This window comes from Arthrobacter sp. P1_B4, from assembly GCF_056406555.1.
Genome location: NZ_JBFTZW010000018.1, coordinates 1 through 57,671, shown reverse-complemented (window position 1 = coordinate 57,671; position 57,671 = coordinate 1). Strand labels below are relative to the sequence as shown.

The window sequence follows — 57,671 nt, the reverse complement described above, 5'->3', positions numbered from 1 at the left end:
CCGCGTCGGCGGCCGACCCGATCGCCGACGCCCACGCCAAGGCCCACGCCTGCGATCCCGTGTCCGCGTTCGGCGGCGTCATCGCCGCGAACCGCACGGTCACCGCCGGGATGGCCCGGACCGTCGCCGGCATCTTCACGGAGGTCGTCATCGCGCCGGGCTTCGACGACGAGGCAGTGGAGATCCTGTCCAAGAAGAAGAACATCCGCCTCCTGACCCTCCCGGACGGATACGGCCGCTACCCGACCGAGTTCCGCCAGGTCTCCGGCGGCATGCTGGTGCAGGCCACGGACAAGGTCGACGCCGACGGCGACACCCCCGCGAACTGGACCCTGGCCGCGGGCGACGCCGCCGACGCCGCCACCCTGGCCGACCTCGCGTTCGCCTGGACCGCGTGCCGCGCGGCGAAGTCCAACGCCATCCTGCTCGCGGACAACGGTGCCGCCGTCGGCATCGGCATGGGCCAGGTCAACCGGCTCGATTCCTGCAAGCTCGCGGTCGAGCGCGCCAACACCCTCGGCGTCACGGTTGAGTCCGACGTCGAGGGTGCTGGCGGGGCGGCTGCCGTTCAGGCAGAACCAGGCGCCGCCGCTTCGCCGGAGCGGGCCCGGGGCGCCGTGGCGGCCTCGGACGCGTTCTTCCCGTTCGCCGACGGACTGCAGATCCTGGTCGACGCCGGCGTGCGCGCCGTCGTCCAACCCGGCGGCTCTGTCCGGGACGAGGAAGTCATCGCCGCAGCCAACGCCGCCGGCATCACCATGTACTTCACCGGAGCCCGCCACTTCTTCCACTAGGGCCCTTCCTCTCGGGCTGCGGTTCGCGCACAAGGGACCAGCGCAAGAGACCCCCTAGAGACCCCCGCACAAAAAATGGACACGCCCTCCCTATCCGGGGGACATGTCCATTTTTTGTGCCACCGAGTGGGCTGGTGGCCAGTGCCGGGGACATGCTCATTCTTTCCGCGGGACTTGCTCATTTTTCGCGGCAAGGAGTGGGCATATGGCCGGTCCGGGCGACATGCTCATTCTTTCCGCGGGACATGCTCATTTTTCGCGGCTAAGAATGGGCATATGGGGGATATGTCCAGGCTTCGGCGTGTGGGGAGGGCATGTCCCGTGCGACCTGGGGCTGCCTGGGCCAACCGCGGGACATGCTCAGTCTTTCGGTGCGTACCGGGCCAGCCCAAAAGGACATGCTCACGGCTTCAGGAGCTCGAGACCGGCCCGGGCGGACACGCCTATTCTTTCCGGGACATGCCTCCCTTTCCGCGGGACATGTCCATTTTTTGTGCCACTGGGTGGGCTGGCGGCCAGTCCGGGGGACATGTCCATTCTTTCCGCGGGGCATGCTCATTTTTCGTGGCAAGGAGTGGGCATATGAGGGATATGTCCAGGCTTCGGCGTGTGGGGAGGGCATGTCCCGTGCGACCCGGGGCTGCCTGGGCCAGCCGCGGGACATGCCCGTTCTTTCTGGAGCGCAGCGGGCCAGCCGGGGGACATGCTCATTCGTTCCCAAGCGCCGAGAAGCCACCCGGGAGGACATGTCCACTCCTCATGGCTAGGCCCGGACATATGGGGTATATGTCCGGGCCTTCGTGTTAGCGGAGGGCATGTCCAGCGGGCGGGGGGCGATCCGCCGTCGCAGATAAAGCCAGCGCGGGGCCACTGCGTCCTCCCCACTGCTGAAGATGGGACGCAATGACCCCGCGCTGGGGTAAACAGGGTAGACAGGGGAAACAAGCCCGACTGCGCGGCCCCCGCGAACGGAACCCAGGCCGCGCTGCCCGCGCGGGCCCCCGCGAACGGAGCCCGGCCCCGCGAACGGGCCCCGCGAACGGAGCACGGGCCCCGCGCGAACGGTGCCCGTGCCCTCAGGTCAGGAAGCGGCCGCCGTGGTGTAGGCCTGCTGGATCACGCTGCCCCAGTACGGGCCGTACATCGTGGTGGACTTGCTGCCGTAGCCGTAGCTGTTGATGGAGTTCTGGTAGCCGGCGGCGCTGGTGCCGATGAACCACGGACCGCCTGAGGAACCGCCGGTCATGTTGCAGGGGATCCCCTGGGTGTTGAACTGTGGGTTGTAGGGATCGTTCGTGGCGGTGCCGGAGCAGCTCTTGAGGGATTCACCGTTGAAGGGCGCTGCGGCGGGGTAGCCGAATGACTTGTAGCTCAGGCCGCGGGCGGCGTTGAACTGCAGCCCCGAGCCGCCGACGACGTCGCTCAGGTACTGGCCGTTGAGCGTGGACATGACGGCGAAGCCAGTGTCGTAGGTCATGTCACCCGAGGAGCTCCACTGGGTGGGGGCGTAGAGGGCCTTGGCCGTCCACTTGCCGTAGGGGGCCGCGCCGTTCAGGTACGCCGGGACGAACGTGAACTTGGTGGCGAAGGCGCCCGGGCCCTCATTCACGCAGTGTCCGGCCGTGGAGACCGTGCTCTTGTTGCCGGAGGAGACCGAGTTGCCGGAGCAGACGTAGTTCGTCCCGCCGAGGGTGAAGAAGACCTTGCCGATGTGCGGGACGGGGGTTTCGCTCGCATTGGTCTTGGTCTGGAGCGTCTGGGATTGCAGCTTGGGAGCCGCGGCCTCGACCTTGCTCGGCGCGCCCGTTTCCGCCGGGCCCCTGGCCGCAGTGGCCTTGCCGTTGCGCTTCATGGCCCTGTCGGCCAGGACGTCGCCGGGGACGGCGCTGCGCATGCGTTCCGCGGTCCAGTACTCGGCCGCGCCCGTCTCGGTGACGGTGTGGCTGGCGACATCGGAGGTGGAAACCGGTGCCTTGGCCGGTGCGGGGGAGGCCGTGGCCGCCCCCGCGGCACTCAGGGCCAGCAGCGCGGCGGCCGAAAGAGTCAGCAGGCTGGTGGCCAGAGTCTTGGGTGTTCTCATGGGTGTCCTAACCGGTGGAAAGCGGGGCGGCCGCTGTTGGCGGCCGCTGGATGGACTGAAACTACGGCAATTTGACTAATCTGTAAAGTAGCTTGTCAATTTTTGTTATGCCGTGTCGGGACGTCACTCATCCGTCCGTGCACGACGCCGGTAGGCGCCAACGGGGGCACCTCGGGTAAGTTAGGGGTGTTGAGATAACACAAGATTCCGGAAATACCCAGACCTTCAGGGAGACGCCCGCGCAATGGCAAAGATTATCTATACCCACACCGACGAAGCGCCGATGCTGGCCACCTATTCGTTCTTGCCGATCATTGAGGCGTTCGCCTCGACGGCCGGTGTGGAAGTGGAGACCCGCGACATCTCGCTGGCCGGCCGCATCATCGCCGTGTTCGGCGACTACCTCACCGAAGAGCAGCGCGTCAGCGACGCCCTGGCCGAGCTTGGTGCCCTCGCCAAGACGCCCGAAGCCAACATCATCAAGCTGCCCAACATCAGCGCCTCCGTGCCCCAGCTGAAGGCCGCCATCGCCGAACTCCAGGGCCACGGCTACGCGCTGCCGGACTACCCGGACAACCCCTCCTCGGACGAGGAAACGGATATCCGGTCCCGCTACGACAAGATCAAGGGCTCCGCTGTGAACCCGGTCCTGCGCGAAGGCAACTCGGACCGCCGCGCCCCGCTCTCGGTCAAGAACTACGCCCGCCAGAACCCGCACAGCATGGGCGCCTGGACGCCGGAGTCCAAGACCAACGTGGCCCACATGGACGCCGACGACTTCCGCTCGAACGAGCTGTCCGTGGTGATCGAGGCCGACACCAACATCAAGATCCAGCTCGTCAAGGAAGACGGCACCGTCAAGGTCCTCAAGCGTGCCTTCCCGGTCCTGGCCGGCGAGGTCATCGACGGCACCGTGATGCGTGCCGCGGCCCTGGATGAGTTCCTCGCAGCCCAGGTTGTCCGGGCCAAGAACGAGGGCGTGCTGTTCTCAGCCCACCTCAAGGCCACCATGATGAAGGTCTCGGACCCCATCATCTTCGGCCACGTCGTCAAGGCCTACTTCGCGGACCTCTTCGCCACCTACGGTGAGCAGATCGCCGCCGCCGGTCTGAGCCCCAACAACGGCCTCGCCTCCATCCTCAACGGCCTCGAGGACCTGCCGGAGGAGATCCGCGGCGAGGTCCAGGCAGCCATCGAAAAGGGCCTCAACGAGGGCCCCGAACTCGCGATGGTCGATTCCGACAAGGGCATCACCAACCTGCACGTGCCCTCCGACGTCATTGTCGACGCCTCAATGCCGGCCATGATCCGCAGCTCGGGCCACATGTGGGGCCGCGACGGCCAGGAAGCCGATACGCTCGCCGTCCTCCCGGACAGCAGCTACGCCGGCATCTACCAGGTCGTGGTTGATGACTGCCGCGCCCACGGGGCCTTTGATCCCACCACCATGGGCACGGTCCCGAACGTCGGCCTCATGGCCCAGGCCGCCGAGGAATACGGCAGCCACGACAAGACGTTCGAGATCCAGTCCGCCGGCACCGTCCAGATCGTCGACGACGCCGGCACCGTGCTGATCGAGCACAAGGTTGCCCCGGGCGACATCTGGCGCGCCTGCCAGACCAAGGACGTGCCGATCCGCGACTGGGTGAAGCTGGCCGTCACCCGCGCCCGCGCCTCCGCCACGCCCGCCGTCTTCTGGCTGGACAAGGGCCGCGCGCACGACGCCCGGATGATCGCCAAGGTCGAGGAATACCTCAAGGACCACGACACCGAGGGCCTGGAAATCGCCATCATGTCCCCGGATGAGGCCACGGCCTTCACGGTGGAACGCCTCCGCAAGGGCGAGGACACCATCTCGGTGACCGGCAACGTGCTCCGCGACTACCTCACCGACCTCTTCCCGATCCTGGAACTGGGCACCAGCGCCAAGATGCTTTCCGTGGTGCCGCTGATCAACGGTGGCGGCCTGTTCGAGACCGGCGCCGGCGGATCCGCCCCGAAGCACGTCCAGCAGTTGCTTAAGGAAAACCACCTGCGCTGGGACAGTCTGGGTGAATTCCTCGCGCTGGCCGTCAGCTTCGAGCACCTCGCCACCAGCACCGGCAACGCCCGCGCCCAGGTCCTGGCCGACACCCTGGACCGCGCCACCGGCACGTTCCTGCTGGAGGACAAGTCCCCGAAGCGCAAGGCCGGTGAGTTGGACAACCGCGGCAGCCACTTCTACCTGGCCAAGTTCTGGGCCCAGGAACTGGCCAGCCAGAACGACGACGCCGAGCTCGCCGCGGCCTTCGCCGCCGTTTCTGACGCGCTGAACTCCAATGAGGACACCATCACCGGCGAACTCCTGGCCGTCCAGGGTTCCCCGGTGGACCTTGGCGGGTACTACCGGCCGGATGCGGCCAAGGTCGCAGCGGTCATGCGCCCCTCGGCGAAGTTCAGTGAAGTGCTTGCGACGCTGACCAAGTAGTCCCAGCCTCAACGCTCCGGCAGCGCGGTAGGTCGCCACGCAGAACGCCCCGCCTCCCGAAAGGGAGGCGGGGCGTTCCGCTGTCAGTCCGGCGGAGTAATCAAACCAGCCAGATCAGTGCGAACGGCCGGTCAGCGCGGCTGGTCGTGGCCGAAAGGCGGCTCGGGGGCGAGGTCGGGATCGGCGTCCACGCGTTCGAAGGCAGGTTCCGCGCCATATCCCACTTCTTCTTGGAGCGGCACGGCGGTGGTGGCGCCCGGGGCGACTCCGTCCACGCGTCCGCGCCATCCGCCCGTCTCGGCCCCGCGTTCTTCGATGAACTGCTTGAATTTCTTCAGGTCGGCGGCAACCTGACGGGAATCAAGGCCGATGGCCGCGCCGATCTTTTCCGCCGCCGAGTCCGGCTCCCAGGTCAGCTCGACGTTCACCTTCGTTGCGGCCTCGCCGAGATCATCGAACCAGACGGTGCCGGCGTTCCGTGGTTCATCAAGGCTCTCCCACGACACGCGATGGTCCGGTTCCTGCGCGGTGATCCGCGCATCGTACTCACGCCGGACTCCACCGATGCTGGTCTTGAAATGCACAGTGGTGTCGTCCAGCTGATTAACCGATTCCACGCCGCTCATGAAGTGCGGAAATTCCTCGAATTGCGTCCACTGGTTGTAGGCCTGGCTTAGCGGAACATTGACTTCGATGGATTCCTGAACTGTTGCCATGCAGGCGTCACTCCTTCGATTGGCGGACCGCGGTCCGCGATTCTTGTCGTTGACCGGCATAAAGCCGTTCCTCCACGCTAGCGGGCTTCCGCTGAAATGGTAAGCAGGCTGACGATAGTGGCGGCGGAGGCGCCGCGTTCGGTCTGCGGCCAGGTCGATGCCGGTCGCGGCCTCAGGTGTCGTGGAAGCCCGTCCGGCAGCAGGGTAATCGGCGCGCCTTAGCCCTTACCCTTCCCTTTGTCCTTCGACTTCCCCTTTCCGGCCGGGGCCGGGGCCGGGGCGACGGCGGCCGGGGCCGTCCGCGCGGCAGCGACCTGGGCTGCTGCCTGGGCCGCGGCAGCCTGTTCAGCCGCTGCTTTGTTGGCTGCCGCCTTGTCAGCCGCTGCTTTTTCTGCAGCCTTCCGGGCCGCCTCGGCCGCCTGCTGCGCGGTAAGGTCCGCCCGGACGGCGTCAATCGATGACTTGATGCTCTGGTGGCGTCTGAAGGACACCTCGCCGCTCGCGGCGACGGCATCCAGCCGGGTCAGCAGCTCGTCAAGGTGCTTCAGGGAACCCTCCGGGTCGTTGGCGGCTGCAGCCTCGCTGACTGCCAAGACTTCGGATTGAAGTTGACGGGCCGCGGCGCTGCCCAGTTCGGGGGCGGGGGAGCCGCAGCCGGCCAAAGTCCCGGCGGCCAGCAGTCCGGCGAGGAGGCTTGCGGACACCCGATACCTCACCCCGCCGCGGTCTTGCCCGGCGGTTCGCGAATCGCTCATGGTTCCACGCCCTTCTGCAGTTCCTTCAGGTGATCGCCGAGCGGTCCGGTGACGGTGGGGTAGGGGACGACGTCGGGCGCCGCGGGGGCGGACAGGGCGACCGCGATCGTCGCCACGACGGCAAGGACTGCCAGCGCGGCGAGCAGCACGGCCACGCGGGTGCGGGGCCGGGCCCGGAGGAACCATGCGGCCCCGCGCGACAAGGAGCGGCGGCGGCGGGGCCGCAGCGGCAGGGCATCCGGGTCCAGCGAGTTCAGGGGGCGTGTTCTCGACGCCGCAGCCGGTGCGACTCCGGGCCTGGGTGGGCGGGGCCGCCTTGCCGGCGGGGCCGGGAGGACCCGGGTGGGTTCCGCTGTGACCGGTCCCGGCAGCGATCCGGGGGAAACGAGGGCCACACGGAAGGCTGCCTCGAGATCGGCGGCCGCGGGGCGGTCCAACGGGTCCAGGACGGTCATGGCCTGGATGAGCCGGGCCCACTCCTCGGGCACGGCGTCCGGAATGACGGGGGCGCGGTGCAGGCGGGCCACGGCGGATTCGACGGCGCTGCCCGGGTACTCCACCTCGCCCTTGAGGCATTCGAGCAGGACCAGGCCCAGCGAGTAGATATCGCTCGCGGGACCGAGGTCGGCACCGCGGGCCTGTTCGGGACTGAGGTAGGCGGCGGTTCCCACCATGGTTCCCGTGGCCGTCAGCCGGGTCCCGTCGATGATCCGGGCGATGCCGAAGTCTGTGAGCTTGGGCCGAAGCGGCTCTCCCGGCCGGACCGGCACCAGGAGGATGTTGGCGGGCTTGATGTCCCGGTGGACGATGCCGAGGCCGTGGACGTAGGCGAGGGCATCGGCGATCCCGGCGCCGACGACGGCCAACTCGGCCAGCGGCAGGGGACTGTGGCGGATCCGGGTCCGCAGATCCTGGCCGTCCACGAGCTCCATGGTCAGGAAGGGCCGCGGCTCCTCGGGAATCCGGGTGTCCGTCCCGGCGTCGAACAGCGTCACCAGGCTTGGATGATTCAGGGTGGCCAGCAACTCGATCTCCGCTTCCTGGCGGCGAAGCTCGTCGGGATCGGCCGATTGCGGTGCAAAGAGTTTCAGGGCAACGTCCCGGCCAAGGTTCAGGTCCTTGGCCGTGTAGACCGACGCCATGCCGCCCCGGCCAATCACCTCCCCCAGCTGGTAGCGGCCGCCCAAGGGCTCCGCCGTGATGCTGTTGGGCGAACTGTTCACAATGTCCCCGTATCTTCCGTGTGCGCACCGACGGCGCACCTAAAGAATGATAAGGGTAATTAGTATCCGCTTCTGTTCAGAGGGGACCTCCGGTCCCGGCGCCGAAGCGTATTCCCTCACCGGACGCCCCGCGGACGCCCCTCCGCCGGAGCATGCCGTTGGGTCCCCCAGCGGACCCAACGACCTCGCTCCGGCGGTACAGGACCGTGATGGGAGCGGTGGCATGCGCTAGGGCGGGCGGGGCTTGCAGCCGGGTCTCGGCTGCGGACCGGAGCGCTCCGGGCGGGCAGGCGCTGCGGGGGTCAGGCTGGCGGGAATTGGGGTGCCGGAAGCCCGGCGGTGGACGGTCGTGTCCATGGGGGATTCTCCTGGGTGACTGTTGGCGGGCGGCGAAGGCAGCCCGACGGGCCGTGCTCTGTGGAGGCAGAGACGGCCCGACTAGTCAGGGGAAGAACCGGGATCAGCGCTAACGGCTGCGTACTCGTGCTGGAGCGGTCCGCCGATGGCGTCGGCCCCGATGGTGGGCAGGTAGAAGACCAGGCTGGGCATCCACGCAGCCGTTCCGGCAGGCCCGCCGCCGGAGTGCCCGCTGCCGGACCCCGAGCCCGGAGCCGGTGGGAGTGCGTCAGGCGCAGGCAGTCCCGTTCCGCCATGCCATGGGCCCGGACCCGGGTTGCCGGAGGGAGCCGGCGGTTCACCGGTCCCGGCGGGGGCCTTGGCCGGCGGGGCAGCGCCGGACTGGACAGCTGCCGCGCCCCGGGGTTCAGGGATCAGCAAAGCGGGGTAGGCAACCGTGGCACCGGGGGAAGGAGATGCCGGGAAGGGACGGGCCGCCACGGTGCCGGTGGGAGCAGGCGCCTGCAGTTGAGCTGGTGCTGCGTTGGCGGCGGTTGCCTTTGCGGCGGCCGCCGGTGCCGATTCGCCATCGACGGCGGCCGGCGTCCCCGCCGGCGATCCCGCCGCGACGTCGCCGCCTGGAACGGTGCCGCCTGGAACGGTGCCGCCTGGAACGACGCCGTCTGGTGGCCCGGCCGCCGGGTCGCCGGGGAGCGGAGCTGCTGGCTCCGGAACCGGGGCCGCGGGGTCGCCGACCGGCGGATCGACGCCGGGAACCGGTACCGCAGGGTCCACCACCGGCGGAACAACACCGGGAACCGGAATCGCAGGGTCCAGCACGGGCCCGGTTGCCGGCGGGGTGACTGCCGGCGCAGGGAGCGAAGGGTCAGGGAGCGCCGGGGAGGGGAGTGCCGGGTCCGGTGCCGCCTGCCCAGGGGCGGCGGGCGGTGGCGCGTCGGGAACCGCCGGGTCAGGGGCGGTGTCCGTGGGCCCGTTCGGGTCGGCAGGAACGACGTCGGCGGAAGCTACAACCGGCCCCGGAACAGTGCCCGCCGCCCAGGTGCCCGCCGGGACCGCGGGGAGGTCCACGGAAACCACGCCGTCGAGGGAGGGAACAGGGAGGTCGTCGGCGTCCGTACACGAGGCGGCGGCCGCGCTCTCGCCGGCGCCGTCGGCTGTCCCGTAGAACGCGCAGGCGTCGTCCGCCTGCGCAGCCGTGCAGGTCAGTGTCAGCCACGCGGCGCCGGCGACGGCGGCCAAAAGCACGCGGCGCAAGKGGCGCAGGGGGCGCAGGGGGCGCAGGGGGCGCAGGGTGCGGCCCGCGCGGGAGGACGCTGCTGCAGGATCCATGCGCGCACCCCCGCTCCCGGAAGACTGGACAATTGCCTACAGGGTAAGTCGGCCTCAACAGGAGAGTCCAGAGCGGGGCCGAAACTGTAGGCATACCGAGACACTTGGAATGCGCCGGGTCCGTTGTCTGGGGCGAGGAAAGTGGRAGGCGGTTAGTGGGCGTCGTTGGGGTAGCTCACGCCGAGCTGCGCGCGTACGCCGTCGAAAAGCCGCATGGTGTTCAGGGAGTCCTCCAGCGGCATGACCGGGCTCTCGGTGAGGCCCTGCTGGATGCACCGCGTGACCTCCCGGAGCTCGTAAGTGTAGCCACGTCCCACCACCGTGAACTGCTCCGTCCGTGGCCCCTCGAAGCCGATCCGGACCAGCAGTTCCTTCGGGTTGTTGATGGAGCCCGGGCTCTGGAGGTAGCCCTTGGTGCCGGCGACGGTGGCCGTGCGGGGGCCGTAGGCCATCAATGACGAGGTCAGTTGGGCCTGGGCGCCGTGGTGGTAACCGAGCGTCAACGCATTCTGGGCGTCGACGCCGTCGTCGTTCAGCCAGCCCGTGGCGCTGACCGTTTGCGGGAACCCCAGGGTGCCGAGCGCCCAGAGCAGGGGATAGACCGTCATGTCCAGCAGGGCGCCGCCACCGTCCTTGGGTGCCCAAAGCCGGGAACCGGGCGAGTACGGCGCCGGAAAGCCGAGGTCGGCGCCGACCCATTTCACCTCGCCGATCTCGCCCGAGGCAGCGATCTCGAACGCCCGCTGCATGCTGGGCAGGAACCGGCTCCACACCGCCTCCATCAGGAAGACTCCGTTGGTCCGGGCCGCCGCGATCAACTCGGCTGCTTCCCGGGCATTGATCGTGAGGGCCTTCTCGCACAGCACGTGCTTGCCGGCGTTGAGGGCGGCGAGGGCTATCTTGTGATGGTGGGCGTGCGGGGTGGCGACGTAGACGACGTCGACGGCGTCATTGGCGAGCAGGCGGGCGTAGCCACTCGCGCCGTTCTGGTCACCGTAGGCGTGGACAAAGCCGTAGTCGGCCGCGAACGCGTCCGCGGCCGCCTGTGTGCGGGAGCTGACGGCGTACAGTTCCGCATCCGCCAGCAGCCCAAGGTCGCGTGTGACCGAAGCGGCGATCCCGCCGGTGGCGATGACGCCCCAGCGCAGCCTGGCGCCGGTGGCTGTGCGGGGATCCTGGTCCGGCTGGCTGAACAGCCACGGCTTTGCGATGAGGGCAGACATGGTGCCATCTTCTCACCCAGGGGCGGGCGGGCCGCAGTGTTGACGGCCCTGGCATGGCGGAGGTTCGACGCGGAGATCCAGTCTCACGAAGTTCAGCCCCGGCGGCTCGACGCCGGAGCCGCGGGCGGGCCCCCAAGGCCTGCCCGCAGCTCCGACGCCTAAGCCCCCGCAGCTCCGCCGCCGAAGCCCCCGCAGCCGGGCGGACCACAGGGGGTCGGCCGCGGCTGGAGTTCAGCAGCCGGTACTCAGCCGGCCGGTCCTCAGGGGGTCGGCCGCGGCTGGAGTTCAGCAGCCGGTCGGTCCTCAGCCGGTCAGGGCCGCCGCCGCACGGGTCCGGGCCGGTTCCTCCGTGAGCCGGCCCTGCTGGAGCCGGAAGCGCCGGTCCGTCTTGTTGGCCAGGGCACGGTCGTGGGTGACCACCAGGATGGTGGTGTTGTGGTCCCGGCTGAGCGTGCTGAGCAGTTCGATGATGTGCTCGCCGGTCTGTTCGTCCAGGTTGCCGGTGGGTTCATCGGCCAGGATCAGTTTGGGTTCGTTCGCCAGGGCCCGGGCGATCGCCACCCGCTGCTGCTCGCCGCCGGAGAGCCGGTTGATGCGCCGCCCGTGCTTGTCCGGATCGAGCTGGACCTGTTCGAGCAGCTGCCGGGCCCGCTCGGCGCGCGCCGCCTTGCGCACGCCGGCGAATTCCATCGGCAGCATCACGTTGTCCACGGCCGAGAGGTTCGGGATCAGGTTGAACTGCTGGAACACGAAGCCGATGTCCCGGCGCCTGTAGTTGGTCAGTTTCCCGTCGGGCATGCTGGCCAGGCTCACGCCGTTGACCACCACGTCGCCGCTGGTGGGCTTGTCCAGCGCACCGAGCAAGGAGAGCAGGGTGCTCTTGCCGCTGCCGCTCTTGCCCACGATCGAGGCCAGCGTGCCCTGCCCGAGCTCGAAGCTGACATCGTTGACCGGCTTGATGGTCCGGTCGCCGGACTTGAACGTGCGGACCAGGTTCTTGACTTCGATCATGGCTATTCTCCTCGGAGGACTTCGATGGGACGGATCCGGGCGGTGAGCAGGGCCGGGACGAGCGCGCCGATGATGGCGACGCCGAAAACTGCGGCGATGCCCGCGGCGATGACGCCGGGGGAGGCGCTCGCCGTCACGGAGGTCAGCAGCTGGCTGGCCCCGCCCAGCGGTCCGCCCGCCCCGCCCGGGAACCCGCCCCCGGGAAAGCCGCCAGCGCCGCCGCGCTGGCCGGTGGCCGCCGCGCTCGTGCTGCTGCTTGAACTGATGAGGGCGCTGGCGATGCCGCCGCTGGCAAGGGAGGCGACGGCGGCGCCCACCACGCTGCCCATGGCCACCAGCACGAGGGCCTCCAGCACAAACTGCAGGCCGATGGTGCGGTTCGGGGCGCCGATGGCCTTCAGGACACCGATCTCGCGGCGTCGTTCGCGGACCAGCATGACCATGATCAGGAGGATGATCAGGCCGGCGGTGCCAAGGGCCGCGACGAAGGCGATGAAGGAAATGTTCTTGACGCTGTCCAGCGAGCTGACGGCGGTCTCAAGGTTCCGCTGGCCCTGGGTGACGTCGGCCTTGTCGGAGCCCAGCGCCGTCTGCAGGGCGGTCTTGGCGGCGTCGACGTTTTCCATGCTATTGACCGTGACGATCATGGTGGAGAGTTCGTCCGGGAGCGCGGCGAGGGTCTGGGCGGTCGGCAGCGTCACGTAGAGCGCATTGTTGCCGAACGCGGTCCCGGCGTCGAACAGCCCCTGGACGGTGAAGGTTTTATCACCGATGGTGAACGTCGAGCCCACGCTGAGGCCGTTCTTGGTGGCCAGGGTGGTGCCCAGCAGGGCGCCGGTGGACGCGGCGGTGTAGTTGCCCAGGCCGGTGCCCTGCGTCAGCTGCAGGGCCTTGCCGGTGGAGTCCATCTCGGCGCCGATGCCCGTTGCCGTGATGGGCAGCGAGAACGCCGGCGCGGCCTGCGCGGTGCTGCCGGTAGTGCCCGAGGTGCTGCTTCCGGAGGCACCGGTACTGGCTTGGTTACGGTTGCCGAGGGTGCCGGCGTCGACGGCGGCCGTGAGGCTCGTGGTGACGGAGGTGGCCGACTGGCCGCCGGGGCCGCCTTGGCCTGTCCGTCCTGACGCGGCCTCGGCGGCCATGTCAGCGGCGTTGCGCAGGCGCAGCGCCTTGGTGCCGACCACGCTGCTGACGTTGGGGACGGCCGCCGCCGTGGCTGCCTGGGCGGACGTCAGCGGCTCGCCGCCGCCCTCGAACCCCTGGCCGCCGGCGGGGTTCACGGTCAGGACCGTGCCCACCGAGGCGTTCAGCTCGGCAACCTTGCCGGTGACGGCCTGGTTGGCCACGAGCATGGCCAGGGCAAGTCCAATGGCTACGGCCAGCACCGCCACCACAGCGGCGGTCCTGACCTTGTTTCGAAAGGCGTTGCCTACACTCCGGGCAAGAACGCTCACGGTGCTCCTAATTTTTCTTGGGTGTCTATGGGGGATCTCTTGCCGGACCCGATGCCCGGCGCTGGTCCCACAGTGGTACGGGCCGCTGTGCGAACCTCCCCGGGGAGCTATGGATCTGCTGTGAAGCCGATTGCCGCAGGCAAGGTCCCAGGCAATGTCACTGCCAAGGTCCCAGCCGGGACACCACGGCCGCGCACCACCGCCAACGCAAGAGCCCCGGCCCTCCCTTGCGGGAGAGCCGGGGCTCTGTACTCTGGTGCGGCCGGTGAAGCGGTCGCCCAGATAAGGAACTACTGCTTGGTGATCGGTCCGAGTACTGGATCGTTCTCGTAGGCCGTGTGGACGTTGTCCTTGGTTACGATGACCGGCTCCAGCAGGTACGCCGGAACAACCTTGACCGTGTTGTTGTAGGACTTGTCGTCGTTGATCTCCGGCGTCTTGCCTGCCTGGACGTCGTTGACCATGACGATCGAGTGCTCAACGAGCGCGCGGGTGTCCTTGTTGATGGTGGAGTACTGCTCGCCCGCCATGATGGACTTGACCGACTCAACCTCGGAGTCCTGGCCCGTGACAATCGGAAGCGGCTTGCCGGCGGCCTTGACGGAGGTCAGGATCGCGCGGGCAATGGTGTCGTTCGGGGACAGCACGCCATCGAGGGCTGCGGTGCCGTAGGTTCCGGCGAGGAGGGTGTCCATGCGCTTCTGGGCGTTTTCTGCCTTCCAGCCCTGGGTCACAGCCTGCTCGAAGCTCGTCTGGCCGGAGAGGACCTTGAGGGTGCCGTCGTCGATCTTCGGCTTCAGGACGCTCATGGCGCCGTCGAAGAAGACCTTCGCGTTGGCGTCATCAGGGGAACCAGCGAAGAGCTCGATGTTGTACGGGCCTTCCGGCTTCTTGCCCTTCATGCCGTCCAGCAGCGCCTTGCCCTGGAGTTCACCGACCTTGAAGTTGTCGTAGGCCACGTAGTAGTCCACGTTCGGGGTGTTCAGCAGCAGACGGTCGTACGCGATGATCGTTGCGCCGGCGTCCTTGGCCTGCTGGAGCTGGGTGCCCAGCTGTGCACCGTCGATGGCGCCGACGATGATGACCTTGTCGCCCTTGGTGATCATGGCGCTGATCTGGTTCTGCTGCTCCGAGACGCCGCCGTTGGCGAACTGCACGTCCGGCTTGTAGCCGGCCGCCGTCAGGCCGTCGTTGAACAGCTGCTCGGCCAGGACCCAGTTTTCGGAGGTCTTCTGGGGGAGTGCGACGCCGATCGCGGAGCCCTTCGGGAATGCTTCGCCTCCGGTGGAGGAACCGCTGGTGGTTCCGGTGTCGGAACGGCCGCAGGCTGTCAGCGCCAGTGCCGCAATAGCAGCGATTGCTGCTGCCTTTCCTGCTTTACCAATCATTCGCATTGCTTGGTTCACTTTCTTTCGGTGGTGTGCGGAGAATTGTGGGGTTGGGGAACTGGGGGGAGGGGATTAGATTCCCCTCGAGATGACCTCTTTGGTCTGCGTGGTCTCGTCGGCCTTGATCTCGCTGCTGCGGCCGAAGTTCTTCATCAGCATGCCGACGATCGATTTCTTGCCCTGGGTCTTGTTGTAGACGTCGAAGGCGACGGCGATCAGGAGCACGAGGCCCTTGATGATCTGGGTGAGGTCGGCGCCGACGCCGAGCAGCTGCAGGCCGTTGTTCAGTACGGCCATGACCAGGCCGCCGATGATCGAGCCGATCACGGTGCCCACGCCGCCGGTGACGGCGGCGCCGCCGATGAAGACGGCCGCGATGGCGTCCAGTTCCCAGCCGACGCCGTCGAACGGTCCCGAGGCGGTGGAGCGGCCAACGAAGATCATGCCCGCGAGGCCGGCCAGGAAGGACATGTTCATCATGACCAGGAAGTTGACCTTCTTGGACTGGACGCCGGAGAGCTCCGCAGCGTGCCGGTTGCCGCCGACCGCGTAGATATGGCGGCCGATGACGGTCTTGGAGGAGATGAAGCCGTAGACGATGATGAGGACCGCGAGGATCAGGCCCGGCACCGGGAAGGACGTGCCCGGACGGCCGGTGGCGAAGAGGTACGTCGCGTAGAGGATGGCACCGCAGACCAGCACCAGTTTGAGGACCATGACCCAGGCTTCGGGGACCTCGGCGCCGAGCTTCTTGGCGTTGCGGCGGGACCGGATCTCGCTGAAGATTACGAACGCGACGGCGAGCAGGCCGATCAGCATGGTGGGGTTGTTGTAGCCGGTCTTCGGGCCGAACTCGGCCAGGTAGCCGGAGCCGATGTACTGGAAATCCGCCGGGACCGGGATGGTGTTCGACTTGCCGACGAACTGGTTGGCGCCGCGGAAGATCAGCATGCCGGACAGCGTCACGATGAACGCGGGAATGCCGACGTAGGCCACCCAGAATCCCTGCCAGGCCCCGATCAGGACGCCGAGCCCGAGCCCCATCAGGACGCCGATGTACCAGGGCAGGCCCCAGTCGCGGATGAAGAGTGACACGCAGACACCCACGAAAGCCGCGACGGAACCGACCGAGAGGTCGATGTGCCCGGCGATGATGACCAGCACCATGCCGATGGCGAGGATCAGGATGTAGGAGTTGCCGTTGAAGAGGTTGATGACGTTGCCCGATGTGAGCGTGCGGCCCTCCGTGAAAATCTCGAAGAACACGATCAGCGCAACCAGGGCGAAGATCATGCCGAATTGGCGGGTGTTGCCGCCAAAGAGCTTCTTGAGCGCGTTCATTGTTTCAGTCCTTGTGTCCGGGGTGTTCGGATTGTTCTGGTTTGTCCCAAAGGGTCAAGCGGTTTTGCGGGCGGACGTCATGAGTTTCATGAGGCTTTCCTGGCTGGCTTCGTCCTTGTTCAGCACGCCGGTGATGGCGCCTTCGAAAATCGTGTAGATCCGGTCCGAGAGGCCCAGCAGCTCGGGCAGTTCCGAGGAAATGACGATCACGGCCTTGCCCTCGTTGGCCAGCTTCTGGATGATGCCGTAGATCTCGTACTTGGCCCCGACATCGATCCCGCGGGTGGGCTCGTCCAGGATCAGCACGTCCGGGTCGGTGAACATCCATTTCGCCAGCACGACCTTCTGCTGGTTGCCGCCCGAGAGCTTCGCGACGCCTTCCTCCACGGAGGGCGTCTTGGTCCGCAGCGACTTCCGGTATTCCTCCGCGACGGCGTATTCCTTGTTGGCGTCCACCACGAAGTTCTTGCTGATCTTGCGCAGGTTTGCCGAGACGGTGGTGGCCTTAATGTCGTCCAGCAGGTTCAGGCCCAGGGACTTGCGGTCCTCGGTGACGTAACCCAGCCCGGCGTCGATCGCCTGGCGGACGCTCCTGAGCTGCAGTTCCTTGCCGTCTTTATAGACATGGCCCGAGATGAAGCGGCCGTAGGAGCGGCCGAACACGGACCGGGCCAGTTCGGTGCGTCCGGCGCCCATCAGGCCCGCGAACCCGACGATCTCGCCCCGGCGGACAAAGAAGTTGGAGTTCTTGCAGACCAGGCGGTCCTGGATCTGCGGATGCCCGACGTTCCAGTTCTTCACCTCGAAGAGGACCTCGCCGATCTTCGGCTCGTGGTCCGGGAACCGTGATTCCAGGGTCCGGCCCACCATGCCCTTGATGATCCGGTCCTCGTCGACGCCGTCGGCCTTGACGTTCAGGGTCTCGATCGACTTGCCGTCGCGGATGATCGTGATCTCATCCGCGATCTGTTCGATCTCGTTGAGCTTGTGCGAAATGATGATCGAGGTGATTCCGCGGCCCTTGAGACCCAGCATGAGGTCCAGCAGGTGCTGGGAGTCGGACTCGTTCAGCGCCGCCGTGGGCTCGTCCAGGATTAGGAGCTTGACCGACTTGTTCAGCGCCTTGGCGATCTCGACCAGCTGCTGCTTGCCGACGCCGATCTCCTTGATAGGGGTGTCGGGGTCCTCGCGCAGCCCCACCCGGGCCAGCAGTTCGGTGGACCGGGTCCGGGCCTCGGCCCAGTTGATCACGCCGCGCTTGGTGGGCTCGTTGCCGAGGAAGATGTTCTCCATGATGGAGAGTTCGGGGATCAGCGCGAGTTCCTGGTGGATGATCACGATCCCGGCGTGCTCGCTGGCCCGGATGTCCTTGAATTCCTGGACCTCGTTCTGGTACACGATGTCGCCGGTGTAGGTGCCGTAGGGATATACACCCGAGAGCACCTTCATCAGGGTCGATTTCCCGGCGCCGTTCTCACCACAGATGGCGTGGATCTCGCCGGCCTTCACCCGCAGGCTCACATCGGCCAAAGCTTTAACGCCGGGGAATTCCTTGGTGATGGAACGCATCTCGAGGATTAGCGGATCACTGTGCGTGTTGAGGGACGTCATCTGCCCTTACGCCTCCAATGCATGACTTCGTTGTCCGCCCCTGCAAACCGCAGGGCCGTCTGATGGAAAAGTAAACTGGATCACAGCCCTTGTCGTCAAGTCTTTAACGCAACAGCCGCATAACGAAATGGTTAGTTTCGCCGGATTCCGGCGTGCTGGAAGACCAAAGCCGTGGCCCCGAGGGCCTCGGCCCGGTCGCCCAGGGATGACATCGTGAGGGTGGTTGTCTCGCCAATGACCGGCACCGCGTGGCGGATAAGGCCGCGCCGGATCGGGTCCAGCAGCAGCTGGCCAAGGCCCGCCAGGGGGCCGCCGACCACAATGACCTCGGGGTTGATCAGGTTCGCCACGTTGCCCAGCGCGCGCCCGACGGCGAGCCCGGCGTCGTCCACGACACGGAGCGTGGCGGAGTCCTTCTCCAGGGCCTTGCGAACGATGTCCCCGGGCGAGAGCGGCCGGTCCTCGCCGCGGCTCAGGAGCTCGATCATGGTGGTGGTGGAGGCGATGGTTTCCAGGCAGCCGCGGTTCCCGCAGCGGCAGATCAGTCCGTGCTCGTGGATGGTGGCATGGCCGATTTCGCCGGTGATGCCCACGTTGCCGTAGTACGGGACGCCGTTGAGGATCAGCCCCGCGCCGATGCCCGAGCCGATCTTGAGGAACATCAGGTTGCTGATGCCGCTGTGCGGCCCCCAGGTGACCTCGGAGAGGGCGCCCAGGTTGGCGTCGTTGTCCACGAAGACGGGGAGTTCCAGCGCTTCTTCGAGGCGTTTGAGGATGTTGATGCCCACCCATTCGGGCAGGATCGCGCCTTGCGCCACGGTGCCGGTGCGGCGGTCGATCGGGCCGGGAATTCCGACGCCGGCACCCACCAGGGCGCTACGTTCCACACCGCTGTCCGTGAGCAGCCGGTCCAGCACCCCGACGGCGGCCTGGATGCCTTCCTCGGCGTGGTGGCCCAGGGGCAGCAGGACGGACTCTTCGGCGATCACGTGGTAACTCAGCGAGGCCAGCACGACGCGCAGGTGGCGCCGGCCGAAGTCGATTCCGACGGCGACGGCCCCGTTGCTGTTGAGCCGGACGTTCAGGGCGCGCCGCCCGGAACTGGTGATCGGTTCAGTCGAGGCCAGCCCGGCGTCCTGCATGATTTTGACGATGTTCGAGACCGTGGCTGTCGAAAGCCCGGTCTGGCGGGCCAGTTCCGCCTGCGTGGATGGGCCCGCAAGGAGGCATTCAATGATCCGCTGCTGGTTCAAATGCCGGAGGGCGGACTGCGATCCGGGGTTCTTGGTTCGGCTCCTCGTTGAGCGCGTTGGTGAGGGCATGCTATGAAGCGTGACGCATTCACGCCTTGTAGTCAAGAAGTTAACGCAACGATAACGGCCGCGCTGCACGAATGCCGGGGAGAGGGCGGTCAGCACCCGCCGTCTCCGCGGCAAGGACGTTCTGCCCCGCTGGCACGCTGTCCGGGTGGAATTGCACCACACCCCGCGTTCCGGGCCGCGGCTACTCTGGTCGGGAGAGCCCGCCGCGCCCCGCGGAGGCGCCCGGAAACGTGAGGTGGTAATGGTGCTGCTGGCCCTGATGCAGGCGAACTCCGCCGTGCTGGACATCGAGGCGAACTGCGCCGCGGTGGAGGTCGCGGCGCGCAATGCGTCCGCCGCGGGCGCGCAGCTGCTGGTGACCCCGGAACTCTTCCCCGTGGGCTACGCGCCGCGGCGGCTGCGGGAGGCGTTCGATCCCGGCAGGTTGCCCGCGCTCCGGGAAGTCCTGGCCGGCATCGCGCGGCGCAACACCATCGCCCTGGTCTACAGCCTGCCCGCGGTGACGCCGGCCGGCGGGTGGCACATTTCCGCCACCCTGGTCGACGAGGCGGGCGAGGAGCTGCTCAGTTACGACAAGGTGCACCTGTTCGGCCCGGACGAGCGGGCCGCGTTTACGCCCGCCGCGGCTGCCCCCGGCGTCGTGGATTTCCACGGGCACAAAACGGCGCTGGTCATCTGCTACGACATCGAGTTTCCCGAGTCGGCGCGGGCGGCCGCCCTGCGCGGCGCGGACCTGCTGCTGGTGCCTACGGCACTCGCCGGCGGATTCGACGCCGTGCCGCAGGTGCTGATCCGGGCCCGCGCCCTGGAGAACCAGCTGACGGTCGCCTACGCCAATCACACCGGTTCGGAGGATGATTGCGACTTCCGCGGCGGCAGCATCGTCGCGGGCCCGGACGGCTCGGTCCTGGCCGCGGCCGGAGCGGGGCCGGAACTGTTGTTTGCCGAGCTGGGTGAGCCCGGCCGCGCCGCGGCAGACGGCATCGAGGACGCCGTGGACTACCTGCGCGACCGCCGCCCGGAGATCTACCGCTCCTGGGGAGTCTGACCGGCAGCGGACGCCTGACCTGCGCTGGCCGGTGCGCTGGACGCCTGACCTGCGGTGGCCGGGGTGGGCGGATCAGGCTCGGCCTGGTACTGCAGGGCGATCCAGAGTTCCGCGCGCGCCTGGGCCTGGTTGAGGTCAAGGCCCAGCAGCTCAGCGATGATGCCGATCTGCCGGCGGACGCTGTTTCGATGCAGTCCCGTGGCCTTTGCTGTGGCGTCCCAGCTTCCGTTTTCGCCCAGCCAGGCCCGCAGGATGCCGAGCAGGCTGGCGCGGCGCTCCGGCTCGAGGGCGAGCAGGGGTGCCAGCAGATGGCCCGCCAGCAGGGTGCCGGCAGCCGGTCCCAGCAGGCCGGCCACCGACCACGTCACGTCGTCCGCCCGGACGCTCCGGCGGCTCGTGAGAACGCGGTTGCGCAGTGAAGCGGCGTGCCGGTAAGCCTCCGGCAGGTTCGCGAAATCGGTGCCGCTGCCGATCACAAGGCGCCAGCCGAGCCGCTCCACTTCGGCGAGCAGGGCGTCGTCGACCTTTAGCCTGGTGATGGCGGCAAAGCCGTACTCGGTGAGCTCCACCAGCTTGGTGTCGAACAGCCGCCGCCACTCCAGCAGCGCCCGCACCGGAGCCTCGCCCGGTCCGCCCGGGGTCCGGGTGCTGTCCGGGGCGGCGTCAATCCGGACACCCTGCACGACCCGCAGCTGGCCGGACCGGGTGGAGGAGATGCTTTGGGCCAGCAGGTCCTTGAACCCGTTGACATGCCGTGCAGATCCTGAGGCCACGCTCTCCGGGTGCAGCAGCAGCGCCGTGGCCAGCTGGCTCGGGGCCAGGGAGCCGCTGATGCGCTGGCGGACCAGCAGTTCCAGCAGCCCGACCGCGGTGGAGACAACGCTGTTCTGGGCCGGGGTCAGCGGGGCGTCCGTGCCGAGGATGAGCGCACCGAGGTTGGCGTCCCGGGTGCTGCGCAGCGGATACCCGAAGACCAGGGACGAGCCCACGGCGTCGAACGAATCCATCTCCACCCGCGGACCGCTGCCGGCGAGCAGCCTGGCCAGCAGCGGCTGCAGGTCGGCGGAGTCAACTCCCGGCACGGTGCCGGCAGCGGCGCCGGCGCCCTGCGGGCCGGGGGAGGGGCCCGAACCGCGGGCGCGCACCCGCCCGTCGGCGCCGACCAGCACGGCCCAAACCGGGATGCGCTGGACCAGGGCCGCGAGGAGTTCGTGCTCGGGGCGCGCGGACAAGACCGCGCGCATGAGCTGTCGGCTGGTGTCGGCCAGCTGGCGGAAGGTCTTGGCGTTGTCCGACTCGAGGAGCCGGGAGAATTCCAGTCCCAGCGCGGCGAACGGGAGGCTCTCCGGGATGGCGACCAGGGTCAGGTTGTGCTGCCGGCAGGCCCGCACCACGGCATCGGGCACGGAGTCGAAATACGGCTCCAGGCCAAAGCCCAAGGCGCCCACGCGGGCCTGGACCAGGCGCCGCACGTAAGCGTCCACCGCCTCCTCGCTGCCGCCTCCGCCCACGAACGGCAGGCCGGCCGTGAGCAGGAACTCGCCGTCGAGCAGGTAGGGGGTGGGATCCTCCAGTTCGCTGGGCTCCACCCAGCGCAGGCGCTCCTGGCCGTTGCCGCCGTCGTGCACGACGGCCAGTGCAGGCAGCTGGCCCAGGAACTGCGCCAGCGTGACGAAGCCGAGCCGCTCCGGGTCCTCAGCAGCCACGGCCGCGGCCTCCGTGCCGGCCGCCCGGCCGGCGGAGCCCAAGTGCATTAAGTCTCATGAGTGAAGACTATAGGTCTTTTTGCACAACCTTGAGAGGTGGCTCACACGCCTAGGGTTGGTTCGGGAAACCGACCACTACTGAAGATAAGGACGTCAACGATGACTGTGCCAACTCTGATCGGCGAACGCCCGCCGGCGGAAGCCGCCCGTCCCGGGCTCACCGCCCAGCTCCTGCGCCGCAAGCCGATCGGACAGCTGGTCCGCGAGGCCGAGACCGGACACGGCGGCACGCGGCTGGTCCGCAGCTTCGGTGTCCTGCAGCTGACCATGATCAGCGTCGGCGCCACCCTGGGCACCGGCATCCTGGTCATCTTGGGCCAGTCGGTGCCGCTCGCCGGCCCGGCCATCTGGATCTCCTTCGCCATCGCCGGCTTCGCCGCCCTGCTCTCCGCCGTGTCCTACGCGGAAATGGCCGGCCTGGTCCCTGCCGCCGGTTCCAGCTACTCCTACACCTATGCCACCATGGGCGAGGGCATGGCCTGGATCTGCGGCTGGTGCCTGGTGCTCGAATACGCCGTCTCCGTGGCCGCCGTCGCGGTCGGTGCGGGCCAGTATGTCAACGAGGCCCTGGCGGTCTTCGGCCTGGAACTCCCGGACGCCATCTCGCAACCGCCGGGAGCCGGCGGCGTGCTGAACGTGCCCGCAATCGTGATTGTCGCCCTGGCCACCGTGCTGTTGGTCCGCGGCGCCAAGGAGAGCGCCTGGATCAACACGGCGATCGTCCTGGTCAAAGTCGGCATCCTACTGTTCTTCTGCGCCGTGGCCTTCACCGCTTTCAACGGCGGACACTTCGAACCCCTCATGCCGATGGGCGCCGCCGGCGTCTCGGCCGCAGCCTCCCGGGTCTTCTTCTCCTACATCGGCTTCGATGCAGCCTCCACGGCCGGCGAGGAGGCCCGGAATCCCAAGCGCGATCTCCCGCGGGCCATCCTGCTCTCCATGCTGATCGTCACCAGCATCTATGTGCTTGTGGCCGTCGCCGCCATCGGCGCGCGCCCCTGGGGCTGGTTCGACGGTACCGAGGCGGCCCTCGTGAAGATCCTTGAGGAAATCACCGGCCGGCCCTGGGTTGGCGTGGTGTTCGCCGTCGGCGCCGTGCTCGCCATCGCCAGCATCGTGCTGACCGTGCTGTACGGGCAGACCCGGATCCTGCTTTCGATGTCGCGCGACGGCCTGGTGCCCAAGGTCTTCGGCCGGATCTCGGCCCGGACCGGCACGCCGGCTGCCGGAACCCTGATCGTGGGCACCGCCGTCGCACTGACCGCCGGCCTGGTGCCGCTCGGTGCCCTCGCGGACGCGACCAGCATCGGTACCCTGTTCGCCTTCGCCTTGGTCAACGTGGCAGTCATTTACCTGCGGCGGACCCGGCCCGAACTCACGCGCAGCTTCCGCGTCCCGCTCTTTCCGCTGACACCGATTCTCGGCGCCCTCATGTGCGTTTACCTCATGGCCAACCTCGGCGCCGAGACCTGGGCGGTGTTCGGTGCCTGGATGCTTGTTGGCTGTGCCGCCTACTTCGGCTACGGCCGGAAGAACTCCAGGGTGGCTGCGCTGAGCCACGAGGACTACCTTGACCTATCAAGCCGCCACCCTGACAACACCACCACACACGAGGAACTGAAGGCAGAGATCTCATGACCATCGCCACCGAACTTCCGGCTCCCGAACCCGCTGCTGAAGCGGGCGCGGCGCCCGTCACCATGCTGAATCCGGACTTCCCGTTCAGCTACGACCACTACCTCGCCCACCCGGAGGGCCTGGGATCGGTGCCGCCCGAGCTTTACGGGACCGAAGTCGCCGTCGTCGGTGCCGGACTGTCCGGACTGGTGACCGCGTATGAGCTCATGAAGCTGGGCCTGCGGCCGGTGGTCTACGAGGCCGACAGGATCGGGGGCCGGCTGCGGACCGCCAGTTTCCCGTCCGCGCCGGGCATCGTGGCGGACCTCGGCGGAATGCGTTTCCCGGAATCCGGCAAGGCCTTCTACCACTATGTGGACCTGCTCGGGCTGCAGACCAGGGCCTTCCCCAATCCGCTGGCGCCGGCGACCTCCAGCACGGTGATCGAGCTCGCGGGCCAGAAATACTATGCCGAGACCGCGGCAGACCTGCCGCCGTTCTTCCGTGAGGTGGCGGACGCGTGGAAGGCCGCCGTGAACGACGGCGCCGGGTTCGCCGAGATGCAGGACGCCATCCGCGCCCGGGACACAGCCCGGATCAAGGACCTCTGGAACGCGCTGCTCCCCCAGCTGGACGAGCAGACGTTCTATGGCTTCATCGCCGGCAGCGACTCCTTCAAGGAAGCCGGATTCGCCCACCGCGAGGCCTTCGGGCAGGTGGGATTCGGCACCGGCGGCTGGGACACCGACTTCCCCAACTCGATCCTCGAAATCCTTCGGGTGGTCTACACCGACGCCGATGACCGGCACCGGCTCATCGACGGCGGCGCGCAGCGGCTCCCCGAGGCACTGTGGGAGCACGCGCCGTCGGGCATGGCCCACTGGCCGGACGGCACCTCGCTGGCCTCGCTGCACGCAGGCGCGCCGCGCGGCGCCGTGGACCGCATCGCCCGCGACGGCGGCGGCGACTTCCGGATCCGGGAACGCTGGGGACGCGAATCCGCCTACCCGGCGGTGGTGACAACCTGCCAGTCATGGCTGCTCTCGACCCGGATCCACACGGACGAGGCCCTGTTCCCTGCCGAACTGTGGACGGCGATCGAACGCTCCCACTACATGCAGTCCTCCAAGACCTTCGTCATGGTGGACCGGCCGTTCTGGAAGGACATCGACCCGGCCACGGGCCGCGAGGTCCTGTCCATGACGCTGACCGACCGGCTGAACCGTGCCACCTACCTGCTGGACAACGGTCCGGACCAGCCGGCCGTGATCCTGCTGTCCTACACCTGGAACGACGACGCGCTGAAGTGGCTCTCGCTCACCGCGGAGGAACGGGCGGAGCTCATGTTGCACTCGCTGGAGCAGATCTACCCCGGGGTGGACATCGCCAGCCACATCGTGGGCCAGCCGATCACCGTCTCGTGGGAGGCCGACCCCAACTTCATGGGCGCCTTCAAGGCCAACCTGCCGGGACACTACCGCTACCAGCAGCGGCTCTTCACGCACTTCAAGCAGGACGGGCTGCCGGCCGAACAGCGCGGGATCTTCCTCGCCGGCGACGACGTCTCCTTTACCGCCGGCTGGGCCGAGGGAGCCGTCACCACCGGGCTCAACGCAGTCTGGGGCGTGGTCAACCACCTCGGTGGCTCCACCCCCGCCGGGAATCCCGGACCGGGCGAGCTGCTCTCCGAGCTCGGGCCGATCGCCCTGGACTGAGCCGCGCCGGCCCCGGCGCTGTGCTCCTCAGGCGTTGTGAAGTTGGCGGTGCGCGCGTGCCAGTTCCTGGTAGTGGGCGGCGTTGTGCTGGACGCCGGCGAACTCCTCGTCGCTGAGCTCGCGCCGGACCTTGGCCGGAACGCCGGCCACCAGCGAGCGGGGCGGGATGACGGTGCCCTCCAGCACCACGGCGCCGGCGGCGATGAGGGACCCGGCGCCGATCACGGCCCCGTTGAGGATGGTGGCGCTCATGCCGATCAGGCAGTCGTCCTCAACGGTGCAGCCGTGGACCACGGCGCTGTGGCCGACGCTGACCCGCGCCCCGACGGTGCAGGGGAAGCCGGGGTCGGCGTGCAGCACCACGTTGTCCTGCAGGTTGCTGCCGGCGCCGACGGTGATGGCGGCGGTATCGGCGCGGACACTGACACCGTAGAAGGCGCTCGAGTTCTCGGCCAGGGTGGCGTTGCCGATCACGGACGCCGTGGGCGCGACGAAGGCGGAGTCATGGACGGCCGGAGTGGTACCGGCGAATGCGTAGAGGGGAGCCATGCCTCCAGCCTAGGACACACCGCCGCCCCCGTCAGGCGGGGGAGCGGAGTACTGTGAAGCCCTCGCCGCCCCAGCCCGAGGTGCGCGGGTCGCCGGCGCCGCGTGGGTCGGGTGCGGGGAGTATGACGGCGATCGGCGCGCCCGGTTCGGCCACCCGCCCGAGTTCGCGGACGACGTCGTCCCACTGTTCCGGGGGCAGGCCCGCAAGGGCATCCACCGCCCACACCGAGTCAAACGCGGCATCGGCGAACGGCAGGGAAACCGGTCCCGCCACGGAGGCTTCCAGCCCGTGGGATCGGGCGATGTGGATGTTCTCCTCGGACTGGTCAACACCGGTGAAATGGATGCCGGACTGCACAAAGTGCAGCCCGTCGGCGCCCGGGCCGCAATCCAGGCCCAGCACGCCGTGCCGGCCCTCGTTCTTCAACAGCGCCACAAACGATTCGAGCCGGTCCCTGCGGGAGGATTCCATAGCTCCAGTTAATGACCGCTTCTAGTTAAAGACAACCGTCCGGTTGCCGTCGAGCAGGACGCGGTGCTCGGCATGCCACTGCACGGCCTGGGCGAGGGTCCGGCCCTCCACGTCGCGGCCCATCTGGACGAACTGCTCCGCGGTGCGCCGGTGGTCCACCCGGATGACTTCCTGCTCGATGATGGGCCCCTCATCCAGGGCCGCCGTGACGTAGTGCGCCGTGGCGCCGATGAGCTTCACGCCGCGGGCATGCGCCTGGTGGTAGGGCTTGGCACCCTTGAAGGAGGGCAGGAACGAGTGGTGGATGTTGATGGCCTTGCCCGTCAGTTCGGTGCAGAGCTCGTCGGAGATGATCTGCATGTACCGGGCCAGGACTGTGAGCTCGATGTCGTGTTCCTTCATCAGGACCCGGAGGGCGTCCTCCGCCTGGATCTTGGTGTCCGGGGTGACCGGGATGTGGTGGAACGGGATGCCGTAGAACTCCGCCAAACTCTCGAGGTCGCGGTGGTTGGACACGATGGCCGGAATGTCGATCGGCAGGGTTCCGGAGCGCTGCAGGAACAGCAGGTCGTTCAGGCAGTGGGCGGACGTGCTGGCCATCAGCAGGGTGCGGACCTTCCGGCCGGCCGGGTTGAGGCTCCACTGCATCCCGAAGGCCTGCGCCACGGGTTCCAGCGCCGCCTGCAGCTCCGCCTGGGCCGCCGCCGTCGTCGCCTCCACCCGCATGAAGAAGGTGCCCGTTCCCTGGCTGCCGTACTGCTGGGAATCTGTAATATTGCAGCCCGCCACCAGGAGGGCCCCGGCGACGGCGTGCACGATGCCAGGCCGGTCAGGGCAGGAAAGAGTCAGGATGTAGGAGGCAGTCAGGTTCTCATCAGTCACGAGGAACAGCCTACCTGCGCTTCAAGGGCAGTTTTGAAAGGGTTTTGGTAGTGTTAACCCGTCGCAACTGGCGTTGGATGGCTAACCATCAGGGAGCGGCACTCACGAAGACCACGGATCGTACGCCTGGGCCGAGGGTCATGTCTTACCGGTCGGCAGCATCACCGCTGCCGCACCGTTGCTGGTGCCCGCACGGGGTGCCGGCCGCCGCTGTCGCGGCCCGCTGTTAAGGGGCCCGTAATCAAGGGGCGGCGCAACGGGCCAGCCGGTAGCCTGACCAATAGCCGTACCCGTTGCCAACCAGGAGTTCCTCGTGACTACTACCACCGCCACCTCAGCCGCCGTGAGCAACCAGCCGCTGGCCGAACTCGACCCTGAAATCGCCGCCGTCCTGGCCCAGGAACTTGGCCGCCAGCGCGGCACCCTGGAAATGATCGCTTCCGAGAACTTCGCCCCGCGCGCCGTGATGGAAGCCCAGGGCTCCGTCCTGACCAACAAGTACGCCGAGGGCTACCCGGGACGCCGCTACTACGGCGGGTGTGAATACGTCGACGTCGCCGAGCAGCTCGCGATCGACCGCGTCAAGGACCTGTTCGGCGCCGAATACGCCAACGTGCAGCCGCACTCCGGTGCGCAGGCCAACGCCGCCGCGCTCGCCGCCATGATCACCCCGGGCGATAAGATCCTGGGCCTGTCCCTGGCCCACGGCGGGCACCTCACCCACGGCATGAAGCTGAACTTCTCCGGGAAGCTCTACAACGTCGCCGCCTACCAGGTCGAGGAAGATGACTTCCGGATCGACATGGACAAGCTGCGCGAGCAGGCCATCGCCGAAAAGCCCCAGGTGATCATCGCCGGCTGGTCCGCCTACCCGCGGCACCTCGATTTCGCGGCCTTCCGTTCGATCGCCGACGAGGTCGGCGCCCTGCTCTGGACCGACATGGCGCACTTCGCCGGCCTCGTCGCCGCCGGACTGCACCCGAGCCCGGTCCCGTACTCCGACGTCGTGACCTCCACCGTGCACAAGACCCTGTCCGGTCCCCGCTCCGGCGTGATCCTGGCCAAGCAGGAGTGGGCCAAGAAGCTTAACTCCGCCGTGTTCCCCGGCCAGCAGGGCGGCCCGCTCATGCACGTAATCGCGGCGAAGGCCGTGGCCTTCAAGATCGCCGGCACGGAGGAATTCAAGGAGCGCCAGGAACGTGTGCTCGAAGGCGCCAAGATCATCGCCGAGCGCCTCGGCCAGGCCGACGTCGCCGGTGCGGGCGTCTCGGTCCTGACCGGCGGCACCGACGTGCACCTGGTCCTGGTGGACCTGCGCGACTCCCAGCTGGACGGCCAGCAGGCCGAGGACCTCCTGCACTCGATCGGCATCACCGTCAACCGCAACGCCGTGCCGTTCGACCCCCGCCCGCCGATGGTCACCTCCGGCCTGCGCATCGGCACACCGGCCCTGGCCACCCGCGGCTTCGGCGCCGAGGAATTCACCGAGGTGGCGGACATCATCGCCACGGCGCTGAAGTCCGGAGCTGCCACGGAGATCGAACCCCTGCAGGCCCGCGTGGACAAGCTCGCCGCCGATTTCCCGCTGTACCCGCAGCACGAGCAGTGGTAGGCCATGACTTCTTCGCACACCGCAGAAACGGCTGAAACTGCACGGATCCTTGACGGCAAGGCTACCGCCGCCGCTATCAAGGCCGAGCTGACCGAGCGCGTGGCCGTGCTCAAGGCCCAGGGCATCACGCCCGGGCTGGGCACCATCCTGGTGGGCTCCGATCCCGGCAGCACCTGGTACGTCGGCGGCAAACACAAGGACTGCGCCGAGGTGGGCATTACCTCCATCCGCCGCGACCTGCCGGAAGAGACCAGCCAGGACGAACTCCTGGCCGTGGTCCGCGAGCTCAACGAGAACCCGGAATGCACCGGGTACATCGTGCAGCTGCCCCTGCCCAAACACATCGACCAGGACGTCATCCTGGAGGCCATGGATCCCGAGAAGGACGCCGACGGCCTGCACCCGATGAACCTGGGCCGGCTCGTGGCCAACGTCAGCGGACCCATGAAATCCCCGCTGCCGTGCACGCCCAAGGGCTGCGTGGAGCTGCTGACCCGGCATGGGATCGACCTGAACGGCAAACGCGTCCTCGTGGTGGGCCGCGGCGTCACCATCGGCCGTCCCGTGGGTCTGCTGCTGACCCGCAAGGACGTCAATGCCACGGTCATCCTGGCGCACACCGGAACGGTGGACCTGCCGGCAGAACTGCGGCAGGCCGACGTCGTAATTGCCGCCGCCGGGCAGCCGCACATGATCAAGGCCGGGGACCTCAAGCCCGGGGCGATCGTGCTCGACGTCGGTGTCAGCCGGGTCGATGACGGCAGCGGCAAGGCAGTGGTCACCGGAGACGTGGACCCCGCTGCGGCCGACGTCGCCGCCTGGCTCTCGCCGAACCCCGGGGGAGTGGGGCCCATGACCCGCGCCATGCTGCTCGCCAACGTGGTGGAAACCGCGGAACGCCAATGGGCAGAGAAAAACCGCTGGGCAGAGGAACGCCGCCCGGGGCCCGCCTAAGGCTCCCGCGGTGGTTGGGCCGGCTTTCGGCGGGCCCAACCACCGCAGGATTCCGCACGTTCTACCGCCGGCCGGCATAACGGAACGGATACGTCAGGAGTTTTTACGAAAAGACTCTTTCATAGTTTGCGGGGATCCACTACCGTAGTGCGGGTGTCCGAACTTGCCTCTAAAGAATCACGCGCGAGCAGCCCCTCCGACGCCGCTCTCCCATACGTCATCACCGCCGAGAACCTGACCAAACGTTACGGCGACGTCACCGCCGTCGACGGCATCTCCTTCCGCGTTCCCGCAGGGGAAGCGTTCGGCCTGCTGGGCCCCAACGGCGCCGGCAAGTCCACCACGATGAAGATGATCGGCGGGGTCTCGCAGCGCACCTCCGGCAGCTTGAACATCATGGGCCTGGACCCCGAACAGCACGGGCCGGAGGTCCGCGCCCACCTCGGCGTCGTGCCGCAGCAGGACAACCTGGACGAGGAACTGAAAGTCCGGGACAACCTGCTGGTCTACGGCCGCTATTTCGGCCTGCCCATGAGCTACCTCAAGCCCAAGGCCGACGAGCTGCTGGAATTCGCCCAGCTCACCGACAAGGCCAACTCCAAGGTCGATGCCCTCTCCGGCGGCATGAAGCGGCGCCTGACAATCGCCCGTTCGCTCATCAACGAGCCCCGGATCCTGCTGCTGGACGAGCCGACGACCGGCCTTGACCCGCAGGCCCGGCACATCCTCTGGGACCGGCTGTTCCGGCTCAAGGAACAGGGCGTCACCCTGATCCTCACCACGCACTACATGGACGAGGCCGAGCAGCTGTGCGACCGGCTGATTGTGGTGGACAAGGGCAGGATCATGGCCGAGGGATCGCCGGCCAGCCTGATCCGCGAATACTCCACCCGCGAGGTCCTGGAGCTGCGCTTCGGCTCGGAGCGCAACGCGAGCGTCGGCGCGGAGCTCGGCGGCATCGGCGAACGGGTGGAAACCCTGCCGGACCGGGTGCTTATCTACGCCCACGACGGCGAGGCCGCCCTGGAGCAGGTCACCGCCCGCGGCCTGCGTCCGGTCACCTCACTGGTCCGCCGCTCCTCACTCGAAGACGTCTTCCTGCGCCTGACCGGCAGGAGCCTCGTTGACTAAGAAAGAGCAGCTGGCTAAGCCAATTCAGGCAGCGGGCACGACGGCGGGCGCCGCGGCGGCGGGGACGGCCCTGCGCGCGCACTCGCCGGAAGTCTCGGCCGCCCGTGCCCGCCGCTGGGGCGCGTTCTACTACGCCGAACAGGTCCTGCGGGTCATGAAGGGCTACGGCTGGACCATCGTGATGTACGGCGTAGGACAGCCGGTGGCCTACCTGTTCGCGATGGGCGTTGGCCTGGCCACCCTGGTCGAGTCCAACGGCGCCGGCGTCTTCGGCGGGGTCAGCTACCTGACGTTCATCGCGCCCGCCCTGCTGATCTCGGCCGCCGTCATGACGGCCGCCAACGAGTTCACCTTCCCCGTGATGGACGGCTTCAAGTGGCGGCGCGTCTACTACGGCCCGCACGCCTCACCGCTGACTCCCGAGCAGATCGCCGGCGGCCAGATCATCGCCGTGACGGTGCGCTTCCTGCTGCAGTCGGCCATCTACTTCGCCGTCGTCGCGCTCTTCGGCGCCTCGCCCGGCGCCTGGGGCTGGGTGTCGATCCTCATCGCCACCCTCGCCGGCCTGTCCTTCGGCCTGCCGCTCATGGCCTACGCGGCCACCATCCAGCACGACAAGGGCCAGTTCGCCATGGTCATGCGGTTCATCGTCATGCCGTTGTTCCTGTTCTCCGGCACGTTCTTCCCGCTGGACACGCTCCCGCTTGCAGTCCGCTGGATCGGCTGGATCTCACCGATCTGGCACGGAACCGAGCTTGGCCGCGTGGTCAGCTACGGGTACGAGGAAGAGCCGTGGCTCACCGTCGTCCATGTCCTCTTCCTGCTGGGCCTGGCGGCTGCCGGCTGGATCCTGACCAAACGCCAGTTCGCTAAAAGGATGGCCTCATGAGCGTCCTGACGGGAAGTTTCAACACAGGGGACCACAGCGTCACCGAAGCCGCGCGCCGCCGCCGCTTCGGGCCCATCTACTCCCGCAACGTCCGCGCCGTCGTCGCCCGCGGGCTCATGGCCACCAAGAGCAGCAACTGGATGGTCATGGTCTCCGGGTTCTTCGAACCCGTGCTGTACCTGATCTCCATGGGAGTGGGCCTGGGCGCCATTGTCGGGTCGGTCCAGGGCCCGGGCGGGCAGGAAATCAGCTACGCCGCGTACATCGCGCCGGCACTGCTGGCCGTGTCCGCCATGAACGGCGCCGTCTACGACTCCACGTGGAACGTCTTCTTCAAGATGAACTTCGCCAAGCTGTACCAGGGCATGCTCTACACGTCGCTGGGGCCGCTGGATGTCGCCATGGGCGAAATCTTCCTCGCCCTGCTGCGCGGGGCCATGTACGCGACCGGCTTCACGGCCGTCATGGGGCTGATGGGCCTCATCACCACGCCGTGGGCCATCCTGATGATCCCGGCCTCGGTGCTGATCGCCTTCGGCTTCGCGAGCTTCGGCATGGGGATCACGAGCTACATGAAGACATTCCAGCAAATGGACTGGATCAACTTCGTCATGCTGCCCATGTTCCTCTTCAGTGCCACGTTCTACCCGCTCAGCGTCTACCCGCAGTCCATCCAGTGGCTGATCCAGGCCATGCCGCTGTGGCACGGCGTGGAACTGCTGCGCCAGATCAGCGTGGGGGTGTTTACGCCGGCCACCGCCGTTCACATCGGTTACTACCTCGTCATGATTGCCCTCGGCGTCCTGCTCACCACGAGCCGCCTGCGCAAACTTTTCCTCAAGTAGCCGTCCTTTCAAAAAGGAGAACACATGATCGGAAAATGGCAGGCCCTCGTCATCGACTGTGAGGACCCGGACAAGCTCGCCGGTTTTTACCAGGAGCTGCTGGGGATGATCCGGGTGCAGGAGGACGAGGAATGGATTTCGATCGGCGACGCCGCCGACCGTCCCGCCGTCGCCTTCCAGCGGGTGGAACGGCTGGTCCGCCCGCAGTGGCCCGACGCCGAGCACCCGCAGCAGATGCACGTGGACGTGCTCGTCGGGGACCTCGACGCCGCCGAAGCCGAGGTGCTCCGGCTCGGCGCCACCAGCCTCGGCGCCGGGACGGAAACTTTCCGGGTCTACACGGACCCCAGCGGCCACCCGTTCTGCCTGGTCCTGACCTAAACGCTGGTCCTGACCTAGGCCGGGCGCCGGGGCGGCGTTCGCCCGGGGTGGAAGCGCAACGGGCGGCCGGCCCCGTTTGCGATAATGGGCTCATGCAATCTCTGGGTAGCTCCTCGTCCACGTCCAACGACACCACGGCCCGCGGCCGGTTTTCCATGTTCCGCATCAGCGGGCCGGGGCTGCTGGTCTTCATCATCGCGTTCGTGGTGGCCGTGATCTTCGCGGCCAACCAGAACGACGTCGTGGGCTGGATCGTGGCGATCATCGCCGGCTTCTGGCTGGCGCTGGCCTCCTTCGTCGTGTTCAGCATCCAGAAGGCCGCCAAGAAGGCCGGGGCCAGGCTGAACGAGGCCCAGAACGCGTTCAACGCCGCAGCCGGGCGGCCCCCGGCGGCGGGCAGCGCGGACCACGGCGGCACCCGCGTGGTGAGCGAAAGCCGCGCAGCGGACAGCGTCCGCGACATGAAGCTGGACCACTCCTTCAAGATTGTCCAGGTCCAGGTCCGGGTGGTCGAGCAGGAGCGGGCGAAGGGCGAGGCGGCGGACCGCGACACGATCAGCCGCGCCCTGGAGACCATCGAGATCACCGCCACCAACGCGCGGGACATGATCAAATCCTCGGGCGGCGATGACGCTCCCGTCAGCGGAACCATCATCGACTAGAGTGGATCGGGTGAGCTCGGCATTGAAGAAGGACCACCTTCGCATCGCGTCAGTCAACGTCAACGGCCTCCGTGCCGCCTACAAGAAGGGCATGGCGGAGTGGCTTGAGCCGCGCGAGGTGGACATCCTGTGCCTCCAGGAGGTCCGCGCGCCGGACGCGATCGTCGAGGAACTGCTCGGCGAGGGCTGGTACATTCTCCATGCCGAGGCCGAGGCCAAGGGCCGGGCCGGCGTTGCCATTGCCTCCCGGGAAGAGCCCCTGGCCACCCGGGTGGGGATCGGCGATGACTTCTTCGCCACGGCCGGACGCTGGGTCGAGGCGGACTACATCGTGCGGGACGCGGACGGGCAGGCATCACAGATGACCGTCGTGAGCGCCTACGTGCACTCGGGCGAAGCCGGCACTCCCAAGCAGGACGACAAATTCCGTTTCCTCGACGTCATGGTCCAGCGGCTGCCCGAACTCGCCAAGCACAGTGACCACGCGCTGGTGGTGGGCGACCTCAACGTCGGCCACACGGAGCTGGACATCAGGAACTGGAAGGGCAACGTCAAACGTGCCGGCTTCCTGCCGGAAGAGCGGGCCTATTTTGACCGCTTCTTCGGCGAGGAAATCGGCTGGAAGGATGTTCACAGGGGCCTGGCGGGTAACGTCGACGGCCCCTACACTTGGTGGTCGCAACGGGGCCAGGCCTTCGACAACGACACCGGCTGGCGCATCGATTACCACATGGCCACGCCCGCTCTCGCTGCTGCCGCAGTGTCAGCCGTTGTTGACCGGGCAGCGTCCTGGGACACACGCTTCTCCGACCACGCCCCGCTGGTAGTGGACTACCGGCTCTAGTCTTAAGGCTTCCACGAATGACCACCACTTCAACTGCGACCACTGTGGCCCAGGCCGGCGTCGCCCCCGACGCTCAGACAGCCACCGCCAAGGACGCCTCTGCGGCCACCGCGGCCCGGCACCGCATCCTCTCCGGCATGCAGCCTTCCGCCGACTCCCTGCACTTGGGCAACTACCTCGGCGCCCTCGTGAACTGGGTCCGGATGCAGGACGAGTACGACGCCGTCTTCTTCATCCCTGACCTGCACGCGATCACCGTTCCGCAGGATCCTGCCGAGCTGGCGCACCGCACCCGGGTCACGGCCGCGCAGTACATTGCCGGCGGCGTCGACGTCGACAAGTGCACGCTCTTCGTCCAGTCCCAGGTGCCCGAGCACGCCCAGCTGGCGTGGGTCCTGAACTGCATCACTGGCTTCGGCGAGGCGTCCCGGATGACCCAGTTCAAGGACAAGGCGCACAAACAGGGTTCAGACCACGCCAGCGTCGGGCTGTTCACCTACCCCATCCTGCAGGCAGCGGACATCCTGCTGTACCAGCCGCACGGTGTCCCCGTCGGCGAGGACCAGCGCCAGCACGTGGAACTCAGCCGTGACCTGGCCCAGCGGTTCAACTCCCGCTTCGGCGACACGTTCACGGTGCCGCAGCCCTTCATCCAGAAGGAATCCGCGAAGATCTACGATCTGCAGCACCCCACCGCCAAGATGTCCAAGTCTGCGGAGTCGCCGGCGGGGCTGATCAACCTGCTGGACGAGCCCAAGGTCACGGCCAAGCGGATCAAGTCCGCCGTGACGGACACGGAGACCGAAATCCGGTTCGACCGGGAGGCGAAGCCTGGCGTGTCCAACCTGCTGACCATCTACTCCTCGATCACCGGGCAAAGCGTCGACGCCCTCGTCACCGCCTATGAGGGAAAGATGTACGGCCACCTGAAGGCGGACCTCGCCGAGGTGGTCACGGAGCACCTGACCCCGATCCGGAACCGGGCCAAGGAACTGCTGGACGATCCCGCGGAGCTGGACCGGCTGCTGGGCCTCGGCGCGGACAAGGCCCGGGAGATTGCCTCGCTGACCCTGCGCGACGTCTACGCCAAGGTGGGTTTCCTGCCCTACGCCGGCGCCCAGGGAGCCCGCTAGGTCAATGTCCTCCGTCAGCAAAGTCACCGCGAAAGCCGCCACGTCGAACGGACAGCGCAGCGAAGGCATCAGCATCGGTGTGATCCTGAGGTTCCCGGCGGACATCGCCGAGGAGCTCCAGCGCTGGCGGGCATCCTTCGGGGATCCCATGGCCGCCGTCGTCCCGGCCCACATCACGCTGGTCACCACCACCATGACCAAGGACTGGGCCGCGACCCAACGCCATGTCCGGGACGTGGCACGACGGCAGGAGCCTTTCACTGTGACCATCGCAGGGACCGGGTCTTTCCGGCCGGTGTCCCCGGTGGTCTTCCTGAACGTAGAGGACGGCTTCGGGGACTGCGTTAACCTGCACCGCCAGCTGCAGTCCGGCCCGCTGGAGCGGGAACTGCCGTTCGGCTACCACCCGCACGTCACCGTGGCCCACGATGTCGCCCCGGAAAGCCTCGACGAGGCCGAAACGGTCCTGAGGGATTACAGGGCCACGTTTCCTGTGGCTAGCATGGGACTTTACGAGCACGATGACAACGGCATCTGGCAGCTACGGGAAGAGCTCGATTTTGGGACCAAACCTGATCACGACAGAGGCCCGGACGGCACCGCAGGCGCCCGATAAGCCGCCGCTCCCCACCGATCTGGCCGGGCTGAAACTGGAAGTCATCCGCAAGAGGGTCGAATGGGGCCGGACCCGGCGCTCCGGCGGCGGCATGGTCGCGTCCCTGATCGCGATGATGAACTGGCTCCTGGCCCGGCTGAACATGCTGCTGCCCCTGCGCGCATACTCGCACTACCTGCGTCAGCGTGGCCCGCTGTTGAGTGCCGGCATCGGCTTCCGGATGTTTTTCTCCATCACGGGCCTGTTGGCCACTGGGTTGTCCTTGGCCGGCCTCGTGCTCAGCGACCACCCGGCCCTGCTGGACCAGGTCATCAGGAGTGTGGCCGCCGCCGCGCCCGGCCTGTTGCAGGTCGACGGCAGCGAGGGGCTGGTTGACCCCTATGCGCTGCTGAACCCCACCAGTCTGGGTTGGGCCGCCGGGATCGCCGCCGTGGTGACGGTGTTCACGTCCCTGGGCTGGATCAGCGGCATCCGCGACGGTATGCGGAGCATGATGCAGCTCGGCCCCTTGGTGATGAATCCGATCCTGCAGATACTCAAGGACGTCGGCACGCTGCTGCTGATGGGGCTGGCCCTGGTAGTCAGCTCCGCGGCCTCGCTGATCTTCGGGACGGCCGCCGGATGGGTTACCGAGCAGCTGGGCCTCGAGCCGATAGTTGCCGGGCCGCTGACGACCTCCGTCACGATCCTCGTCCCGCTGCTGCTCGGCTGGGGCACCGCCCTGATCATGTACCGGGTGGCCGCCGGACTGAAGCCCGCCCGGCGCTCCCTGCTGGAAGGGACCATTCTCGCCGCGGTGGGCACCACCATCCTGCAGATCTTCAGCACCCAGCTGCTGGCCAGCGCGGGCAAGAACCCCATTCTGGCGCCCTTCGCCATCATCATCGGCCTGCTGATCTGGTTCAACCTGGTCAGCCAGGTCTACGTGATCTGCGCCGCGTGGGTGGCGATCCGGGAAGAGGACCTCAAGGCCGGGCCCGCCGCCGCGACCACCGGCTGGGGTGCCCGGCGCGTCCAGCCGGGTAAAACCCCGGTAGAGCAGCGGGCCCGCCGCAGGCCGCTGGCCGCCGCGTTCAGGCGTCGAGGTACTGGTCGGCCCACGCCGAAATAATCTTCGCCGCACGGGCCGCCTGGCCTTTGCCGGTCAGGAGGTGGTCGCTGCCCTCCAGCGAGACGAAGCTGCGCGGGTGGCGTGCCGTCTGGAAGATGGTGCTGGCGTTTTCGATCCCGACCGTATTGTCGGTGGGGGAGTGCAGCACCATGAGCGGCTTGTGCAGCTGCCGGATGCAGTCCGTCAAGTCCGCCTTCTCGAGATCCTCGACGAAGTGCCGGCGGATCTCCACCCGCTTGCCGCCGAGGTCCACTTCGGCGCTTCCCTCGCTCAGGATGCGGTCCAGGGCCGCGTCAAAGACGTGCGCCACGTGCTTGGGGGAGAAGGGGGCACCCACGGTGGCCACGGCCCTCAGCTCCGGGATCTGCCGCGCGGCGGACAGGACGGCCGCGCCGCCAAACGAATGGCCCACCAGCAGGGAAACCCGCCGGTCTGAGTCCCGCATGAATTCGGCGGCCTTGACGGTGTCGGCCACCTTGTGGCTGAAGGACCCCTCCGACCACATTCCCGCCGACTCTCCGAGCCCCACGTTGTCGAACCGGAGCATGCCCACGCCGTTGTCCGCCAGGGCCTTGCACATCCGCGACGCCGAGGGGCTGTCCTTGCCCAGGGTGAAGCCGTGCGAGAACACACCCCAGCCCTTGACCGGGCCCTCCGGCAGGTCCAGCACGCCGGAGAGCCGCTCGCCGGTGGAACCCAGGAACGAGACTTTTTCTGAGTGGGACAAAGTGTCCCCTTTCGTGTGAGGGCGAATCAGTGAGGGCGGAAACGACGGCGGCGCCCCCACCCGGAAGGTGAGAGGCGCCGTCGTCGGTAACTACTGAAGGTGAAGCCGTTAATGCGGGCCGGTGGAACCGATCCTTAGACCTTGCGGGACAGGATGGCCTGCTTGACCTCAGCGATTGCCTGCGTGACCTGGATGCCGCGGGGGCATGCTTCGGTGCAGTTAAAGGTGGTGCGGCAGCGCCACACGCCTTCCTTGTCGTTGAGGATCTCCAGGCGCATGTCGCCGGCGTCATCACGGGAATCGAAGATGAAGCGGTGCGCGTTGACGATCGCCGCCGGGCCGAAGTACTGCCCGTCGGTCCAGAACACCGGGCAGGACGAGGTGCACGCGGCGCACAGGATGCACTTGGTGGTGTCATCGAACCGTTCGCGGTCCTCGGCGGACTGCAGGCGTTCCTTGGTGGGCTCGTGGCCACGGTTGATCAGGAAGGGCATGACTTCGCGGAAGGACTGGAAGAAAGGCTCCATGTCCACGATCAGGTCCTTCTCCACGGGCAGGCCCTTGATGGGCTCGACCGTGATGGGCTTGGACGTGTCCAGGTCCTTCAGCAGGGTCTTGCAGGCGAGGCGGTTGCGGCCGTTGATGCGCATGGCATCGGAGCCGCAGACGCCGTGGGCGCAGGAACGGCGGAAGGAGACGCTGCCGTCCATCTCCCACTTGATCTTGTGCAGGGCGTCCAGGACACGGTCGGTGCCGTACATGGTGACCTTGAAGTCATCCCACGTGGCGTCCTCGGAGACCTCGGGGTTGTAGCGGCGCACGCGCAGGGTGACGTCGAAGGACGGGATTTCCCCGCCCCCGCCGACGCCGGCGGGCAGTTCGATCTTGGATGCTGGCTCAGCGAGTTCAGCGCTCATCTTAGTACTTCCTCACCATCGGCTCGTAGCGCGTAAAGACCACCGGTTTGGTGGCAAGCCGGATGCCGGCAATCGACTCGGCGGAACCGTCCGCCGGGGCGTGGTCATCCTTGTACGCCATGGAGTGCTTCATGAATTTTTCGTCGTCGCGCTCGGGGAAGTCCTCGCGGAAGTGGCCGCCGCGGGATTCCTCGCGGTGCAGGGCCGCCACGGTCATGACCTTGGCGAGCTCGAGCAGGAAGCCCAGCTCCACCGCCTCGAGCAGGTCCAGGTTGAAGCGCTTGCCCTTGTCCTGGACGCTGATGCGCTGGTACCGCTCCTCGAAGGAGGCAATGTCCTTCAGGACCTGGTTCAGCGTGTCGGCGGTGCGGAACACCTGCATGTTGGCGTCCATGGTGTCCTGCAGTTCCTTGCGGATCRCAGCGACCTTCTCGGTGCCGTCAGAGGTGCGGACGTGGTCCAGCAGGTTCAGCGTGTAGGCCTCCGGGTCAACGGGGAGCTCCACGAAGTCGGCAGTCTTGGCGTACTCGGCGGCGGCGATGCCGGCGCGCTTGCCGAACACGTTGATGTCCAGCAGCGAGTTGGTGCCCAGGCGGTTGGAGCCGTGGACGGAGACGCAGGCGACCTCGCCGGCGGCGTAGAGGCCCGGGACCACCGTGTCGTTGTCCTGGAGGACCTCGGCGCTGATGTTCGTGGGGATGCCGCCCATGGCGTAGTGCGCCGTCGGGAACACCGGAACCGGCTCCGTGTACGGCTCCACACCCAGGTAGGTGCGGGCGAACTCGGTGATGTCCGGCAGCTTGGCATCGATGTGCGCAGGCTCAAGGTGCGTCAGGTCCAGGAGGACGTAGTCCTTGTTCGGGCCGCAGCCGCGTCCCTCACGGACTTCGTTGGCCATGGAGCGGGCCACGATGTCGCGCGGGGCGAGGTCCTTGATGGTGGGCGCGTAGCGCTCCATGAAGCGTTCACCCTCGGAGTTGCGCAGGATCGCGCCTTCGCCGCGGGCGGCCTCGGAGAGCAGGATGCCCAGGCCGGCCAGGCCGGTCGGGTGGAACTGGAAGAATTCCATGTCCTCCAGGGGGATGCCCCGGCGGAACGCGATGCCCATGCCGTCACCGGTCAGGGTGTGGGCGTTGGAGGTGGTCTTGAAGACCTTGCCGGCGCCGCCGGAGGCGAACACCACGGACTTGGCCTGGAAGACGTGCAGCTCGCCGGAGGCGAGGTCGTAGGACACGACGCCGGCGACGCGCTTCTGCTTGTACGGCGTGCCGTCCTCGCGGACAGCGTCCTCTTCGACGGTCAGCAGGTCCAGGACGTAGTACTCGTTGTAGAACTCGACGTTGTGCTTGACGCAGTTCTGGTACAGGGTCTGCAGGATCATGTGGCCGGTGCGGTCGGCGGCGTAGCAGGCGCGGCGGACCGGTGCCTTGCCATGGTCGCGGGTGTGGCCACCGAAGCGGCGCTGGTCAATGCGGCCCTCGGGCGTGCGGTTGAACGGCAGGCCCATCTTTTCCAGGTCCAGGACGGCGTCGATCGCTTCCTTCGCCATGACCTCGGCGGCGTCCTGGTCAACCAGGTAGTCGCCGCCCTTGATGGTGTCGAAGGTGTGCCACTCCCAGTTGTCTTCCTCGACGTTGGCCAGGGCTGCACACATGCCGCCCTGCGCCGCGCCGGTGTGGGACCGCGTGGGGTAGAGCTTGGTCAGTACTGCTGTTCGGGCGCGCTGACCTGATTCGATCGCCGCGCGCATCCCGGCGCCACCGGCACCGACGATCACGACGTCGTACTTATGGACCTGCATACCAGACGCTCTTTCTCTCAAAATTCGCTATAAACCACCGGCAGGCCGCGCCTGCCCGGTGAAGTCTCGTGCAATCTGCGCCTGCGCTCGGCAGGCAAGATCAGTTGCCGTGACGGACCTCGGATTCCTGCCCCTACGGGCTCCTGTCCGCGGCGGTTCCGCCGCTACGGCTGAACCATTACGGCTGCGCCGCTAAGGCGCGGGGCAGAAACCGCCGGGAAGCTGGACGCCGTTGGCCACGGGGCACGGATTGAACGTGAAGATGACCAGGGTGCCCAGGATGATGATGACCGTGGTGGCCGCGTAGAGCACAATCTTCAGCCAAAGGCGCGTTGCGTCCTTCTCGGCGTAGTCATTGATGATCGTGCGGACGCCGTTGGTGCCGTGCAGCATGGCGAGCCACAGCATGGCCAGGTCCCAGAACTGCCAGAACGGGTCGGCCCACTTGCCGGCCACAAAGCCGAAGTCGATCGCGTGGATGCCCTCGCCGACCAGCAGGTTCACGGTCAGGTGGCCGAAGATCAGCACCACCAGCACGACGCCGGAGAGGCGCATGAAGAGCCAGGCGAGCATCTCGAAGTTGCCCTTGGAACCGCCAGTGCGGCGGTACTTTGGCTGGATCTTTCCACTACTGGGTTTTCCACTACTGGGTTTTCCACTACGTGGGCTTTGAATGGTTGCAGTCATGGCTTAGTGACCTCCAAGGGCGAGGGACAGGTGGCGGATGGAGAAGCCGACCATGACGACGACCCAGAGGCCCAGGACCGTCCAGAGCATCTGACGCTGGTACTTGGCACCCTTCTTCCAGAAGTCGACGGCGATGATCCGCAGGCCGTTGAAGGCGTGGAACACGATCGCCGCGACAAGGCCCGTTTCACCCAGGGCCATGAGGGGGTTCTTGTAGGCACCAATCACTGCGGTGTAGGCCTCGGGGGACACACGCACCAATGAGGTGTCCAGCACGTGGACCAACAAGAAGAAGAAAATCACTACACCGGTAATGCGGTGTCCAACCCAGGACCACATGCCTTCACGGCCGCGGTACAAGGTGCCAGCTGGTTTTGTYGGCACTGAATAAACCTCCCTGCAACACAGCGGCGCTGGCATGGGATCCACGCGGGGGGAACGCCTGCTGCGAGAGCACTCGTAAGCTCAAGCCTAAATCTAGGCTTCGCTAACAGCTTATTCAATTTGGGAACTCCTTGTTGACCGGCCCCGGCGCGGTTTTGCGTTTGTTTTGAGACGAACGCCACATTTGGCTGTGGTCGCAGGCGCCGGTAGGGCCGGATCCCGGCTCAATTCGGACCGAATTGGCCGCCGTCGGCTAAAGTAGCCGTGATGACTACAGACAAAGTGACAAGCCAGGATTCACCGCTGGACCGTTTTATTGCGGTCATTCCGGCGGGCGGAGTGGGGACCCGCCTCTGGCCCCTGTCACGGGCAGCAGCCCCGAAATTCCTTCACGACCTCACCGGTTCGGGCAGTACTCTGCTGCGCGCGACCTATGACCGCCTCCAGCCCGTCGCCGGCAAGCACGTGCTGGTGGTGACCGGCTCCGCCCACAGGGCAGCCGTCTGCCGCCAGCTGCCTGAGGTCCTGGAAGCCGACCTCGTCCTGGAGAGCGAGCCCAAAGACTCCGGTGCTGCGATCGGACTCGCCGCGGCCATCCTCCACGAGCGGGACCCGGACATCATCATGGGCTCGTTTGCCGCGGACCAGGTCATCAGCCCGGACGACCTCTTCCAGGACGCCGTCCGTGAAGCCGTCTACACCGCGGCCGCGGGGAAGATCGTCACCATCGGCATCAAGCCGACCCATCCCTCCACCGGATTCGGCTACATCCGTTCCGGCGCGAACCTCCACATCCCGGACGCGCCCAGTGCGCAGTCCGTGGTGGAGTTCGTGGAGAAGCCCAGCGAGGAAGTGGCCCAGGAGTACGTCGACAGCGGCGAATATGTCTGGAACGCGGGCATGTTCGTGGCCCCGGTCTCGCTGATGCTTAAGCACCTCGAAGCCAACCAGCCCGAGCTCTTCGCCGGCCTCCAGGAGATCGCCAAGGCCTGGGACACTCCGGAGCGCGACGCTGTCACGGCCCGGGTGTGGCCCACGCTGCCCAAGATCGCTATTGACTACGCCGTCGCCGAGCCCGCCGCCGCCGCCGGCGACGTCGCCGTGGTGCCCGGAACGTTCCTCTGGGACGACGTCGGGGACTTCGCCTCCGTGGGCCGGCTCAACAGCGCCAAGGAAGTCGACGAGGTCACGGTCCTGGGCGAGGGCGCACGCGTCTTCACCGAGAACGCGAGTGGCGTGGTGGTCTCCGATACCAAGCGGGTGATCGCCCTGATCGGCATCAAGGACGTCGTGATCGTTGACACCCCGGACGCCCTGCTGGTCACCACCAAGGAACACTCGCAGCGGGTCAAGCAGGCCGTGGATGCCATCAAGGCCAAGGGCGACACCGACGTCCTGTAGCCGGAGGAGAGCGGATCACGGCCTGTGCAATGTTCAGCAATCCGTAACGCGCCGTACCCGATGCCGCTATTCTTTGGCCGCTCGATAGAGTTATTCCGTGCGCAACTATTCGACTGAAGCTGAGCCCACGACTCTCGTGGGGCCGTGGCTGGAGCCCCTCCTGCCGGAGTTGATCGCTTTCCGCCGCGACCTCCATGCGCATCCGGAACTTTCGTTCAAGGAGTTCCGCACCACCGACAAGCTGGCGAAACGGCTCGAGGAAGCCGGGCTCAAGCCGCGCCGCCTCGAGGGCACAGGCCTGACGGTCGACGTCGGACAGGGTCCCATCGCCACCGCACTGCGCGGGGATATCGACGCCCTGCCCATCATCGAGGAAACGGGCCTTGAGTTCGCCTCGAAGAACCACGGCGTGACCCATGCCTGCGGCCACGACGTCCACACTGCCACCATGCTCGGGATCGCGCTGGTCCTGCAGCGCATGCACGAGGCCTCCCCTCTGCGCGGGACCGTCCGGATCATCTTCCAGCCGGCCGAGGAGACCATGCCCGGCGGCGCCACCTCGTGCATCGAACAGGGCGTCCTGGAAGGCGTGCCGCGCATCCTGGCGCTGCACTGCGACCCCCGGATCGAGATCGGCAAGATCGGCACCCGGATCGGGGCGATCACCTCCGCCTCGGACACCATCAAGATTGAACTTTCCGGCCGCGGCGGCCACACCTCGCGCCCGCACCTGACCGAGGAGCTGGTCTTCGCCCTGGCGCAGATCGCGGTCAACGTTCCCGCAGTGCTCTCGCGCCGCGTCGATGTCCGCAGCGGCGTGTCCGTGGTCTGGGGGCAGATCTCCGCGGGCTCGGCCCCGAACGCCATCCCGGGCAGCGGCTACATGGCCGGCACCATGCGCTGCCTGGACCGTGACGCCTGGCACGACGCCGGCGAGCTGCTCGACGACATCATCCGGCAGGTCGCCGAGCCGTACGGCGTCGATGTCCACCTGGAACACACCCGCGGCGTGCCGCCGGTGGTCAACTCCGAGCACGAGACCGCGCTGATCGAGGCCGCGGCCCGCGCCGAAATCGGCGAGGGCGCCGTGGTCCTGACCCCGCAGTCCATGGGCGGGGAAGACTTTGCCTGGTTCCTGGCCGACACCCCCGGCGCCATGATGCGCCTCGGCACGAAGACGCCCGGCGGGGAAGAGTATGACCTCCACCGCGGTGACTACATCGTCGATGAGCGGGCGCTGGGCCTGGGCATCCAGGTGCTCACGGCGGCGGCCCTGCGCACCATCCGCGACCTGTAAGCCGTTCCGCCCGGGCCCCTACGCCGGGCCTGCCCCGCTACACCCGGCCAGGACCGCCGCGCGGAGTTTCCCCACCTTTGCCGGCACGACGCCGGGACACGCCGGCGGTTGCGGGCCGACACGCCGGCGGCACCCGTCAAACATGGGGAATCTCGGCGGCCGCGGCTGGGAACGGTGCCGCGGCTGGCCCCCTGCACACCTGTTATCGGTTCCCGCTGTGCAATTCAGTTGTGTACAACTGAATTGCACGCAACTGGATTGTGCAGTATGGTGGAGGCATGACCACGTCAGAAGAGGCCCGCACTGGCGGCCCGGAAGCGCTCCGCCTGAACCGGCAGGTGTGCTTTGCGATGTACTCTGCCTCACGTGCCGCCACGGCCGCCTACCGGCCCATGCTCGAGGAGCTCGGCCTGACCTACCCGCAGTACCTCGCCATGCTGGTGCTCTGGGAAGCGGCGCCGCGCAGCGTGCGTGAACTGGGGGAGGAGCTGGGCCTGGACTCCGGCACGCTCTCGCCGCTGCTCAAGCGGCTCGAAGCGCTCGGCCTCGTCCAGCGCCGCCGCTCCGCCGAGGACGAGCGCCGCGTGGAGATCTTCCTGACCGACGCCGGCGCCGCCCTGAGCGCCAAGGCCAGCGGTATCCCGCAGCGACTGGCAGACGCCGCCGGGCTCACCGCCGCGGAACTGGACCAGCTCCGCGACACCCTGGGCCGGCTGACGAACGCGCTCCACGCCTCCCACTAAGCCCTTCCCCCTCCACCACCCTTCCCAGGCCCACACGGCCGACGTCGAAACCGCGGGAGGCGTGCCAACTCGCCGGAAATTTACGGCGACTCCGCAGGCTTCCGGCGAGTTCCCACTGAACCCCTTCTTCCCTCCGACAGAACGGAAACCCCATGAAGACCCTTTACACAGCAGAGGCCCTGGCCTCCGGCGAAGGCCGCGACGGCACCGCCATCAGCAAGGACGGCAAGCTGAGCGTCACCCTTGCCAGCCCGGTCGAACTCGGCGGTGACGGCGCGGGCACCAACCCCGAACAGCTCTTTGCCGCCGGCTACGCCGCGTGCTTCCACTCCGCCCTGCGCCTTGTGGGACGCAAGGAACGCGCCGACCTGACGGACTCCGCCGTCGCCGCCAAAATCCACTTCGGCGCCCTCGAAGACGGTGCCGGCTACGGTCTGGCCGCCGAACTTGAGATCGCCCTGCCCGCCGTGGACCGGGACACGGCCGAGGCCCTCGTGGCCAAGGCCCACCAGATCTGCCCGTACTCCAACGCCACCCGCGGCAACATCACTGTTGACATCACCATCTTGGAGGTAGCCGCATGAGCAACAACACCGAAACTCTCACCCTTCCCGCCACCACCCGCGAGATCCAGCTGGCGTCCCGCCCCCACGGCCGCCCCGTCCCGGCGAACTTCCGCCTCGCCGAGTCGGCGCTGCCAGAACTGCAGGACGGCCAGGTCCTGGTCCGCAACCTGTTCATCTCGGTGGACCCGTACATGCGCGGACGCATGAACGACGTCAAGTCCTACTCCGCGCCGTTTGCGCTGGATAGCGCCCTCGACGGCGGCGCCGTCGGCGAAGTCATCGCGTCCCGGGCCGAAGGGCGCGCTGTGGGCGACACGGTGGTGCACGGCCTCGGCTGGCGCGAATACGCCGTCGTCGATGCAGCGGCCACCACGGTGGCGCGCACCGATCTTGCCCCCGCGTCAGCATTCCTCGGCGCCCTCGGCATGACCGGGCTGACCGCCTACGCGGGACTGCTGAAGGTCGCGGAATTCAAGCCCGGCGACGCCGTGTTCGTCTCGGGCGCCGCCGGCGCGGTCGGCTCGCTTGTCGGGCAGATCGCGAAGGCCATGGGCGCGTCCAGGGTGATCGGCAGCGCCGGCTCGCCGGAAAAGGTGGCACGCCTGCTCGAACTCGGCTTCGACGCCGCGTTCAACTACCACGACGGCCCCGTGGCGGAACAGCTCGCCGCGGCCGCGGGTGAGCGCGGGATCGACGTCTACTTCGACAACGTCGGCGGCGAGCACCTCGAAGCCGCGCTGTCCGCCCTCACGGTCGGTGGCCGGGTGGCCATGTGCGGGGCCATCGCCCAGTACAACGCGACCGAGCCCACGCCGGCGCCGCGGAACCTCATGCTGGCGATCGGCAAGCAGCTGACGCTCAAGGGCTTCCTGGTGGGCGGCTACTGGCAGCACATGGCCGAGTTCGTCGAGACCATGTCYGGCTGGCTGGCCGACGGAACGGTCCGCTACGACGAGACGGTGGTGGACGGGCTGGAGAATGCCCCGCAGGCCTTCATGGACCTGCTCGACGGCGCCAACACCGGCAAGATGCTCGTGCGGCTGTAGCCTGACACCCGGCAATCGCCGTGCCGCCACATACGCCTCCGGCGCCGGTTCCTGCGGGGACCGGCGCCGGAGGCGTATGTGGTCGCGGCGGGCACCGGCTACCTCTAGGTAACAAGTTCTCAACAATCTGGGCATTCGCCGGGACGTGTGTTATCGGGACGTGGCGCAGGCCACTACAGTAGCTTGCATCAGTGCGCCTCGGCGCAGTGCTGCGAAATCCATCAGTGACAACAGAGATCAGCGGAACACCGCAGACAGACACTCATTGAACTTCCGTCGTAGCGCCTACTCTTTCTTCCTGGAGGAAAATTGAAGAACTCTCTGCGTGCCACCTTTAAGCGCGGATCAATGGCCGGCGTCGCCACCGCGGGCGCGGCTGCACTCCTGCTGACCGGCTGCGGAGCTGCCCCGGAGGCCAGCACCGCCACCAACACCGCCAGCAACTACCAGGGCTGCATCGTGTCCGACTCGGGCGGGTTCGATGACCAGTCGTTCAACCAGTCTTCCTACGAGGGCTTGAAGAAGGTCACGTCGGAGCTGGGCCTTAAGATGAACCAGGCCGAGTCCAAGACCAACAACGACTTCGAGCCCAACCTGCGCGCCATGGTCTCCGCCGGCTGCAACCTGACCATCACGGTCGGCTTCCTGCTCGGCGACGCCACCAAGTCCCAGGCCACCGCGAACCCGGACAAGCACTTCGCCATCATCGACTTCGGCTACGACACCCCGGTCGCCAACGTCAAGCCGATCATCTACGACACCGCCCAGGCAGCATTCCTGGCCGGCTACCTCGCAGCCGGCACCACCAAGACCGGGACGGTCGCCACGTTCGGCGGCATCAAGATCCCCACGGTCACCATCTTCATGGACGGTTTTGCCGACGGCGTGAAGTACTACAACGAGAAGAAGGGCAAGGACGTCAAGCTTCTCGGCTGGGACAAGGCCAAGCAGGACGGCTCCTTCACCGGCGACTTCGAAAAGCAGGACAAGGGCAAGCAGTTCACCCAGAACTTCCTGGACCAGGGCGCCGACATCGTCATGCCCGTCGCCGGTCCGGTCGGCAAGGGTGCGGGCGCGGCCCTGCAGGAAGCCAAGGCAGCCGGCAAGGACGTCAAGCTCATCTGGGTTGACTCCGACGGCTTCCTCACGGCACCGGATTACAAGGACATCATGCTCTCCTCCGTCATGAAGCAGATGGGCCAGGCCGTCGAGGCGGTCGTCAAGCAGGACAAGGACGGCCAGTTCACCAACAAGCCGTACGTCGGCACGCTCGCGAACGACGGCGTTCAGCTTGCCCCGTTCCACGACATGGATTCCCAGGTTCCGGCCGAACTGAAGTCCGAGCTGGACCAGATCAAGAAGGACATCGCCGACGGCAAGCTGAAGGTTGAATCCGCAGCAAGCCCGAAAGCCTAACTTCCTCCGCTAAGCGCCACGGCCCGTCCGGTCACCACCGCACGGGCTGTGGCGCTTTTCGTTGCGGCCCTTAGTGCCTCAGATCCCAGGCACTAAGCTGGTGCTGCAGCGCCCCTACGCGTCCGGACCAAGCCTTCCGGACACCTCGAGATTGGTCAGAGTTTTGAAACTTGAACTCAAGGGCATTACCAAACGCTTCGGCTCCCTGGTAGCAAACGATCACATCGATGTGGTTGTTGAACCCGGGCAGATCCACTGTCTGCTCGGTGAGAACGGCGCGGGCAAGTCCACGCTGATGAACGTCCTCTACGGACTGTACGAGCCCACAGAGGGCGAAATCCTCATCGACGACAAACCGGTCACGTTCCGCGGTCCCGGCGACGCCATGGCGGCCGGCATCGGCATGGTGCACCAGCACTTCATGCTGGTCCCCGTCTTCACCGTCGCGGAGAACGTTGCCCTGGGAGCGGAGACCACCAAGACCGGCGGATTCCTGGACCTGGATGACACCCGCCGGAAAATCCGGGAGATCTCCGACCGGTACGGTTTCGACGTCGACCCCGACGCGCTGATCGAAGACCTCCCCGTGGGCGTGCAGCAGCGCGTGGAGATCATCAAGGCACTGGTCCGCGACGCCAAGGTGCTCATCCTCGATGAGCCCACGGCCGTGCTGACCCCGCAGGACACCGATGAACTGCTGGACATCATGCGCCAGCTCAAGAGCCACGGCACCTCGATCGTCTTCATTTCCCACAAGCTGCGTGAGGTGAAGGCCGTTTCGGACACCATCACCGTCATCCGGCGCGGCAAGGTAGTGGGCTCGGCCGATCCCGGCGCCTCGACCACCGAGCTGGCCTCCATGATGGTGGGCCGGGCCGTGAGCCTGACCTTGGACAAGGCTCCCGCGAATCCGCAGGAGACCACCTTCGAGGTCAAGAACCTCACCGTCATCGCCCCCAACGGCCAGCACGTGGTGGACGGGATCAGCTTCGGAATCGCCCGCGGCGAGATCCTCGCCGTCGCCGGCGTCCAGGGCAACGGCCAGACGGAACTGACCGAAGCCATTTTGGGCCTGCACGAGCGGGTCCACGGCTCGATCACCCTCGACGGCGAAGAACTCGTGGGCCGCAGCGTCAAGGAGGTCCTCAACGCCGGCGTCGGATTCGTGCCGGAAGACCGGTCCCTCGACGGGCTGATCGGCACGTTCTCCATCGCCGAGAACCTGATCCTGGACCGCTACGACCAGGCGCCGTTCGCCAAGGGCATCAGCATGAGCCCGGCCAAGGTCCTGGAGAACGCCAAGACCCGGATCGCGGAATTCGACGTCCGCACCCCGTCCGGCTCACTGGCAGCCGGCACCCTGTCCGGCGGCAACCAGCAGAAGGTCGTCATGGCCCGGGAGCTCTCCCGGCCGTTGCGGCTCTTCATCGCCTCCCAGCCCACCCGCGGCGTGGACGTGGGCTCCATCGAGTTCCTGCACAAGCGGATCGTCGCGGAGCGGGACCACGGCACGCCCGTCATGATCGTCTCCACCGAACTGGACGAGGTGATTGAACTCGCCGACCGGATCGCCGTGCTGTACAAGGGCCGGCTGGTCGGGATCGTCCCGGCCGGCACCGGGCGTGACGTCCTGGGCCTGATGATGGCCGGCGTTTCCCCGGACGAGGCCCAGGCCGACGCCGCAGGCAGGCACTCGGCCCGATCCCTTTCTGAAAACCCGGCCGCGAACGCAGCAGAAAACCCGGCCGGCACCCCGGCCGAAAAACCCGCAACGAAGCCGGCCATGAACCCGGCCCCCGCCGCCCCGTCCGTGCAGGAGCCCGGCTCCGGCGCCGTAGGAGACCCCCATGAGTGAGAACACCGAGCCGCGGTCCGCGGCCGCACCGGACCCGGACCAACTTCCGGCATCGCAGGCCACCGACGTGGAGCCTGAACCGCTCGAGGATGATGCAGACTTCGTCACCTCGCTGGACACCGCGGGAGGCGCCCACCAGCCATCGGCCGTTCCGGTCTCGACCCAGAGCGGAGCTCTTCCGGGTGCCCCGGAAGAGGAGTCGCTGCTGCGCAAGATCTTCACCGGCAACGGCATAGTGACCATCCTGGCGGTGCTGCTCGCGCTGATCCTGGGCGGTCTGCTCATCGCCATGACGGACAAGGTTGTCGGCACCACGGCGGGCTATCTCTTTGCCCGGCCCAGTGACTTCCTCCTCGCCGTCTGGTCCGCCGCCACCGATTCCTACGTCGCCCTCTTCCAGGGCGCGGTCTTCAACCCCCGCGGGAACGGCGTGGCCGGACAGTTCGCCCCCCTCATGGAGACGCTGACCATCGCCACCCCGCTGATCACCGCCGGCCTCGGCGTCGCCCTGGCCTTCCGCGCGGGCCTGTTCAACATCGGTGCGCAGGGCCAGATCATCATGGCCGGCATCCTCGCCTCGTGGGTCGGCTTCGCGCTGCACCTGCCGCTGGGGATACACCTGCTGCTGGTCCTGGTGGCCGGCGTCATCGGCGGCGCCGTGTGGGGCGGCATCGTCGGCGTGCTCAAAGCCCGGACCGGCGCCCACGAGGTCATCGTGACCATCATGTTCAACTACATCGCACTCTATTTCCTGCGCTACCTGCTCGACACGGACTTGTTCCAGCGTCCGGGGGCGGACACACCGATATCGCCCATCGTGGACCCCAGCGCCGCGTACCCGCTGATCTTCGGCAGCCAGTACCGGCTGCACCTGGGATTCCTGCTGGCCATCGCGGCCACCGTGTTTGTTTCGTGGCTGCTGAACCGCTCCACGCTCGGTTTCGAATTCCGTGCCGTCGGGGCCAACCCCAAGGCAGCCCTGACCGCCGGCATCAACGTCTCCCGGGCCACCATCCTGGTGATGACCATTGCCGGTGGCCTGGCCGGCCTGGCCGGCGTGGCACAGGTGGCGGGCACCGAAAAGGTCCTGACCGACGGTGTCGCGGCAACCTACGGCTTTGACGCCATCACGGTCGCGCTGCTGGGACGGTCCTCGCCATGGGGCACCTTCGCCGCCGGCCTGCTGTTCGGGGCCTTCCGCGCAGGCGCCGTCCAGATGCAGATCCAGACCGGAACTCCGATCGACATCGTGCTCGTGGTCCAGTCGCTCATCGTGCTGTTCATCGCGGCGCCGCCGCTGGTCCGGGCGATCTTCGGACTCAACCCGCGCAAGAAGAAGGCCGCGATCGCCGGCAAAACCAAGCAGGCCGCAACCACCGGAGGTGCCGCATGAGCACAACAGCAACCTCGCCCGTTGAAGGAAAACCACAGCCGGAGAAGAACCACAGGCCGACGGTGTCCGCCAAGCCCGTGACTTGGAAGTTGCCGGTCACGCTTGCGGTTCTGGCCACCATCGCCTTCATCTTCTTCGGACTGCTGGGCCCGCAGGCGAACGCCAAGTTCGGGGTTTCATCCAGCGGAGACTTCTTCCAGCTCCCGGYGATCGAAGTACCCGCGTTCCTGTCCGGCATGGTGCTCTCCCTGATCCTGCTGGTCCTCGCGGGCTACGCCCTGGTCCTGAAGGCGAGAGCGAACCGGCGGCCCCCGCGCTGGGTGCCGGCCGTGTTCACCGTCGTTTTCGTGGTCGCCTTCCTGATCTGGGTGGTGGGCGGCGCCCGGACCCCCAGTATTTCGCTGGCAGGCCTCATCGCCGGATCCGTGACCCTCGCCGTGCCGATCGTATTCGGCTCCCTCTCAGGTGTGCTGTGCGAACGCGCCGGCGTCGTTAACATCGCCATCGAAGGCCAGCTCCTGGGTGGTGCCTTCACGGCCGCGCTCGTCGCCAGCCTGACGCACAACCCCTACCTGGGCCTGCTTGCGGCGGCCGTGGCGGGCGCCCTTGTGTCGGTGGTGCTGGCAGTGTTCAGCATCAAGTACGTGGTCAACCAGATCATCGTCGGCGTCGTGCTCAACGTCCTGGTCTCCGGGCTCACCGGCTTCCTGTTCACCACGGTGATGCAGTCGGACCCCGAGAAATACAACTCGCCCGCCGAGCTGCCCATCATCGATATCCCGGTCCTGTCCAGCATCCCCGTGATCGGGCCCATCCTCTTCAAACAGTCCGTGGTGGGCTACCTGATGTACGTGGCAGTCATCGTGATCTGGGTCGCACTGTTCAAGACGAAGTGGGGCCTGCGCGTCCGTGCCGTGGGCGAGCACCCGCAGGCGGCCGACACCCTGGGCATCAAGGTCAACGCGACCCGCTTCTGGAACGTCACTCTTGGCGGCGCCGTCGCCGGGATCGGCGGATCGTTCTTCACCCTCGTGGCGATCGACAGCTTCACCAAGGAAATCTCCGGCGGCCGCGGCTTCATTGCCCTCGCCGCCATGATCCTGGGCCGCTGGAACCCGATCGGGGCGTTCTTCGCGGCGCTGCTGTTCGGCTTCGCCGACAACCTGCAGAGCATCGTGACGATCATCGGCACCCCGGTGCCGAGCCAGTTCATGGCCATGCTGCCGTACGTGGTGACCGTGTTTGCCGTGGCCGGGCTCGTCGGCCGCTCCCGGCCGCCGGCCGCTGACGGCATACCGTACATCAAGGGCTGAGAATGGACAGCACCGACGTCGACTGGGCTGCACTCGAAGCCGCGGCAGTCTCCGCCATGAAGAACGCCTATGCGCCGTATTCGAAGTTTCCGGTGGGGGCCGCGGCCCTCACCGGAGACGGGCGGATCGTCAGCGGCTGCAATGTCGAAAACGCCAGCTACGGGCTGACACTGTGCGCCGAGTGCGCCCTGGTGGGCAACCTGCAGATGACCGGCGGGGGACGGCTGCGCGCCTTCTACTGCGTCGACGCCGGCGGGAATGTCCTCATGCCGTGCGGGCGCTGCCGCCAGCTGCTCTACGAATTCCGGGCTCCGGACATGGAGCTCATGACCACGCAGGGAATCAAGACCATGGACCAGGTCCTTCCCGATGCCTTTGGCCCCCAACACCTGGAGGAACCCCGGTGACACAAACGACACAGAACCCCAACAACAGTGAAGCGTTCGACGCCGTCGACATCATCCGCATCAAGCGGGACAAGGGTGTGCTCAGCCCGGCCCAGATCGACTGGACAATCGACGCGTACACCCGCGGCGCCATCGCCGACGAACAGATGGCCGCCCTGAACATGGCCATCCTGCTCAACGGCATGGACCGGGCCGAGATCTCCCGCTGGACGGCGGCCATGATCGCCTCCGGCGAGCGGATGGACTTCTCCAGCCTGCGGCGGCCCGACGGCGGCGTGAAGGCGACGTCGGACAAGCACTCCACCGGCGGCGTCGGGGATAAGATCACCCTGCCGCTGGCTCCGCTGGTGGCGGTGTTTGGCGTGGCAGTGCCGCAGCTCTCGGGCCGCGGCCTCGGCCACACCGGCGGCACCCTGGACAAGCTCGAGGCCATCCCGGGCTGGCGTGCGGCCCTGAGCAATGACGAAATGATGGCCCAGCTCCAGGACGTCGGCGCGGTCATTTGCGCGGCCGGGGCCGGGCTGGCCCCGGCGGACAAGAAGCTCTACGCGCTCCGCGATGTCACCGGAACCGTGGAGGCCATCCCGCTGATCGCCTCCTCGATCATGAGCAAGAAGATCGCCGAAGGCACCGGCTCGCTGGTGCTCGACGTCAAGGTGGGCAGCGGCGCGTTCATGAAGGACGAGGCGCGCGCCCGCGAACTGGCCGAAACCATGGTGGCCCTGGGCAAGGACGCCGGCGTCAACACGGTGGCACTGCTTACCAACATGAACACGCCGCTGGGCCTGACCGCGGGCAACGCGATCGAGGTCGAGGAATCCGTGGAGGTCCTCGCCGGCGGAGGCCCGGACGACGTCGTCGAACTCACCGTCCGGCTCGCGGAGGAAATGCTGGCGTGTGCCGGCATCCGCGACGCCGATCCCCGGGCAGCACTCCGGGACGGCCGGGCTATGGACGTCTGGAACCGGATGATTGAGGCCCAGGGCGGAGACCCGCGCGCCAAGCTCCCGGTCGCCAAGGAATCCGAGGTCATCTACGCCCCGGCCGACGGCGTCCTGGTGGAGCTCGACGCGATGGCCGTCGGCGTCGCTGCCTGGCGGCTCGGCGCCGGGCGCGCCCGCAAGGAGGACCAGGTCCAGGCCGGTGCCGGGGTGCGGATGCACGCCAAGCCCGGCGCCACGGTCAAGGCGGGCGAACCGCTCATGACCCTGCTGACGGACACACCGGAGAAGTTCGAGCGTGCCAAGGAAGCGCTCGAACACGCCGCCGTGATCGCCCCCGAGGGCTCCCGGCCCGCCCAGAAGCTCATCATCGACCGCATCGCCTAACCCCGTTGCCCTATCCCTTATGGCGCCCAAACCCTGGGGATAACAGCCGTACGTGATGGGGCAACGGCGGCCGGAGCCGGCGGTACACTAACTCCACAAGACTGACTCCACAGCAGTACCCTTGGCGCAGGCCCGGCTCCGGCCGAGCCTGCGCTTGGATCGATCTGGCCCCGCCGCGCGTTAGGAAGCTGTGCAGGCAATCAACGACTTCATCCTCGCCGCCGCAGGGCAACCCTGGGTCCTCGTCCTGGTTTTCGCCTGCTGCGTGATCGACGGCTTCTTCCCCCCGATTCCGAGCGAATCGGTGGTGGTGGGCCTGGCTGCAGTCGCCGCCACGGCGGGCGTCCCCAACCCTCTGCTCCTGATCGCAACGGCTGCCGCAGGGGCACTGGTGGGCGACAACATGGCCTACCTGATCGGCCGCGGGACCGGAACCCGGCGCTGGGCGTGGCAGCGCGGCCCGCGCATGCAGGCGGCCTTCCGCTGGGCCGGCCGGGAACTGCGGAAACGGCCTGCCTCACTGATCCTTGTGGCGCGCTTCGTCCCGATCGGGCGGGTGGCCGTTAACCTGACCGCCGGTGCCACCCATTACCCGTGGCGCAGATTCGTCAGCCTGACGGTGCTCTCGGCGCTGCTGTGGGCCAGCTACTCGGTGGGGATCGGCCTGACTGTTGGTCCGTGGTTTGAGAAAAACCACGTGCTGGGAGCGGCCATTGCCATCGTCTGCGCGATCGTCCTGGGCGTCGTCCTGGACCGCGTGATCAGCAGGGTGCGCGGCCGCGCACCGGAGGAACAGACGCATTCCGTGCCGCCCGCCGAGTCCTAGGCGGATTGGGCCCGCCCATGGGACACTTAGGAGCGATTTGGGTCACGTTTGTTGGCCGCACGTCGTGCAAAGTTTCGTTCATAGTTCTACCCACTGTCATCGCGAGTACGTTACGGCTTAGTTGTCCGTTCCCAGTCATCAAGGAGCACCACCTGCATGGAGTTCATTAACGAGGCCGTGCTCCATGCCGCTGGCCAGTGGTGGATCTACCCCCTCCTGCTGGTTTTTTTCTTCGTGGACGGCTTCGCGATGGTGGTCCCCAGCGAGACCCTGATCGTTGCCCTAGCGGCGTACTCCGTGCACAGCGGCCAGCCCAACCTGTGGATCCTGGGCCTCACGGCGCTCGTGGGAGCCATGGCCGGCGACAACATGGCCTACATGCTCGGCCGCAAGATTGGCCTCGAGCGGTTCCGCTGGATGCGCAAGCCAAAGGTCCAAAAGGTGTTCGGTTGGGCCCACTACGAACTCGAGAAGCGCGGCGCCGTCCTGATCTTCACCGCCCGGTACATTCCGTGGGGCCGTGTCGCGGTCAACTACGTGGCAGGCACGACGGCGTTTCCGCACCGCCGGTTCTTCTTCCTGGACGGCTTCGCCTGCCTGACGTGGGTCGCCTACTCCATCGGCATCGGCGTCCTGGCCAGTTCCTTCCCGTGGCTGCACCACAACCCGTTGCTCAGCGCGGGCATCGCGGTGGTATTCGCCATTGTGCTCGGTGTCCTCATCGACCATCTCCTGCGCTGGTGGCACAAGCGCCTGGGCCGCCACGACACCCGTCCGGTCCCGTCTGAGACCGAATACGTCGCCGAACCCGCCTCCGGTGAGCGTGCTTCCGAGCTGCACGGCACGATGCTGGCCGGTCCGTCCGCTGAGTCCGGAGCGTCCGGAAAGTAGCTTCCGGCGCCCGGCGACCCTATGGTTGGAACGTGACTGAGACTATTCCTGACGCTGCCCCCGACCTCGACTTCGACCTGAAGGGCCTTCCCAAGGTTTCCCTTCACGACCACCTGGACGGCGGACTCCGCCCGGCCACCATCATTGAACTTGCTGAGGCCGTCGGCCACACGCTGCCGTCCACGGACCCCGTCGCCCTGGGGGAGTGGTTCCGCGAATCCGCCGACTCCGGTTCCCTGGTCCGCTACCTGGAGACTTTCGACCACACCATCGCCGTGATGCAGACCAAGGAGGGCCTGTTCCGCGTCGCGAAGGAATTCGTCGAAGACCTGGCCGACGACGGCGTCGTGTACGGCGAGGTGCGCTGGGCACCCGAACAGCACCTGCAGAAGGGCCTGAGCCTGGACGACGTGGTCGAAGCCGTGCAGGCCGGCCTCGAGGCTGGAGTGGACGCCGTGGCAGAGACCGGCCGCGATATCCAGGTGGGTCAGCTCATCACCGCCATGCGCCACGCCGACCGCGGCCAGGAGATCGCCGAACTGGCCGTCCGCCACCGCAACAACGGCGCCGTCGGCTTCGACATCGCCGGCGCCGAGGACGGCTTCCTGCCGTCCCGCTTCAAGGACGCCTTCACCTACCTGGCCCAGCACAACTTCCCGGCCACCGTCCACGCCGGCGAAGCCGCCGGTCTGGAAAGCATCCAGTCGGCCCTCGTTGACGGCCGGGCCCTGCGCCTGGGCCACGGCGTCCGTATCGCCGAGGACGTCACGATCGAATTCGAAGAGGACGAAGAGGCCGCCGCCGCCGAAGGCTTCGACGACTCCGTCAACGACACCATCGGCATGGTGACCCTGGGCGAGCTCGCCAGCTGGGTGCGGGACCGTGGCATCGCCCTGGAGATCTGCCCCTCCTCCAACCTGCAGACCGGCGCCATTGCCGGTTTCGGTGAGGGCATCGAAAGCCACCCGCTGGACATGCTCTACCAGCTCGGCTTCAACGTCACCATCAACACCGACAACCGGCTCATGAGCGGCGTGACGCTGACCGACGAGTTCGAACTCCTGGTTGAGACGTTCGACTACGACCTCGATGACCTGCTGGAGCTGACGCTGAACGCGGCCGAGGCCGCCTTCCTGCCGCTCGAGGAGAAGGAAGCCCTGGTCGAATACATCAACGAGGCCTACTCCGATCTTGGCTAACGAGGACACATCACCCGTCCAGAGGCTCGCTGGGCCCACAGCGGCAGGGGTCCCCGGCCGAGCTTGCGAGGTCGGGGAGCTGCTGGGGACGATCGCGGCCCTGCGCGAGCATTGCCCCTGGATGGGTGCCCTCACCCACGAGTCCCTCGTGGAGTACCTCCTGGTGGAGTACCTCCTGG

General features: G+C 67.3%; 51 protein-coding genes and 1 pseudogene (1 of these 52 running past the window's edge). 31 read left to right on the top strand and 21 right to left on the bottom strand.

From position 1 onward, the window contains the following. A protein-coding gene (gene purH / locus AC1D1W_RS09620) for a bifunctional phosphoribosylaminoimidazolecarboxamide formyltransferase/IMP cyclohydrolase (RefSeq protein ID WP_476943539.1) crosses the window boundary here: on the top strand, window positions 1-794 show its final stretch. It extends 904 nt beyond the left edge of the window; only the last 794 of its 1,698 coding nucleotides appear in the window; its start codon lies off the left edge, out of view; the stop codon is at window positions 792-794. A 1,081-nt stretch (window positions 795-1,875) separates the two neighbouring features. Here purH and AC1D1W_RS09615 read toward each other — a convergent pair. Then, entirely contained in the window at window positions 1,876-2,874 is a 999-nt protein-coding gene (locus tag AC1D1W_RS09615; protein ID WP_243180238.1) for a trypsin-like serine peptidase, read from the bottom strand. Window positions 2,875-3,118: 244 nt separating this feature from the next. Between AC1D1W_RS09615 and AC1D1W_RS09610 the strand changes: the two genes are divergently transcribed. Then, entirely contained in the window at window positions 3,119-5,341 is a 2,223-nt protein-coding gene (locus AC1D1W_RS09610) for an NADP-dependent isocitrate dehydrogenase (protein WP_476856615.1), read from the top strand. Between the two features lie 131 nt (window positions 5,342-5,472). Here the strand turns inward: AC1D1W_RS09610 and AC1D1W_RS09605 are convergent, their stop codons facing one another. From AC1D1W_RS09605 to AC1D1W_RS09555, 11 genes are all read right to left on the bottom strand, one after another. Further along, window positions 5,473-6,117: an SRPBCC family protein gene (locus tag AC1D1W_RS09605; protein ID WP_243180227.1), complete on the bottom strand. Its 645-nt coding sequence runs from the start codon at window positions 6,115-6,117 to the stop codon at window positions 5,473-5,475. A gap of 158 nt (window positions 6,118-6,275) precedes the next feature. Further along, complete coding sequence (locus AC1D1W_RS09600; RefSeq protein ID WP_476943538.1) at window positions 6,276-6,812, bottom strand: mucin-associated surface protein; 537 nt, start codon at window positions 6,810-6,812, stop codon at window positions 6,276-6,278. Next, window positions 6,809-8,038: a serine/threonine-protein kinase gene (locus AC1D1W_RS09595; RefSeq protein WP_476943541.1), complete on the bottom strand. Its 1,230-nt coding sequence runs from the start codon at window positions 8,036-8,038 to the stop codon at window positions 6,809-6,811. Before AC1D1W_RS09595 ends, AC1D1W_RS09600 begins: the two co-directional genes overlap by 4 nt. A 435-nt stretch (window positions 8,039-8,473) precedes the next feature. Then, window positions 8,474-9,721 carry a hypothetical protein gene (locus AC1D1W_RS09590; RefSeq protein ID WP_476943537.1) on the bottom strand — a complete coding sequence of 416 codons (1,248 nt, stop codon included), beginning with the start codon at window positions 9,719-9,721 and terminating at the stop codon, window positions 8,474-8,476. Window positions 9,722-9,873: 152 nt separating this feature from the next. Beyond that, on the bottom strand, window positions 9,874-10,944 hold the full coding sequence (locus tag AC1D1W_RS09585; protein WP_028277315.1) for a Gfo/Idh/MocA family protein: 1,071 nt from the start codon (window positions 10,942-10,944) through the stop codon (window positions 9,874-9,876). 303 nt (window positions 10,945-11,247) lie between these two features. Continuing rightward, a complete protein-coding gene (locus AC1D1W_RS09580; RefSeq protein WP_476943536.1) occupies window positions 11,248-11,955 on the bottom strand; it encodes an ABC transporter ATP-binding protein in 708 nt (235 codons plus the stop codon). A gap of 2 nt (window positions 11,956-11,957) precedes the next feature. Further along, entirely contained in the window at window positions 11,958-13,406 is a 1,449-nt protein-coding gene (locus AC1D1W_RS09575; protein ID WP_476943535.1) for an ABC transporter permease, read from the bottom strand. 290 nt (window positions 13,407-13,696) lie between these two features. Then, window positions 13,697-14,800 carry a substrate-binding domain-containing protein gene (locus tag AC1D1W_RS09570; RefSeq protein WP_476943534.1) on the bottom strand — a complete coding sequence of 368 codons (1,104 nt, stop codon included), beginning with the start codon at window positions 14,798-14,800 and terminating at the stop codon, window positions 13,697-13,699. A 66-nt stretch (window positions 14,801-14,866) separates the two neighbouring features. Beyond that, window positions 14,867-16,135 carry a multiple monosaccharide ABC transporter permease gene (gene mmsB / locus AC1D1W_RS09565; protein ID WP_243180208.1) on the bottom strand — a complete coding sequence of 423 codons (1,269 nt, stop codon included), beginning with the start codon at window positions 16,133-16,135 and terminating at the stop codon, window positions 14,867-14,869. Between the two features lie 54 nt (window positions 16,136-16,189). After that, window positions 16,190-17,746: a multiple monosaccharide ABC transporter ATP-binding protein gene (mmsA, locus tag AC1D1W_RS09560; protein WP_028277320.1), complete on the bottom strand. Its 1,557-nt coding sequence runs from the start codon at window positions 17,744-17,746 to the stop codon at window positions 16,190-16,192. A 131-nt stretch (window positions 17,747-17,877) separates the two neighbouring features. Continuing rightward, window positions 17,878-19,068 (bottom strand): ROK family transcriptional regulator, encoded by a 1,191-nt coding sequence (locus tag AC1D1W_RS09555; protein WP_028277321.1) that lies wholly within the window; start codon window positions 19,066-19,068, stop codon window positions 17,878-17,880. A 241-nt stretch (window positions 19,069-19,309) separates the two neighbouring features. Here AC1D1W_RS09555 and AC1D1W_RS09550 point away from each other — a divergent pair, with 241 nt between their 5' ends. Then, the gene (locus tag AC1D1W_RS09550) at window positions 19,310-20,116 is read left to right on the top strand and encodes a nitrilase-related carbon-nitrogen hydrolase (RefSeq protein ID WP_476943533.1); all 807 of its coding nucleotides are present in this window, start codon (window positions 19,310-19,312) and stop codon (window positions 20,114-20,116) included. On the opposite strand, the gene AC1D1W_RS09545 is transcribed toward AC1D1W_RS09550, so the two are convergent. Then, window positions 20,095-21,870 (bottom strand): PucR family transcriptional regulator, encoded by a 1,776-nt coding sequence (locus tag AC1D1W_RS09545; protein WP_476943532.1) that lies wholly within the window; start codon window positions 21,868-21,870, stop codon window positions 20,095-20,097. The two genes, AC1D1W_RS09550 and AC1D1W_RS09545, sit on opposite strands and share 22 nt — an antisense overlap. A gap of 111 nt (window positions 21,871-21,981) precedes the next feature. Here AC1D1W_RS09545 and AC1D1W_RS09540 point away from each other — a divergent pair, with 111 nt between their 5' ends. Continuing rightward, window positions 21,982-23,520, top strand: a complete 1,539-nt coding sequence (locus AC1D1W_RS09540) for an amino acid permease (protein WP_476943531.1) — start codon at window positions 21,982-21,984, stop codon at window positions 23,518-23,520. Further along, a complete protein-coding gene (locus AC1D1W_RS09535; protein WP_476943530.1) occupies window positions 23,517-25,214 on the top strand; it encodes a flavin monoamine oxidase family protein in 1,698 nt (565 codons plus the stop codon). Before AC1D1W_RS09540 ends, AC1D1W_RS09535 begins: the two co-directional genes overlap by 4 nt. Window positions 25,215-25,241: 27 nt before the next feature. Here the strand turns inward: AC1D1W_RS09535 and AC1D1W_RS09530 are convergent, their stop codons facing one another. From AC1D1W_RS09530 to purU, 3 genes are read right to left on the bottom strand one after another with little or no spacing between them, the layout of a single operon-like run. Next, window positions 25,242-25,763 carry a gamma carbonic anhydrase family protein gene (locus AC1D1W_RS09530; protein ID WP_476943529.1) on the bottom strand — a complete coding sequence of 174 codons (522 nt, stop codon included), beginning with the start codon at window positions 25,761-25,763 and terminating at the stop codon, window positions 25,242-25,244. A 31-nt stretch (window positions 25,764-25,794) separates the two neighbouring features. After that, the gene (locus tag AC1D1W_RS09525; protein WP_476943528.1) at window positions 25,795-26,235 is read right to left on the bottom strand and encodes a class I SAM-dependent methyltransferase; all 441 of its coding nucleotides are present in this window, start codon (window positions 26,233-26,235) and stop codon (window positions 25,795-25,797) included. A gap of 21 nt (window positions 26,236-26,256) precedes the next feature. Then, complete coding sequence (purU, locus tag AC1D1W_RS09520; RefSeq protein ID WP_476943527.1) at window positions 26,257-27,117, bottom strand: formyltetrahydrofolate deformylase; 861 nt, start codon at window positions 27,115-27,117, stop codon at window positions 26,257-26,259. Between the two features lie 313 nt (window positions 27,118-27,430). Here purU and glyA point away from each other — a divergent pair, with 313 nt between their 5' ends. The 11 genes from glyA (at window position 27,431) to AC1D1W_RS09465 (ending at window position 37,295) form a co-directional block, all read left to right on the top strand. Then, the gene (glyA, locus tag AC1D1W_RS09515; protein WP_476943526.1) at window positions 27,431-28,729 is read left to right on the top strand and encodes a serine hydroxymethyltransferase; all 1,299 of its coding nucleotides are present in this window, start codon (window positions 27,431-27,433) and stop codon (window positions 28,727-28,729) included. A 3-nt stretch (window positions 28,730-28,732) separates the two neighbouring features. Continuing rightward, on the top strand, window positions 28,733-29,683 hold the full coding sequence (locus AC1D1W_RS09510; RefSeq protein ID WP_243180152.1) for a bifunctional methylenetetrahydrofolate dehydrogenase/methenyltetrahydrofolate cyclohydrolase: 951 nt from the start codon (window positions 28,733-28,735) through the stop codon (window positions 29,681-29,683). Window positions 29,684-29,836: 153 nt separating this feature from the next. Then, window positions 29,837-30,814: an ABC transporter ATP-binding protein gene (locus AC1D1W_RS09505; RefSeq protein ID WP_043436284.1), complete on the top strand. Its 978-nt coding sequence runs from the start codon at window positions 29,837-29,839 to the stop codon at window positions 30,812-30,814. 10 nt (window positions 30,815-30,824) lie between these two features. Further along, a complete protein-coding gene (locus AC1D1W_RS09500) occupies window positions 30,825-31,703 on the top strand; it encodes an ABC transporter permease (protein ID WP_243180417.1) in 879 nt (292 codons plus the stop codon). Continuing rightward, window positions 31,700-32,548, top strand: a complete 849-nt coding sequence (locus tag AC1D1W_RS09495) for an ABC transporter permease (RefSeq protein WP_079553256.1) — start codon at window positions 31,700-31,702, stop codon at window positions 32,546-32,548. The genes AC1D1W_RS09500 and AC1D1W_RS09495 overlap by 4 nt, the downstream gene beginning before the upstream one ends. A gap of 24 nt (window positions 32,549-32,572) precedes the next feature. Beyond that, the gene (locus AC1D1W_RS09490; RefSeq protein WP_243180146.1) at window positions 32,573-32,929 is read left to right on the top strand and encodes a VOC family protein; all 357 of its coding nucleotides are present in this window, start codon (window positions 32,573-32,575) and stop codon (window positions 32,927-32,929) included. Between the two features lie 92 nt (window positions 32,930-33,021). Next, window positions 33,022-33,591, top strand: a complete 570-nt coding sequence (locus tag AC1D1W_RS09485; RefSeq protein ID WP_243180139.1) for a hypothetical protein — start codon at window positions 33,022-33,024, stop codon at window positions 33,589-33,591. 10 nt (window positions 33,592-33,601) lie between these two features. Beyond that, complete coding sequence (locus AC1D1W_RS09480) at window positions 33,602-34,435, top strand: exodeoxyribonuclease III (RefSeq protein WP_243180129.1); 834 nt, start codon at window positions 33,602-33,604, stop codon at window positions 34,433-34,435. Between the two features lie 17 nt (window positions 34,436-34,452). Continuing rightward, a complete protein-coding gene (gene trpS / locus AC1D1W_RS09475; RefSeq protein ID WP_476943525.1) occupies window positions 34,453-35,568 on the top strand; it encodes a tryptophan--tRNA ligase in 1,116 nt (371 codons plus the stop codon). A 4-nt stretch (window positions 35,569-35,572) separates the two neighbouring features. Continuing rightward, entirely contained in the window at window positions 35,573-36,184 is a 612-nt protein-coding gene (locus tag AC1D1W_RS09470; protein WP_243180109.1) for a 2'-5' RNA ligase family protein, read from the top strand. Then, window positions 36,129-37,295 carry a YihY/virulence factor BrkB family protein gene (locus AC1D1W_RS09465; RefSeq protein ID WP_476943524.1) on the top strand — a complete coding sequence of 389 codons (1,167 nt, stop codon included), beginning with the start codon at window positions 36,129-36,131 and terminating at the stop codon, window positions 37,293-37,295. The genes AC1D1W_RS09470 and AC1D1W_RS09465 overlap by 56 nt, the downstream gene beginning before the upstream one ends. Here the strand turns inward: AC1D1W_RS09465 and AC1D1W_RS09460 are convergent. The 5 genes from AC1D1W_RS09460 to sdhC all read right to left on the bottom strand — a co-directional run bounded on the left by AC1D1W_RS09460 (window position 37,258) and on the right by sdhC (window position 41,811). Continuing rightward, window positions 37,258-38,022, bottom strand: coding sequence for an alpha/beta hydrolase family protein (locus tag AC1D1W_RS09460; RefSeq protein WP_243180106.1), 765 nt, complete (start codon window positions 38,020-38,022; stop codon window positions 37,258-37,260). The two genes, AC1D1W_RS09465 and AC1D1W_RS09460, sit on opposite strands and share 38 nt — an antisense overlap. A 134-nt stretch (window positions 38,023-38,156) precedes the next feature. Next, the gene (locus AC1D1W_RS09455; protein ID WP_026537821.1) at window positions 38,157-38,939 is read right to left on the bottom strand and encodes a succinate dehydrogenase iron-sulfur subunit; all 783 of its coding nucleotides are present in this window, start codon (window positions 38,937-38,939) and stop codon (window positions 38,157-38,159) included. Between the two features lies 1 nt (window position 38,940). Next, a complete protein-coding gene (gene sdhA / locus AC1D1W_RS09450) occupies window positions 38,941-40,740 on the bottom strand; it encodes a succinate dehydrogenase flavoprotein subunit (protein ID WP_476943523.1) in 1,800 nt (599 codons plus the stop codon). Between the two features lie 192 nt (window positions 40,741-40,932). Beyond that, the gene (locus AC1D1W_RS09445) at window positions 40,933-41,427 is read right to left on the bottom strand and encodes a succinate dehydrogenase hydrophobic membrane anchor subunit (RefSeq protein ID WP_243180103.1); all 495 of its coding nucleotides are present in this window, start codon (window positions 41,425-41,427) and stop codon (window positions 40,933-40,935) included. 3 nt (window positions 41,428-41,430) lie between these two features. Further along, a complete protein-coding gene (sdhC, locus tag AC1D1W_RS09440; protein WP_079553238.1) occupies window positions 41,431-41,811 on the bottom strand; it encodes a succinate dehydrogenase, cytochrome b556 subunit in 381 nt (126 codons plus the stop codon). A 267-nt stretch (window positions 41,812-42,078) separates the two neighbouring features. Between sdhC and AC1D1W_RS09435 the strand changes: the two genes are divergently transcribed. The 15 genes and pseudogenes from AC1D1W_RS09435 to AC1D1W_RS09365 all read left to right on the top strand — a co-directional run. Beyond that, window positions 42,079-43,212: a mannose-1-phosphate guanylyltransferase gene (locus AC1D1W_RS09435; protein WP_026537818.1), complete on the top strand. Its 1,134-nt coding sequence runs from the start codon at window positions 42,079-42,081 to the stop codon at window positions 43,210-43,212. 97 nt (window positions 43,213-43,309) lie between these two features. Continuing rightward, the gene (locus AC1D1W_RS09430; protein ID WP_223914196.1) at window positions 43,310-44,509 is read left to right on the top strand and encodes an amidohydrolase; all 1,200 of its coding nucleotides are present in this window, start codon (window positions 43,310-43,312) and stop codon (window positions 44,507-44,509) included. 278 nt (window positions 44,510-44,787) lie between these two features. Beyond that, complete coding sequence (locus tag AC1D1W_RS09425; RefSeq protein ID WP_243180094.1) at window positions 44,788-45,252, top strand: MarR family winged helix-turn-helix transcriptional regulator; 465 nt, start codon at window positions 44,788-44,790, stop codon at window positions 45,250-45,252. Window positions 45,253-45,404: 152 nt separating this feature from the next. After that, window positions 45,405-45,836 (top strand): organic hydroperoxide resistance protein, encoded by a 432-nt coding sequence (locus AC1D1W_RS09420; RefSeq protein ID WP_028277343.1) that lies wholly within the window; start codon window positions 45,405-45,407, stop codon window positions 45,834-45,836. After that, window positions 45,833-46,864 carry an NADP-dependent oxidoreductase gene (locus AC1D1W_RS09415; protein ID WP_476943522.1) on the top strand — a complete coding sequence of 344 codons (1,032 nt, stop codon included), beginning with the start codon at window positions 45,833-45,835 and terminating at the stop codon, window positions 46,862-46,864. The genes AC1D1W_RS09420 and AC1D1W_RS09415 overlap by 4 nt, the downstream gene beginning before the upstream one ends. A 309-nt stretch (window positions 46,865-47,173) precedes the next feature. Continuing rightward, on the top strand, window positions 47,174-48,280 hold the full coding sequence (locus AC1D1W_RS09410; RefSeq protein ID WP_439954117.1) for a BMP family lipoprotein: 1,107 nt from the start codon (window positions 47,174-47,176) through the stop codon (window positions 48,278-48,280). A 163-nt stretch (window positions 48,281-48,443) separates the two neighbouring features. Then, window positions 48,444-50,135 carry an ABC transporter ATP-binding protein gene (locus AC1D1W_RS09405; protein WP_243180090.1) on the top strand — a complete coding sequence of 564 codons (1,692 nt, stop codon included), beginning with the start codon at window positions 48,444-48,446 and terminating at the stop codon, window positions 50,133-50,135. Beyond that, the gene (locus AC1D1W_RS09400) at window positions 50,128-51,528 is read left to right on the top strand and encodes an ABC transporter permease (protein ID WP_476943521.1); all 1,401 of its coding nucleotides are present in this window, start codon (window positions 50,128-50,130) and stop codon (window positions 51,526-51,528) included. Before AC1D1W_RS09405 ends, AC1D1W_RS09400 begins: the two co-directional genes overlap by 8 nt. After that, window positions 51,525-52,841: an ABC transporter permease gene (locus tag AC1D1W_RS09395; protein WP_476943520.1), complete on the top strand. Its 1,317-nt coding sequence runs from the start codon at window positions 51,525-51,527 to the stop codon at window positions 52,839-52,841. The genes AC1D1W_RS09400 and AC1D1W_RS09395 overlap by 4 nt, the downstream gene beginning before the upstream one ends. A 2-nt stretch (window positions 52,842-52,843) precedes the next feature. Continuing rightward, the gene (locus AC1D1W_RS09390; RefSeq protein ID WP_028277348.1) at window positions 52,844-53,248 is read left to right on the top strand and encodes a cytidine deaminase; all 405 of its coding nucleotides are present in this window, start codon (window positions 52,844-52,846) and stop codon (window positions 53,246-53,248) included. Beyond that, entirely contained in the window at window positions 53,245-54,576 is a 1,332-nt protein-coding gene (locus AC1D1W_RS09385; protein ID WP_476943519.1) for a thymidine phosphorylase, read from the top strand. The genes AC1D1W_RS09390 and AC1D1W_RS09385 overlap by 4 nt, the downstream gene beginning before the upstream one ends. Window positions 54,577-54,766: 190 nt before the next feature. Next, complete coding sequence (locus AC1D1W_RS09380) at window positions 54,767-55,402, top strand: DedA family protein (protein WP_243180086.1); 636 nt, start codon at window positions 54,767-54,769, stop codon at window positions 55,400-55,402. Window positions 55,403-55,558: 156 nt separating this feature from the next. Next, window positions 55,559-56,293, top strand: coding sequence for a DedA family protein (locus tag AC1D1W_RS09375; RefSeq protein ID WP_028277350.1), 735 nt, complete (start codon window positions 55,559-55,561; stop codon window positions 56,291-56,293). Window positions 56,294-56,325: 32 nt separating this feature from the next. Continuing rightward, the gene (locus AC1D1W_RS09370; RefSeq protein ID WP_476943518.1) at window positions 56,326-57,492 is read left to right on the top strand and encodes an adenosine deaminase; all 1,167 of its coding nucleotides are present in this window, start codon (window positions 56,326-56,328) and stop codon (window positions 57,490-57,492) included. Continuing rightward, a pseudogene (locus tag AC1D1W_RS09365) lies at window positions 57,485-57,671 on the top strand (hypothetical protein); the annotation flags it as partial. The gene AC1D1W_RS09370 and the pseudogene AC1D1W_RS09365, both read left to right, overlap by 8 nt.

Bases quoted from the DNA above. Each gene is read 5' to 3' on its own strand.
- AC1D1W_RS09615 (WP_243180238.1), bottom strand. From the start codon at position 2,874: ATGAGAACACCCAAGACTCTGGCCACCAGCCTGCTGACTCTTTCGGCC.
- AC1D1W_RS09610 (WP_476856615.1), top strand. From the start codon at position 3,119: ATGGCAAAGATTATCTATACCCACACCGACGAAGCGCCGATGCTGGCC.
- AC1D1W_RS09605 (WP_243180227.1), bottom strand. From the start codon at position 6,117: ATGCCGGTCAACGACAAGAATCGCGGACCGCGGTCCGCCAATCGAAGG.
- AC1D1W_RS09600 (WP_476943538.1), bottom strand. From the start codon at position 6,812: ATGAGCGATTCGCGAACCGCCGGGCAAGACCGCGGCGGGGTGAGGTAT.
- AC1D1W_RS09585 (WP_028277315.1), bottom strand. From the start codon at position 10,944: ATGTCTGCCCTCATCGCAAAGCCGTGGCTGTTCAGCCAGCCGGACCAG.
- AC1D1W_RS09580 (WP_476943536.1), bottom strand. From the start codon at position 11,955: ATGATCGAAGTCAAGAACCTGGTCCGCACGTTCAAGTCCGGCGACCGG.
- AC1D1W_RS09570 (WP_476943534.1), bottom strand. From the start codon at position 14,800: ATGCGAATGATTGGTAAAGCAGGAAAGGCAGCAGCAATCGCTGCTATT.
- mmsB (WP_243180208.1), bottom strand. From the start codon at position 16,135: ATGAACGCGCTCAAGAAGCTCTTTGGCGGCAACACCCGCCAATTCGGC.
- mmsA (WP_028277320.1), bottom strand. From the start codon at position 17,746: ATGACGTCCCTCAACACGCACAGTGATCCGCTAATCCTCGAGATGCGT.
- AC1D1W_RS09555 (WP_028277321.1), bottom strand. From the start codon at position 19,068: ATGCCCTCACCAACGCGCTCAACGAGGAGCCGAACCAAGAACCCCGGA.
- AC1D1W_RS09550 (WP_476943533.1), top strand. From the start codon at position 19,310: ATGGTGCTGCTGGCCCTGATGCAGGCGAACTCCGCCGTGCTGGACATC.
- AC1D1W_RS09545 (WP_476943532.1), bottom strand. From the start codon at position 21,870: ATGCACTTGGGCTCCGCCGGCCGGGCGGCCGGCACGGAGGCCGCGGCC.
- AC1D1W_RS09540 (WP_476943531.1), top strand. From the start codon at position 21,982: ATGACTGTGCCAACTCTGATCGGCGAACGCCCGCCGGCGGAAGCCGCC.
- AC1D1W_RS09535 (WP_476943530.1), top strand. From the start codon at position 23,517: ATGACCATCGCCACCGAACTTCCGGCTCCCGAACCCGCTGCTGAAGCG.
- AC1D1W_RS09530 (WP_476943529.1), bottom strand. From the start codon at position 25,763: ATGGCTCCCCTCTACGCATTCGCCGGTACCACTCCGGCCGTCCATGAC.
- AC1D1W_RS09525 (WP_476943528.1), bottom strand. From the start codon at position 26,235: ATGGAATCCTCCCGCAGGGACCGGCTCGAATCGTTTGTGGCGCTGTTG.
- AC1D1W_RS09510 (WP_243180152.1), top strand. From the start codon at position 28,733: ATGACTTCTTCGCACACCGCAGAAACGGCTGAAACTGCACGGATCCTT.
- AC1D1W_RS09495 (WP_079553256.1), top strand. From the start codon at position 31,700: ATGAGCGTCCTGACGGGAAGTTTCAACACAGGGGACCACAGCGTCACC.
- AC1D1W_RS09490 (WP_243180146.1), top strand. From the start codon at position 32,573: ATGATCGGAAAATGGCAGGCCCTCGTCATCGACTGTGAGGACCCGGAC.
- AC1D1W_RS09485 (WP_243180139.1), top strand. From the start codon at position 33,022: ATGCAATCTCTGGGTAGCTCCTCGTCCACGTCCAACGACACCACGGCC.
- trpS (WP_476943525.1), top strand. From the start codon at position 34,453: ATGACCACCACTTCAACTGCGACCACTGTGGCCCAGGCCGGCGTCGCC.
- AC1D1W_RS09470 (WP_243180109.1), top strand. From the start codon at position 35,573: ATGTCCTCCGTCAGCAAAGTCACCGCGAAAGCCGCCACGTCGAACGGA.
- AC1D1W_RS09455 (WP_026537821.1), bottom strand. From the start codon at position 38,939: ATGAGCGCTGAACTCGCTGAGCCAGCATCCAAGATCGAACTGCCCGCC.
- AC1D1W_RS09445 (WP_243180103.1), bottom strand. From the start codon at position 41,427: ATGACTGCAACCATTCAAAGCCCACGTAGTGGAAAACCCAGTAGTGGA.
- AC1D1W_RS09435 (WP_026537818.1), top strand. From the start codon at position 42,079: ATGACTACAGACAAAGTGACAAGCCAGGATTCACCGCTGGACCGTTTT.
- AC1D1W_RS09425 (WP_243180094.1), top strand. From the start codon at position 44,788: ATGACCACGTCAGAAGAGGCCCGCACTGGCGGCCCGGAAGCGCTCCGC.
- AC1D1W_RS09420 (WP_028277343.1), top strand. From the start codon at position 45,405: ATGAAGACCCTTTACACAGCAGAGGCCCTGGCCTCCGGCGAAGGCCGC.
- AC1D1W_RS09400 (WP_476943521.1), top strand. From the start codon at position 50,128: ATGAGTGAGAACACCGAGCCGCGGTCCGCGGCCGCACCGGACCCGGAC.
- AC1D1W_RS09390 (WP_028277348.1), top strand. From the start codon at position 52,844: ATGGACAGCACCGACGTCGACTGGGCTGCACTCGAAGCCGCGGCAGTC.
- AC1D1W_RS09375 (WP_028277350.1), top strand. From the start codon at position 55,559: ATGGAGTTCATTAACGAGGCCGTGCTCCATGCCGCTGGCCAGTGGTGG.